This window comes from Lentzea xinjiangensis (genome assembly GCF_900110955.1).
GTDB classification, from domain to species: Bacteria; Actinomycetota; Actinomycetes; order Mycobacteriales; family Pseudonocardiaceae; genus Lentzea; species Lentzea xinjiangensis.
Window position 1 is genome coordinate 198,711 of record NZ_FOFR01000007.1, and the last position, 52,322, is coordinate 251,032.

The window sequence follows — 52,322 nt, forward strand, 5'->3', positions numbered from 1 at the left end:
CTCGATCTCCTTGGCCGCCTGCCGCCGTGCCTGCTCGGCGTGCTTCACCGCATCGGCCCGCGCCTGCTCGGCGGCGTCCAGCGCCTGGCGCACCTTCTCCTCCGCCTCGGCCCGGACCTGATCGACCACCGCCGCCGTCTGCGCCCTGACCTCGGCGATCTCGGCCTCGGCCCGGTCCTCGGCAGCCCGAGCGGCCGCCCGCGCCTCATCGCGCTCGGACAGCGCCGCGTCCGCGGCCTCGTCGGCTTCCTCCGCCGCCCGCACCGCCTGCTCGGTCGTCTCCTCGGCGGCCTTGCGGGCCTGCTCCGCGTCGTGCCGGCGCCGTTCCGCGGCCGCGACCTGCGCCTGCGCCTCGGCGACCCGGCGGGCGGCCTCGGCCTCGGCCGCCTGGACCTGGCTCTCGGCGACGCTCGGGTCCGCCATCGCGTTGAGCTCGCCGACGGCCCGGCCGAGGGTCTGCGTCATCTGCTCGGACAGCACCCGGAACCGGTCGAGGAGCTCTTCAGCCCTGATCTTGGCGGTACCGGAGACCCTCGGGAGATTCGTCACGGTGACGACCTCCAAGTTTTGTTCGGGTGCTTCCGCGAGCCGCTGCCGCTCCCGCCACGCCCGCCAGCGGGTGTGCTCGGGCAGATCGCAGTACTCCGAGGGCCTGCCCGGCCCGCCACCTCGAAAAACGGGGCGTTCACAGCCAGGGAAGTTGCAGCTCGTCTCCACGGCAATATCGTAGCAGAATAACGTGTGAAGTTACGTTACTAAACGCAACGCTACTGAATGGGTCGCCCGGATTCTGACCGCCGATAAGTGAACGTTATCGGCGGTCAGGATCCGGCAGGGTTTTGCGACCGCCCAAACGGAACCGTGTGCCGCGCAACGGAACTGTCAGCGCTGCTCAGAGTGAGAAAAGAACCGCGCTGCCGCCCGTGCGCCGCTACGGTGATCGATATCGATGCGCCGCGGGGGTTGCCGCAGCGCACTGGGGGGATCGTGGAGGAAATCGCCATGCGTACATTCCTGCGCGCGGGCGCGCTTGCGCTTGTCGCCAGCTTGGCACTGGGGAGCGGTGTTGTCCCTGCTCAGGCCGCATTACCGGCAGCGGCCCACGTGGTTCGAACGCCGGAGACGCCGGACCCGGCGGCGGAACAACCACCTCGCATCGTGGACCACGGGGTGGAGGAGGCCGGTCTCGCCGCCGCGGCGGCGCCACCCGAGGTGGACCTCGCGGCCCTGGTCCTCGACTACCGGAACGGGATGCCCCGCGAGGAGAACACGAACGCCTTCCGGTGGAACGCGGACAGCCCGGGCGAGATCGCGGAGATCATCAAGGCGATGCGCACCGCGAACAAGGGTGAGCAGGACACCAGGGAGACGGCCGCGCGGATCCTGTGGACCTACGGCTACAACCTCAACCTGGTGCAGGACTCGGCCACCCACCGGAACTACCTGGTCATCTCGGAACAGACTCCGTGCCAACGGTGCTGGGGCCTGTACATCCTCCGCTACGACTCCTCCTCGGCGGCGGTCAACGCGGCCGTCGAGGTCCCGCACCCGTTCAGCGACGAGTCCAGCGAGGAGATGGGCGTCGAGGCCTTCCTCAAGCTCGACGCGAAGATGTTCGCGATGGCGGGCGCCCACCGCAACTCCAACACCGCCACCCGGCCCGGATACCCGAACAGCCGGGTCTCCGACATGGCCCGCAGCTACGAGAGCCTGTTCCACAAGGTGCACACCAACTTCACGACCAAGGCGCCGAACGCGACCCACGTCCTGCAGGTGCACGGTTTCGAGGCGCGGCCGGACTACCCGCAGGTGGTGCTCAGCAACGGGAGCGCGCAACCGCACACGCTGCTGCGGTCGTTCGCCGATCAGCTGAACAGCGCCGGTGTGACGGCCGGCGTCTACGACGGCCAGCAGTACCCGGCCTTCGGCGCCACCACGAACCCGCAGGCCCGGCACACCAGGAACAAGGGCGGCTTCTTCTACCACCTGGAAGCGGTGCACGCCGTCCGGACCACCCCGCAGACGTACAGTGCGGTCATCTCGGCCCTGACCCAGACGCTGTTCCAGGGCTCGCCGGGCGCCGTGGCGAACATCCCCTACGCGGCGGACTACGACCGGGAAGCCGCTGTCGCCTACGCCCGCCGCCACGCGAAGAACCTGAACCCGGACTACTACGACTGGTCCCACCGGGAACTGGGCGGCGACTGCACGAACTTCCTCAGCCAGGTGATGTACGCGGGTGGCTGGAAGTACTCGGAGCCGCTGGTCGAGAACCCGCTGTCCCGCCGCGACTCAAGCTTCTGGTACTACCGGCCCGGTGAACCGAGCACGTCATCGTGGACCTGGGTGAACGCCAACATGTGGGCGTCCTTCGCCAAGAACACCGGCCGCGTGGAGAAGGTGAAGTACCTCAGCGACGTCGGACTCGGCGACATCGTGCAGATGGGCGACACGGTGGAGCGCGCCAAGTGGCACTCGATGATCGTCACCGGGTTTGACCACCGGGGTCCGTTGCTGAGCTACCACACCAGGAACACCCTGGACACGCCTTTGTGGGACGTCTTCCAGGATTACCCGCACACGAGCACCATGTTCTTCGCCTGGCGCGTCGTCAAGGTCTCCTGAGCCGGTTGTCGGCCGAGGACTCCTCGGCCGACAACGTACGGGGCGGTCACGCCACGCCCGCGCCGGCGCCGGCGCGCTGTTCCAGCGGGGGTCAGCGAACGGTTGCCCCAGGGCATCTCGGCGAAGTCCGTCGGGTCTCCCCTGGTCTGTCGGTGCTGGTGACCGCCCGGTCGGACCGATACCGGGCAGAACCCGCCCGGTATCGGCGGGAGGCTTTCGCCACCTCGTCGATCTCGACGTGCCCGTCGAGTCGGTGCGTGGCCACTACGGCGGCTACCGGCTCGCCTCCGGGATCCGGATGCCTCCGCTCAAGCTGACCGACGACGAAGCGCTCGCCGTGCTGCTCGGCCGCGGGCTCGACGCCGTGCTCGGCTCGCTCGCCTTCACCGCTCCGGCCGGTGAGCCGGTCGTCCCGGAGGCCGCGGCCCTGCTCTGCCTCGCCGACGCGGTGAGCCGGCACCGGCCGGCGATGGCTCGGCGGTTTGACCGTGGTCGCGGAGCATGCGCAGGACGGATCCGGGGTGGTACTGGTGGCAGCGCAGTTCCGGCACTCCAGTCCTTGTCAATCCGGTTCGGACTCCGATTCCGATCCTATTTCCGGGACCTCCACGCCGGACTTCGTCACTGTCACGTATGTGCGGCCGATCTTGTTCATCTTCTCGAACATGCTCTTCGCGCGAGCTTCCTCGTTCCCCAGATCGCTGTGATCGTATTCGGGGAAGCCGATGTTGGAGACGTCATCGGAACGGAAGACTCCCGGATGAATATTCGGATTTCCTTCCGGGTAGAGCACGTAGGCGCACGAGGGGCAGGGCCGCTTGGTGCCGCCCAGATGTTCCGGAGTGACGCCGCCGTTGCGTGCGAGGATTCGCCGCTCTGCGTGCAGTCCGGGACGTCCGTTCGTCGCCACCGTGACCCCCGAGCTCAGCGCACTCTGGATACCCGGCAAACTCAGGGGCGAGTCGGCCTTGGGTTTCACCTCCGTGTGCTGCCGGATCGCGGTATTGTGGATCTCGTTCTGGTGTCTCCTCTCGGCAGGCATTCCTTTTCGACGGGTGTCTTCGATCATGTTTGCCAGAATCTGAGCGCCGTCGCCCGCTTTGAACAGGTGCTGTAGGTGCCCATTCGAATAAGCGTCATTGGCTGCGATGATGAGTCCGCCGTCACCGCCGATGCCTGCCTGCACTTCCACTGGATCAATTCCATTGTTCTTGAGATACGTCCTGACGATCATCGACACCCGTCGAAGCTCTTTGACCTCAGGTGTGTCCGCGAAGGACCTTGGCCTCGATCTTGTCTTCGGCCGTTTCACGGCCGTGAAATCATCGCCACCCAGCGTGCCGCTCAAATCCCACTGGTTGGACTTTTTGAACTCCTCGTAGAGGGCGGCGATAAATTTTGTGCGGCTGTTCCTGGCAAGGTCTTGTTCGGTGATCCCGCCGTCGCTGAATTCGTCGGAGGAGCTGCCTGGGGCGCGTTGCACCTGGAGTGGCCGTCCCGCCGGGGGCCGTGCCATCGGCCTCGCCGATCGCGGACTCCCGCCCTGCTCTGCCGGCATTCTGGCCACGACATCGCCGACGCTGTGTTGCGGGGCCTGCGCCGTGGTGGCTCGCTGTGCGATGACGGACGGGGCTGTTCCCGCCCCTGCGGCGAAGGCCACGCCGTCGCTGTCCGCTGTCCGCTCGGAGTGCTGGGCGGGGTCGGTGACGGTGACCCCGGCGCCGTTGTCGGTGCCCGTCTCGCGTACGCCCTTGAGGTTCTTGTCGAGGTGGCTGAGCTCGTGACCGACGAGCGCCTTGTTCCGGGTTCCGTCCGGGGGGAGGAAGAGATGGGAGCCCACCGTCATGGCCTGGGCCCCCATCGCCTCGGTGGCACGCCGCGCCACCGGGTCGTCGTGCAGGCGGACACCGGAGAAGTCGTTGTGGAAGAACGGCTCCGCCTCGGCGCGCAGCGAGCCGGGAAGCGAACGGCTCGGGGAGGCCAAAGCCGCATCGAGCAGGGACCTCTGATCGGTAGGACCGCTGTCCTTGGCGCCGTCGTGGCCGCATCCGGGCCCGTGGGCGTGCTGGTCCTGTTGTCGATCCTCCGTCCCGGCGGCGTCCCGCTGCGTTGCGATCAACCGTGCGACCACCGCGTTGCCGACGGTGCGCTGCAGGTGCAGGATCGCCTGCGGAGCCAGGGGCGCCGCTGGGTGTGACGGCATCGGCGCCGGGTCGACGCTCCGCGTGGGTGCCCGCCGTGGCTGCGAGAGGGACGTGCTGGCCGGTTCCTGGTCCTGCGCGCGCATAGCCCTCTCCATCCCTGGGCGGCCGGGAAGACGTGACGACCGCGCCTGACGCTGCCAGCCGGGACCATGCGGAGGGAAGGGCCGTGAGGGCACGACCCGCCCCCTTCTCATAGCCCAGGAGGGCACCGTTGCGGTCCACCTTCGTACCCAGAGGGCGGCGAAGGACTCTGAACCAGGTTCTGCGGTGCACGCCGAGGTTGCGTCGACAGGCTCGGCGTGCACCGCGGCCGGCAGCCGACCAAGTCGCGCGTCGAGCTGCGGGTGGAAACGCTCGACTGGCTGGCGCGATCGGCCGGCCGCTGACGGCTAGGCGGGCCACGCCCGCAGCAGCGAGTCGAGCGCGTCCAGCGCCCGCGTCCACGACGCCTCCACCCCGCGCGGATGGCTGTGGAACGCGCCGGAGCGCTCCAGCGACACGTACCCGTGGAACGTGCTGTGCAGCAGCCGCACGGCGTCGGTCTGGTCGGGTTCCCACAGGTCGTAGCCCCGCAGGAGTGCCCTGGCCATGTCGTCGTACTTGCCGGCGGCGTCGGCGGTCACGTCCGGGTCGAGGGCCATCCGCGTCGCCGTGTACCGGCCGGGGTGCTCGCGGGCGTAGGTGCGGTAGGCGTTGGCGAACGCGATGAGGGCGTCCTTTCCCGACCTGCCGGCCACGGCGTCCGCGACCCGGTCGGCCAGCTCGGCCAGCGAGCGGACGGCGAGGCGGACGCGCAGGTCGTGGGCGTTGCGGATGTGCGAGTACAGCGAGGCGTCCTTCACGCCGAAGTGCCGGGCGAGCGCGGACACCGTCACGTTCTCGAAGCCCACCTCGTCCGCCAGGTCCGCCGCCGCCTGCGTGAGGCGGTCGGCGGTGAGCCCCGCACGTGCCATGCGTCACCCTTCCTACATGTCATAATCGTTTGCCTAGGAGCCCTAGGAAAACCTAACGTTCCTCGACGTGAAGCCGCTGACCGAACCACAGATCCGCGCGTCTTTCGTCAATTCCACCAAGGGCGAGGCGAAGCGCATGCACGTGCCCAGGGATCTCGGCGACCTGCCGTGGGACGACCTGGACTTCCTGGGCTGGCGGGACCCGGCCGCGCCCGACCGCGCGTACCTGGTGATCGACCTCGGGGAACGGCTCGTCGGGATCGCGCTGCGCAGGGCCACGCAGGCCGGGCACGCGCGCAAGACGATGTGCGCCTGGTGCCTGACCACGCACCAGGGTGACGGCGTGTCGCTGATGACCGCGCGCAAGGCCGGGAAGTCCGGGCAGCAGGGCAACTCGGTCGGCGCCTACGTGTGCGCCGACCTGGCCTGCTCGCTCTACCTGCGCGGGAAGAAGAGCGCGGGACCGGGATCGCGGTTCAAGGAGGCGATCTCGCTCGACGACCAGGTCGCGCGGATGGTCGCCGGGATCACCGCGTTCCTCGGACGGGTGAATTCCTAGAAACTCGTGGGCCTCAGAGCTCGAGCACGAGCTCGGCGCTGCACGCGCGGGCGCAGGGCCACGGGTCGCCGCACTCGGTGCACCCGGTCGAGGCGGGCAGGTGCGTGTCGAGCACGTGCACCGCCCTGGTCCGGTAGCGCTCCAGGTCGGACTCCCAGTCGTGGCGGGAGGCCGCGGTCGCACTGGTCATGGTCATCAGTCCTCGGGTCGGCTGTTGGGGAACAGGATGCACCCGCGGGACATCGTTCGGGCGGCAATTTCCCGAATCAGAGCGGCGTGGCGCGGCATCATGTCCACATGGAGATACCGGCGGCGCTGGCCGCGGCCGCACGTGGTGACCAGGCCGCGTGGGACGGGCTGGTCAAGCAGTTCAGCGGGCTGCTGTGGTCGATCGCCCGCGCCTACCGCCTCAACGACGCGGACGCCGCCGACGCCGTGCAGTGCACGTGGGTCAAGCTGGTCGAGCACCTCGACCGCATCGCCGAGCCCGAACGCCTGGCCGGCTGGCTCGCCACCACCGCGCGGCACGAGTGCCTGCAGCTCATCCGCCGCGCCGGGCGGCTGCCCGAACCCTCGGAGGAGATCGCCGACTCCCCCGATCCCGCTCCCGCCGTCGACCACGCGCTGATCGTCGGCGAACGCAACGCCGCGCTGTGGCGGGTCTTCGAGGAGCTGCCGGACCGCTGCCGCCGCCTGCTGCGCGTGCTGATGGCCTCGCCACCGCCCGCCTACGCCGACGTCGCCCTCGCGCTGGACATGCCGGTCGGCAGCATCGGGCCGATTCGCCAGCGCTGCCTGAACCGGCTGAAAGCGCTGGTCACGGGCAACGAGCTGCTGGAGGGCCGGTCATGAACGACGACGAGTTCCTCGACGTCCTGCGTGCCGCGGCCGAGGAGTTCGACCCCGTCCCGGCGGGCGTGCTGCGCGACGCGAGCGCCGCGCTCGCCTTGCGCGCGCTGGACGCGGAACTGGCCGCGCTGGTCGAGTCCGAGGCGCTGGTGCGCGGCGACGGGCCGGTGACGCTCGCGTTCGAGTCCGAGCGGGTCAGCGTCAGCCTGGAGATCAGCGACGACGTGCTGCGCGGGTTCGTCACCGGCGCCGCGGGCGAGGCGGTGGTGGAGACACCGCGCTCACGCCGCGCCGTCCCGATCGTCGACGGCTGGTTCACCGCGACCGGGGTGCCGTCCGGGCTGGTCAGGATCAGGCTGACAGCGGCGGACGGCACGCCGGTCGTCACCCAGTGGGCGCACGGCACGGCTTGATCACCACGGATCGGGCAGGCCCTGACCGGTGGTGATCAGGCTGTGCAGGCTGCCGTTGACGTAGTGCAGCCAGGCCGTGGAGCAGGCACCGAAGCACTCCACGTCCGGCACCAGGCCGACGTGGGTGAACCGCAGCTCGGTGCCGCCGTCCACCGCGGCGATGTCGAACGTGATGTCGCTGCCGGTCCACTCGGCCGGTTCCGAGACGAAGGACAGGTGGCTGTCGACGACCCGCCAGACCACCCGGCGGCCCGGCTCGAACTCGGTCACCCGTTGCCGGCTGTAGTGCTGCGGGGGATGCCGGTAGGTGAACTCGGCGCCCTGCTCGCCGGCGCTGCCCTCGATCTCGCCCGTCCACCAGGCGCGGACGTCCACGACGGCGGCGAAGACCTCGTCCGGCGACTGCTCGACCGTGAACGACGTCGAGTAGGCGCGCTCGGTGCTCGTGGTCATGACTGCTCCACCCCTGCCTGCCGGTCCCGCTGGATCCGCTCGGCGATGCGCTTGATCCGCTGCAACCGGGCGTCCCAGGCCTCGCCCACCGCGGCGAGCTGCGCGACCGCGCGAGCGAGCTGCGCCTCGTCCACCTCGTAGCGGCGTTCGCGACCGGCGGGCGTCACGTGCACCAGACCGACGCGGTCGAGCACCACCAGGTGCTTCGCGACCGCCTGCCGGGTGACGGGCAGCCGCTCGCTGAGCGTGGTGGCCGTCCCCCCGCCTTCGGTGAGCAGCAGGTCGAGCATCCGCCTGCGGGTCGGGTCGCCGACCGCGGACCAGAGGTCGTCGTCGATCACGGCCGCGCGACCAGGCTGGTGGCCCGCGCGACGAGGCGCGGCAGGAAGTGGTCCCAGCCCCGGCTGTGGTCGGCGTAGGCCTGTTCCAGCACGGCGGCCTCCCAGCCGCGCTCGCGGAAGCCGGTCTCCGTGAACCGCAGCAGCGTGCCCCCACCGGACGGGACGAGGTCGATGGTCACGAGCAGCGAGTTGCCCGGCGCCGCCGGTACGCCCCGCTCGTGGACCCAGCGGAAGGCGAACCGCCGCGGCGGGTCGGCCTCCACGACGGTGAGCTGCTCGACCTTCGCCTCCGGCGAGGCCGGGTCGCCGAACACGATCCGGCCGGTCGAGCCGGGCACCGGGTCGAACTCGGCCTCGTCGGGCCACCACTCGCGCACGTGCTCCGGTGAGCTGACCACCTCGTAGACCACCTCGGGGCTGGCGTCGATCCGCAGCTCCCGTTCGATGCTCCCGTACTCCACGTCGTCTCCTCGGGCCTGATATGCAACCATCGGTTGCACTTCAACCTAGCGACGCGCCGGAAGTAATGCAACCACTAGTTGCGCGTGGACTTCGCCTGACGCAGCAGCCCCGCCCACTGCCGGGCGTTGAGCGGGAGTTCGACCGACGGAGACTTGCTGTCCCGGACGCCGACACCACGGCCCACTTCGACGCAGTTGGTGTCGCTACCGCTGTAGCTGCTCTTCCGCCACCTGGTCATCACGACACTCCTCACCGATGATGTCGGTGATCAGCTTCCTGGTTTGCCCCTCGTCCAACGCCGTCCGTCCGAGTGACTTGAGCACGTCTTCGTAGAGCTCGACTGAAAGCTGATCTTCCAGGAAGACCGTAGCGCCCTCGCTCTCCACGTAAACGATCGGCGGGATCTTCTTGAAGGTCAGCATGTCGAACGAGCCCGCGAGCCCGGCGTGCGGGCCGACCACCGTGGGAACGACCCGGAGTGTCAGGTACGGCCGGACCGACATCCGGAGCAGATGGTGGAGCTGGTCCGCCATGACGTCCCGGCTTCCGACGGGCAGGCGTAGGGCTTGCTCGTGCATGAAGATCGTGACGGTTCGATAGCCGTCGAAGACGGACTGCTGGCGTGCGATCCGATTCCTGATCACCGAGGGACGCTCGTCAGGAGTCACGCGCGTCGATGCGTTCACCAGGTAAGTGATGTAGTCGGGCGCTTGCACAAGACCGTGCACGACGTTCATCGACCAACCGGTCACACCTGTCGCGATCTTCTCGTGTTCGCGGAGTGTGCGCGCTCGGTCCGTGATGCCGGACTTGGTGGGCTGCAACCAATCGCGGATGTTCGTGTCGTGGTGCAGGGCCATGAGGTGGTCGAACTCGTCGGGCGGCGTGCGCAACAGGCCGAGCAGCTTGGCCAGGTCGACGTCGGTCGTGCCCTCCTTGCCGTTCACCAGCTCCGAGACCTTGGCCTCCTGCCAGCCGAGCAGGTCCGCGGCCGCGCGGTTGGTCAGGCCGGCCGCCCGCAGCAGCGCCCGGATCGCGTCGCCGAACTCGCGGCCGCGCACAGTGGATCTCCGCAGAGGCATGCGGGGGACGGTAGGGGCGGCGTTCCGTTTGGCTCCACCCGTTCGCGGCAGGTCAACCTGAAAGCATGCTGTTTGGCGGGGTTCCAGACCGATGACGCGGGCGCGTTCCGGTGAGACGATGGTGGCGTGCGAACCGACCGCGACACCGTTTCCGCAGCCCTCACCGCGGGCAGCGGCCGTGCCGTGCACCTCGTGACCGGGGCGGCCGTCGGTGGTGGCCTGGTGGCCGCCGCCGCGCCGTGGTGGGCCTGGGCCGTGCTGCTCCTGGGGCTGTGGCTGACCTCCGCCGCGCTGCGCCGGATGACCCCTTCGCACCTGTTCACCCGGTGCGGCGCCTAGTCCGGCGCGACGACGCGGCGGACGCTCTCGCGCAACAGCGTCCTGCGGCGCTCGTGGTCCTCGGCGGGTTCGCCGGCCGTGGTCGCGTAGACGTTGCTCACCGGTGACCACGCCATCGACATCGCGATGACCATGGCCATCAGGTCGAACGGGTCGCCGGCGCGGACCAGACCGGCGGCCTGCGCCTCGGCGATGGCCCGCAGCTTGGCGTCGTCGCGGCGCTCGCTCTCGGCGACGAGGTAGCCGGTCGGGCGGCGTTCCAGGCGAGCCCACGTGGCAAGACGGATCAGGTCGGGGCGTGCGAGGTACTCGTCGTACAGCCGCACCGCCCACTCGGCGAGGTCGGTGGCGTCGATGGGGACGACGTTGACGATCCGGTCCAGCGAGCCGAGGAAGATCGCGTCGAACAGCCCCTCCTTGTTGCCGAAGTAGGCGTAGAGCTGCGCTTTGTTCGTGCGCGCCGCGGCGACGACCCGCTCGATGCGGGCTCCCGCGATGCCGTACCGGGCGAACTCCTGGGTGGCGACGTCGAGGATGCGCTGCCGGGTGGCCTCGCCCCGGGCGGTGAGCTGCTGGTCGGACATGGTGCGCACTCTACTGACAGACCATTCGGTTTACTTTGCGGCCGATCCGCTCTACGCTCGAATAGACCGAACAGTCTGTTTTAGGAGCGTCATGCGAAGCACCACCGGCTGGCAGGCCCACGGCACCACGTTGCGGAAGGAGCCGATCACCCGGCGCGACCTGCGCCCCGACGACATCTCGGTGCGCGTGGACTTCTGCGGGGTCTGCCACACCGACCTGCACGCCGTCCGCTCGCACGACGGCGGAGTGCTCGTGCCGGGGCACGAGTTCACCGGTGTCGTGATCGAGGCCGGTCCGGACGTCACCGCGTTCCGCGTCGGCGATCCGGTCGCCGTTGGCAACATCGTCGACTCCTGCGGTGCGTGCGACATGTGCGCGGCGGGACAGGAGAACTTCTGCCGCGAGTTCCCCACGCTCACCTACAACGGCACCGACCGGCACGACGGGTCGACGACGCTGGGCGGGTTCTCGCGCGAGTACGTGGTGCGGGAGAAGTTCGCCTATCGGCTGCCGTCCGGGCTGGACCCGGCGGCCGCGGCGCCGTTGATGTGCGCCGGGATCACGGTGTGGGAACCGCTGCGCGCGTTGGGCGTGGGGCCGGGCACGCGCGTCGCGGTGGCGGGTCTGGGCGGTCTCGGCCACCTCGCGGTGAAGCTCGCCGCGGCCATGGGAGCCGAGGTGTCGGTGGTGAGCCGGTCCGCCGGCCGCGCGGCGGAGGCGATCGAGCTCGGTGCGCGGGACGTCGTCGTCTCCACCGACCCGGACAGCACGGCCGCCGCGCGCGACCGCTTCGACGTGCTGATCGACACCATTCCCGTCGCCCACGACCTCGGCCCCTACCTGAAGCTCGTGGCGATGGACGGGACGCTCAGCCAGGTCGGCTACCTCGGCTCCATGACCGTGGAGACGATGGACCTGCTCACCGGCCGCAAGAAGCTCAGCTCCGGCGGCAGCGGCGGCGTCGCGGCCACCGCCGACATGCTCGAGTTCTGCGCCGGCCACGGCATCACCGCCGACATCGAGCTCCTGCCGTCCGGCCGGGTGGGCGAGGCCCTCGACCGGCTCGAACGGGGCGACGTGCGCCATCGGTTCGTGCTCGACCTGTCCGACCTGGGCTGAAGGTGACCACGACAGGTGCAGGCACAGCCCGGCGCGGCCCTGCACCATGAAGTGGTGATCAACGATCTGGGTGGGTTCCTGCGCAGTCGCCGGGAACGTCTCGGTCCCGTCGAGGCGGGCATCGCACCAGGCCACACCCGCCGGCGGGTGCCGGGGCTGCGCCGGGAGGAGCTCGCGGAGCTGGCCGGGGTGAGCGTCGGCTACTACACGCGGCTCGAACGCGGGGTGAGCACGAGCGCGTCCGCGGCGGTGATCGACTCGCTCGCGGCGGCGCTGCGGCTCGACCCCGCCGAGCACGACCACCTGCGCGTGCTCGCCGCGCCGCACCGGCCGTCGAGGCCCCAGGCGCGCAGGAGCAGGGTGCGACCGTCCGTGCGGGAGTTGCTGGCGGCACTGACGATGCCGGCGGTGGTCATCGACCACCGGGCCGAAGTGCTCGCGTGGAACGGTCTGGGCCACCTCCTCCTCGCGGGGCATGTCGCGTTCACCGCGCCGGACGGGCGGGTGAGGCCGAACATCGCGCGGATGGTGTTCCTGGACCCGCACCACCGGGCGTTGTACCGCGACTGGCGGGCGAAGGCACTGGTGACGACGGCGGCGCTGCACCAGGCCGTGGCGCGGCACCCCGCTGATCCGGTGCTGGAGCAACTCGTCGGGCAACTCGCCGTCGACAGCGTGGAGTTCGCACGGATGTGGGCTCGACGGCCCGTGAAGACGTGCTCCTACTACGTGCGCGAGATGGACCATCCTGTCGTCGGGCGCGTGACGTTGGCGAACGAGACCGTCACGTTGCCCGACGAGGACCAGCAGCTCGGGTTGTTCTACGCACAAGCCGGCACGGCCGACGCCGACGCGCTCGCACTGCTCGGACAGCTGCGATGAAGGCCGTCGTCGTAGGTGGCGCGGGCACGATCGGACGGCGGTTGGTGCCGGCTTTGCGTGCCCGCGGACACGAGGTCGTCGTCGCCGGGCGCACGAGCGGTGACGTGCACGTCGATTTGACGGTGCACGAGACGATCGAGGCGATGTACCGGGACGTCACGGGCATCGACGCGGTGGTGTGCGTCGCCGCGCACGGCGCGCTCGACGAGTTCGCGACGCTGACGGTGGACGCGTTGCACGAGAACATGCGGGCCAAGTTCTACGGGCAGGCCGACCTGGTGCTCACCGGGCAGCACCACTGCGCGGCCGGGGCGTCGTTCACGCTGACCTCCGGCATCTTCGCCGATCAGGCGTGGCCCGGCGGCACCGGCGGCGGCGTGATCAGCGGCGCGCTGCACAGCTTCGTGCTGTCGGCCGCGGTGGAGCTGCCGAGGGCGATGCGGGTCAACGCGGTCAGCCCGGCGATGGTCAGCGACTCCGCGGCCGCGTTCTCCGCCTACTTCCCCGGAATGCGCCCCGTGCCGATGGGCGACCTGGTCGCGCACTACCTGACCTGCCTCGAAGGTGATGAGACCGGCCAGGTGATCCGGGCCTACGGCCAGGAGCTCAGGCGACCGGTCCGAGCAGGAAGCCGCCGTCGGCGAGCAGCTCGGTGCCGGTGGCGAAGCGGGCCTGGTCGGAGGCGGCGAACAGGGTGAAGTCCGCGATCTCCTCCGGGCTCGCCTGCCGGGGGATGGCGAAGTCGCCCACCGGCACGATCTCGTTGCCGTCGGGGTCGTAGGCCAGCGGTGTGCCGATGATGCCGGGGTGCACGGCGTTGACGCGGATGCCGTCGCGGGCCAGCTCCTTGGCCGCCGCCCGCATCAGGCCGCGCAGCGCCCACTTGCTGCTGCTGTAGGCGACGAGGCCCGGTGCGGCGGTGAGACCGGCGACGGAGTTGATGTTGACGATCGCACCGCCACCGGCCTTGCGCATCGACGGCGCCACGGCCCGGATGCCGAGCAACGCGCCGGTGAGGTTGGTGTCGAGCACCCGGCGGAACTCGTCGAGCGCGATGCTCTCGGTGGTGCCGACGCGCAGGTAGGCGGCGTTGTTGACCAGGACGTCCACCGGTCCGAAGCGGTCTTCCGCCGCAGTGATCGCCGCGGCCCAGTCGGACTCGCTGGTGACGTCGAGCCGCACGCCCAGCGCCGGGCCGTCGAGCGAGGCGGCCAGGTCGCCGGCACCGGTGCGGGCGGCCACGACGGTGTTGGCGCCGGCCAGGGCGAACTGCGTGGACAGCGCGGTGCCGAGGGCGCCCGTGGCGCCGGTGACGAGGACGGTCTTGCCGGTGAAGTCGAACACGGCTTGCTCCTTCAGGTTCGTGCCGGTCAGTTGGCGGAGCTGAGGGTGTCGTCGGCGTCGGTGGAGCGGGCGAGGTCGCGGCCTGCCCGCATCGCGTCGAGGCGGCCCTGCAGCGCGGCGGTTCCGAGCGCGTAGGCGTCCGATCCCAGGGTCAGGCGCAGCGGTGCGTCGGCCCGGTCGGCGGCGGCGATGATCGCGGCGGCGATCTTCTGGGGGTCGCCGGGCACGGGCAGCGGCGGCAGTTCGCCGGAGAAGACGCGGCGGAGCTGTCCGGACGGGCCGTCGGCGTACTCGGGCAGCGCCGCGCCGAGCACCGCGGCGCCCACGCCGAAGTTGGTGCGGGCGAAACCGGGCTCGACCAGCGTCACGCCGATGCCGAACGGCGCCAGCTCGGCGGCCGCCGACTCCCAGAAGCCCTCGATGCCCCACTTGGTCGCGTGGTAGAGGCTCATGGCGGGGAAGGCGACCTGGCCGCCGATGCTCGCGAGCTGGATGAACCGCCCACCGCCCTGGCCGCGCAGGTGCGGCGTGGCGGCGCGGGCGAGCTGGATCGAGCCCGTCAGGTTCGTGGCGATCTGCCGGTCGACCTGCTCGTCGGTCAGCTCCTCCGCCGCGCCGAACAGCCCGTACCCGGCGTTGGACACGACCACGTCGATCCGTCCGAGCTCGGCGAACGCGCGGCCGACCACCTCCCGCACCGCGGCCGTGTCGGTGACGTCGAGGCGGGCGCGCCAGAGCCGGTCGCCGTGGCGGGCGGCGAGGTCGTCGAGCGCCTCCAGCCGGCGGGCGGTGGCGGCGACCCGGTCGCCGCGCTCGAGAAGCTGCTCGGTGAGTTCGCGGCCGAAGCCGGACGACGTGCCGGTGATGAACCAGGTGCGGGTCATGTCTGCTCCTCGGTAGGTAACTAACTAGATACATTCGTACACGTGTCGACGGCACATGTAAATATCTAGATGGTTATGTACGATCGGCGCATGCCACCCGACGCCACGGAGACCAAGCGGCGCCTCATGAAGGCCGCTATCGACGAGTTCGCCGCGCACGGCCTCGCGGGAGCGCGGGTCGACCGCATCGCCGAGCAGGCCTCGGCGAACAAGCGGTCGATCTACATGCACTTCGGCACCAAGGAGGAGCTGTTCGACCGGGTCGTCGGCGACGCCATGGCCGAGCTGGGGCGCGCGGTCGCGATCGACGCGGGTGACCTCCCCCGCTACGCCGGCGCGCTGTTCGCGCAACTGGAACAGCGCCCGCACGTGCGCCGGCTGTACCTGTGGGCGGGGCTGGAGCGCCAGCAGCCCGTCGAGGCCGAGGTCGCGGAGTACCGGCGCAACGTGGCCGCGATCTCCGCCGCCCAGCGGGCGGGCTCCGTCCGGTCCGACATCCCGGCGATCGAGCTGCTGGCCATGGTGGTCGCGCTGGTGATCAGCTGGGACACCGCGTCCTGGTCGTTGAAGGCGTTGCGAGAGGACTCCTTCCCCGGCCGCCAGGCTGCGGTGGAAGCCGCCGTCGCAGGTCTCGCCCGGCCCTCATTTGCTCAACCGTGCTAACTTTTGCTCATGCGAGCAAAATCCGTGACGGAGCAGGCCAGGCGGGCGCAGATCATGTCGGCGGCCATCGCCACGATCGCGGAGCTCGACTACGCCGAGACGTCGTTCAAGGCGATCGCGGCGCGCGCGGGGCTGAGCAGCACCGGGCTGATCTCGTACCACTTCCGCAACAAGCAGGAACTCGTCGACGTCGTGTTCGCCGACGTCCTCGAACGCTTCCAGGGCTTCGTCACCGCGCGCCTGGGCCAGCCCAGCCCGCGTGACGAGCTGCGGGCGTTCCTGGTCGCCAACGTGGCGTTCCTGCGGGAGCACCGCGCCGACATGCTCGCGTTCCTGCGGATCAGGGCACACGCGGCGGTGACCGATGGGGGCATCGCCGACTCGGACCACGTCGCACTCGCCGCGCTGCTTCGCCAGGGGCAGGACGCCGGCGAGTTCCGCGCGTTCGACCCGGACGTGATGGCGGTGTTCATCCTGGCGATGCGCAACGGCGTCGTGCTGCGGTCCGGGGCACTCGACCTCGACGTCTGCGAGAGGGAACTGGTCGCGGCCGTCGAGCTGGCCACGGGAGGGTAGGCATGCGTCTGCCGACGTTGCTGTTGACCGCATTTCTGCTGGTGAGCGCGTGCGGGAAGGGGGAGGCGATGCCCTCAGACGTCGTCACGACCGACACAGGCCGGGTCCGGGGCGAGGTGCGGGACTCGCACCTCGTGTTCCAGGGCATCCCGTACGCCCGCGCGTCGCGCTGGGAGCCGCCGGTCCGCGCCGCGTCGTGGGACGGCGTGCGGGACGCGCTGGCACCCGGCAGCCCGTGCCCGCAGGTCGGGTCCGGCTACTCGGAGACGAAGAGCACGAACGAGGACTGCCTGTTCGCGAACGTCATGACACCGTCCACCTCGGGCCGCAGGCCGGTGCTGGTGTGGATCCACGGTGACGGCGCCATCGGGGCCGGCCACCACTTCCACGCCGAACGCCTCGCACGGCAGGGGGACGTCGTCGTGGTGACGTTCAACTACCGGATGGGCGTGTTCGGCGGCTTCGGCCTGCCCGGCCTGCCGCATTCCGGCGAGTTCGGGCTGCTGGACCAGCGGGCGGCGCTGGAGTGGGTGCGGCGCAACGTCTCCGGCTTCGGCGGCGATCCGGGCAACGTGACGCTGTTCGGGGTGTCGTTCGGCGCGACGGCCGTGAGCGCGCACCTGATCGCCCAGAAGTCCGCGCGGCAGCCGTTGTTCCACAAGGCGATCCTGCACAGCTCCTTCACGCTGGTGGACGTGCCGAAGGGCGCCTGGTTCCCGGACCTGGAGGCGTTGCCGTCACTGGCGTGGCGGCCGGTGGCGGAGATCGAGGAGATCGGCGCGGCGATCACGGGTGAGCTGGGCTGCGCGGACCTGGCGTGCCTGCGGGCGCTCCCCGCCGCCACCCTGCTGGAGCACCCGCAGATCATGAACATCTTCCAGCCGGTCGGGTACGGCGGGTCCGTGCTGCCGGAGCCGCCGGCGCAGTCGCTGGAGACCGGGGCGTTCTCGCCGGTGCCGATGCTCGCCGGAGCCACGCGCGACGAACACAACAGCTTCGTCGGGCTGTTCCGGCCGGACCCGATGTCCGCGGACGACTACTCGCGGCTGGTGCGGGAGGCGTTCCCGGAGCGGGCCGCTGAGGTCGAGCGGGAGTACCCGGTGAGTGCCTACGCGTCAGCGAAGCAGGCGTGGGCCGCGCTGCTGACCGACCGCGTGTGGGCGAGGGCGACGTTCCGGCAGAACACCTTGTACGCGCGTCACGCGCCCGTGTACGCGTTCGAGTTCGCGGACCGTGGCGCGGCCACGGACCCGTCGTTCCCGACGGAACTGCACGGCGCGAACCACTCATCGGACATCGACTACCTGTTCCCGGATCGCGACTTCGCCAAGGACCGCGGGCTGTCCGATCACATGATCAGAACGTGGACGGACTTCGCCCGCACCGGGACACCGGGATGGCCGCGGTTCTCCGCAGGGCAGTACGTGCAGTCGCTGGCACCGGGGGCGATCGGACCGGTCGACTACGCGGCCGAGCACAGACTGGCGTTCTGGGACTAGCTCTCCCCCGCTCACACCACGCTGAGTGGCCAGTGGCTACTCTGGATGACGTGCCCGGCACCCGCAGCTCGCGAACCCGCGCGTACCTCGCGCGGGTTTTCGCCGTGCTCGCGCTGGTCGCCGGTGTCGCGATGATGCAGGGCACCCCGTGCGAGACCGAGTTCGCCTGGACCGCGCAGTGCCCGACGTCGAGCACCCACGCCGTCGTCCACTCCGGCCAGGCCGACGACTCCGGGCTGATCGAGGGCATCCTCGTGGCGGGCGCCTGCCTCGTGGTGGCGCTCGCGGTGCTCATCGGGTTCGCCGTGCTGCGGCGGTCCTCCTCGTTCCGGGCGCCGGCGATGCGCCTGCCCTCTGCGCTGCCTCCCCCTTCACGCCGGCTGGAAGTGCGGCTGGCGCAGCTCTGCGTGCTGCGGGCCTAGGCCGAACCCGTTCTGCGGTTCGGTCCGTCCCGCCTTCGTGGAGGTTTCTTCGCCATGTCCAAGAACGCCCGCCTGTCCCTGGTCATCATCGCCGTCGTGGCGGTGGTGGTCGCCGGTTTCCTCCTGTTCACCCGCAACGACACCACCGCGGCTCCCCAGTCCGCCGGCGGCGGGGTGACCGTCGTCGAGTACCTCGACCTCGAATGCCCGTCCTGCCGCGCCGCCCACCCCGGCGTGGAGCGGCTCAAGACCGAGTACGGCGAGCGCGTCACGTTCGACGTGCGGCACTTCCCCATCCCCAGCCACCGCAACGCCGAGCTCGCCGCCGTCGCGGTCGAGGCGGCCGGCGCCGGGGGCAAGCGGGACGACATGATCCGGCTGATGTTCGACGCGCAGCAGGAATGGGGCGGGCAGCAGACGTCCCAGCGCGCGGTGTTCGCCGGGTTCGCGCAGCAGCTCGGGCTCGACGCGGCCGCGTTCGAGAAGGCGCTGGACGACCCGGCGCTGCGCGAGCGGGTGCTCGCCCAGCGCGCGGAGGGCAGCAAGGCCGGGGTGACGGGCACGCCGACGTTCTTCATCAACGGCACCAAGTTCACCGGCGCGCCCTCCTACGACGCGCTGAAGAAGGCGATCGAGCGGGAGCTCTCGTGAACCGGATCGTCGCGGGGGTCCTCGCGGTCGGCGGGGCCGTCGGCCTGCTCGCCTCGGCCGTGCTGACGATCGAGAAGATCGCGCTGCTCAAGGACCCGTTCTACGTGCCGACGTGCAGCATCAACCCGGTGCTGAGCTGCGGCTCCATCATGACGACGCCGCAGGCGGAGCTGTTCGGGTTCCCCAACCCGCTGCTCGGCATCGCCGGGTTCGCGGTGGTGACGACACTCGGCGTCGTGCTGCTCACGGGCGTGGAGCTGCCGTCGTGGATCTGGATCGGGCTGCAGGTGGGCACCACCGCCGGCGTGCTGCTCGTGCACTGGCTCATCTACCAGTCGCTGTACGAGATCGGCGCGCTGTGCCCGTACTGCATGGTCGTGTGGGCCGTGACGATCCCGATCTTCTGGTACACGACGCTGCGCAACATCCGCCCGGCGTTCCAGTACCACACGGTCGTGTTGATCCTGTGGTACCTGCTGATCGCCGCGGGGGTGTTGCAGGCGTTCTGGTTCTACTGGTCGTCGCTGGTCTAGAGCCGGGCGCCGGGGCCGAGGACGTTCAGCAGCGCGAGCGCCTCGGCCCCGGGAGACCCCAGCGGGGCGCTGTAGAGCACCAGGTGCTGGTCGCGGTCGGTGAGCGTGAGCGAGTCGCAGTCGACGGTGACCTCACCGACGAGCGGGTGCCGGAACGTCTTGGTGAGTGCCGGTGAGGCCTGCACGTCGTTGCGCTCCCAGAGCCGGGCGAAGTCGGCGCTGCCGGCGCGCAGCTCCTCGACCAGTTCCGCCACCGCGGGATCGGCCGGGTAGCGGGCGAGCGTGGCCCGCAGCTGCATGACGACGTGCAGCCGGAACTCGGCGGCGTCGGAGATCCCGTAGAGGGGTTTGTCCGGTGGCGTCCGGTCCAGGAACGCGCGGCGGGCGAGGTTGCGGTCCCGCGGGTCGAGCAGGGCGAAGTCCTCCATGAGCGCGGCCGCGAGGTCGTTCCACGCGAGCACCTCGAACACGGCGGAGGTCACGAACCCGGCAGTCTGCGGCAGTCGTTCCAGCAGCGCGAGGATGCTCGGGCGGACGTCGCGCCGGTGCACCCGGCCGCGGGTCGGCGCGGTGCCAGCGAGGAGGTGGAGGTGGTCCGACTCGGCGTCGGTGAGCCGCAGCGCGCCCGCGATGCCGGCGAGGACCTCGGCCGAGGGCCACGGTGCTCTGCCCTGCTCCAGCCGCACGTAGTACTCGGTGGAGATGTGGGCCAGGACCGCGACCTCCTCGCGGCGCAGCCCCGGTGTGCGGCGGCGCGGGCCGGACGGCAGGCCGACGTCCTCCGGCCGGAGGCGTTCGCGCCGGCTGCGCAGGAACGAGGCCAGCTCTTGCTTGCTCATACCCCGAGTCTGCCCGCCGCGTGGCCGCGGAGCCTGGTACAGCCAGTACCTGAATCCGGATCGGCGACCGCGCTGACATTGTCGGCATGACCAACGCAACCGCACCCATCGGCCTCCTCACCGGCAAGGTCGTCCTCATCACCGGCGCCAGCCGCGGCATCGGGGCGGCCGCCGGCCGGCTGTTCGCCGCCGAGGGCGCCGCCGTCGTGCTCGCCGCCCGCGGCACCGACGCCCTCGACCGCCTCGTCGGCGAGATCCGCGCCGCCGGCGGTGTCGCGGACGCCGTGCCGCTCGACCTCGCCGACCGCGCGAGCATCCGCGCGGCGGTCGACCGCGTCGAGGAGCTGCACGGGCGGCTCGACGGCGCGTTCAACAACGGTGCCGTGATCCAGCAGCCCGGCCCGCTCGACACCACGAGCGACGAGGACATCGACAACCAGTTCGCCGTGAACTTCCGCTCGCACTGGACCGCCATGAACGCCGAGGCCGTGTTGATGCGCCGCGGCGGTGGCGGGGCGATCGTCAACACCTCGAGCATCGGCAGCCGCCGCGCCAACCCGGCCCTGCCCGCGTACGGGGCCATGAAGCGCGCGCTCAACAGCCTCACCGAGACCGCCGCGGTGACCTGGGCTCCCGAAGGCATCCGGGTCAACGGCATCACCCCCGGCGGCACCGCCACGGAGATGATCGACGCGTGGGAGGAGGCGACCCCCGGCATCGTCGAGCGCATCACCGCGACGACCCCGCTCGGGCGCATGGCCGAGCCCCGCGAGGTGGCCGAGGCCGCCGCGTGGCTGCTCAGCGACCGCGCCTCGATGGTGACGGGCGCGATCGTGCCGGTCGACGGCGGCGCCGGCGCCTGAGCCCGTTCAGGCGCTCCTGCCGACCCCGAGCAGGTCCCGCAGGCCGGTGATGCCGGTGAAGTGGTGGCCGCGCATCCCGGCCCGCTCGGCCGCGCGGACGTTCTCCAGCCGGTCGTCCACGAACAGGATGTCGCCGCCGCCCAGCGCGTCCCGGCACCACTCGAACGCGCCGGGCTCGGGCTTCGCGTGCCCGATGCGGCAGGAGAACCCGCGCACCTCGAACAGGTCGAGCCACTCGTAGGTGCGCTCGAAGTAGCGGGCGTGGTCCTCGGGGATGTTGGACAGCAGGGCGATCCGCCGGCCGGCGCCGTGCAGCTCGTGCAGCAGCGCGACCATCGCGTAGTCGACACGGCTCCAGCTGGCGACGTCCTTCTCGACCAGCGGTGGGTGACCCACGCGCGTCCAGTACTCCTCGGCGGTGATGTCGCCACGGTCGTAGGCGGGGCGCTGTGCCCAGTAGGCGTCCCAGAACGACGGGTCGTCGCTCATCGTGGCCATGACCTCGGGTGACTGGTCGCGGGCGATCACACCGAACATGTCGAACAGCACGATCATGCCGTCACCACCGTCACGCCCGCGGCCGTCAGGCCTTGGACGCGGTCGTCGCCGTCCGCGTCGGTGACCACCGCGTCCAGCGACGACACCGGCGCCACGTGCGCCAGCGCGGTGCGGGTGAGCTTGGAGGCGTCGACGGCGGCGATCACGCGCCGGGCCGAGGCGATGGCGGCGCGCTTCACCGAGGCGTCCTCCAGGTCGAACGCGGTCATGCCGTGCTCGGCCGACAGGCCGCAGCAGCCGATGACCGCGGTGTCGAAGCGCAGGGACTCCAGCGACGCCAGCGTCAGCGGCCCGGTCAACGCCAGCTCGCCGGGCCGCGGCCGGCCGCCGGGCACCAGCAGCGTCAAGGCCGGCGAGGACGACAGCGCGTTCACGGCGTGCAGCGACAACGGCATCACGGTCATCCGGCGGTCGTGCAGCAGGCGGGCGACTTCGAGACACGTGGTGCCGCTGTCCAGCACGACCGACTCGCCGTCGGCGAGCAGCCCGGCGACGACGGCGGCGATGCGGCGCTTGGCGTCCGTGTTCTCGTCGGAGCGCAGGGCGAACGGGGGTTCGGAGCCGCGCAGCAGCAGGCTGCGGGCGCCGCCGCGGTAGCGCTCCAGCACCCCCTGTGCGGCGAGCACCTCCAGGTCGCGGCGGATGGTCATCTCGGACGCGCCGGTCAGCGCCGCCAGCTCCGCGACGCCGAGGGAGCCGGCGTCGCGGACCGCCTCGGAGATCTGCTTCAGTCGGGACACGACCGTGATTGAACATCAGTGATGTTCGAAACTCAATCTTTCGAACATGCGAACCGTTCGTTAGCGTGGGCTCGTGACCGCTCTCCGGGCCGCACGGGCCGCCACCTTCACCTACTTCGCGCTCAACGGGTTCCTGCTCGGGCTGTGGCTCGTGCACATCCCGACCGTCGAGGAACGCACAGGTATCAGCCACGCCGAGCTCGGCCGGTTGCTGCTGCTGCTCGGCTTGGGCGCGTTCATCGGCATGCGGTTCGGCGGCAAGTTCACCGACCGGCTGGGCGTGAAGCTGGTCGTGCCGCTCGCCGGTGTCGTATGCAGCGTGACGGCGTTCCTGCCCGGTGTGGCCGTCAACCAGTGGACGCTCGGTGCGGCGCTGCTCATCTTCGGCTTCGGCAACGGGCTGATCGACGTGAGCATGAACGCGCACGCCGTGGTCGTGGAACGGCACTACAACCGTCCGGTGATGTCGGCGTTCCACGCGACGTGGTCGCTCGGTGGTGTGGCAGCGGCGCTCACCGGTGCACGCACGTTGGGCTGGGAGCTCTCCCCCGCCACCACGCTCGGTGCCGCGGCCGTGCTCGGTGTCGTCGTCAGCCTCGTGACAGCCAGGTTGCTCCTCGACGAGAAGGAGGAGCAGCAGCAGGCCACCGACCAGACCGGCAAGAAGCGCAAGGCGCCGCGCCGGATCTGGATCATGGCGGTGCTCGCCCTGCTGGTCATGCTGAGCGAGGGCGCGGCCAACGACTGGAGCGTGCTGCACCTGCAGGACATCCTCGACGCCTCGCCGGAGATCGCCGCACTGGCCTACGGCGCGTTCGCGACGACGATGACCGTCGGCCGCCTGCTCGCCGACCGGGTCACGGCGAAGATCGGGCCGATGGCGGTGCTGCGCTGGGGCTCGGTGATCGGCGCCGCAGGCATCGCGACCGCGGCGCTCTCCCCGTGGATCTGGCTGGCACTGGTCGGCTGGGCCATCGCCGGGATCGGTCTGTCGGGCACGGTGCCGCAGCTCTTCAGCGCGGCGGGCCACGCCGAACCCGGCGCGGCGGGGGTCAACGTCTCGCGCGTGGCCGGGCTCGGCTACCTCGGCGTGCTGGCCGGACCGGCGGTGATCGGCTGGCTGACGCACTTCGTGCCGCTCAACATCGCGTTCCTGCTGCCGGTGGTGCTGTGCCTGGTCGCGGCGCTGTCCGCGGGTGTGCTGCGGCAGAAACCCGCCGAGGAGCCCGTGTCGGCGTGAGAATGCCCGCATGGATCTCGCCGAACTCGATCTCACCACCGCACATCTGGCCGACGCCTGCGTCCGGGCGAACATCCCGGTCCGCACAGCCGTCCTCACCCCGGTCATCCCCGGCACGAAGACGTCCGGCCGCGTCCTGCCCGCCCGGCACGCGGGCAGCGTCGACATCTTCCTGGAGGCCATCGAACGCAGCGAGCCCGGTGACGTGCTGGTCGTCGACAACGGCGGCCGCACCGACGAGGCCTGCGTGGGCGACCTGATCGTGCTCGAAGCGCAGAAGGCCGGTCTCGCGGGTGTCGTGATCTGGGGTCTGCACCGCGACACCCAGGACATCCGCGCGATCGGCCTGCCGGTGTTCAGCCTCGGCGCGAACCCGACCGGCCCGCTGAGCCTGCGCGACCGCGCGCCCGAGGCCCTCTCGACGGCCGAGGTCGACCAGTGGACCGTCACGTCCGACGACGTCGTGTTCGGTGACGACGACGGCGTGCTGTTCGTGCCGGCCGCGCAGGCCGAGGCGCTGCTCGCCAAGGCGGCGGGCATCCGCGACGTCGAGCGGGCGCAGGCCGAGCGCGTGCGGCAGGGCGAGTCCCTGCGCGGGCAGTTGCGGTTCAGCGAATACCTGGCGAGCGGTCTCACGTTCCGCGAGCATCTGCGCAAGATCGGCGGCGCGGTCGAGGAGTGATTCCCGTGATCGCGGACAGGTATCGGGCTCGTGCGGACGCGTTCGAGGCGAAGGTCTCGAACGTGCCTGAGGACCAGTGGGACAACCCGTCGCCGTGCGCCAAGTGGACCGCGCGTGAGGTGGTGGACCACGTCATCGACATGCACGGCGTGATGCTGGGCGTCGCGATCCCCCGCACCGGCGACCTGCTGGCGGACTTCCGCGAAGCCCGGCGGCAGGTGCAGCAGGCGCTCGCGTCCGGCCGCGCGACGAGGGAGGTCTCCACGCCGGTCGGCGCGATGACGCTGGCCGAGCACGTCGACCGGGTCGTGAGCGACGACCTGGTCCTGCACGGCTGGGACCTCGCCCGCGCCACCGGCCAGGACGAGACCATCCCCGCCGAGGACGTGCAGCGGCTGTGGGCCACCGCGACGGCGGTGCCGCCCGAGCTGATGCAGCGGCTCCGCACGCCCGGCGCGTTCGGCCCCGGCATCGAGGTCTACGGCCCCGAGGTGCCGGTGCCCGAGGACGCGTCACCGCAGGACAGGCTGCTCGGGTATGTGGGCAGGGACCCCATGTCGAAAAGTTCCTGAGCACTTCGACGCCTGCGGGAAAGGCCACCGCCGAGAAGGAGCACCACCGTGGACTGGACCCTGGAAGTCATCGTCATCCCCGTGTCGGACCTCGACCGGTCGAAGCGCTTCTACGCCGAGCAACTCGGCTTCGCCGTCGACCACGACACGACCTTCGACGAGAACACGCGCATCATGCAGCTCACGCCGCCCGGCTCCGGCTGCTCGATCGTGCTGGGCAAGGGCATCGTCAAGGGCGAGCCAGGCTCGCTCAAGGGCGTGCAGCTCGTCGTGGCGGACCTGGAGAAGGCCCGCGCGCAGCTACTGGAGCGCGGTGTCGAGGTCGGTGAGATCGTGCGCATGAACGAGGCGGACGGAGGGTCGTTCATCTTCTTCGACGACCCTGACGGCAACAGCTGGGCCGTGCAGGAGATCAAGGCCCGCGCGACCGGTGGGGAGTGGAAGTGAAGTACATGCTGGTCAGCTACGGCGGCAGCCAGGAGGACTGGGAGGGGCTCGCCGCGTGGTCGGACGAGGACCTGCACCGCATGATCGCCTACATGCGCGACCTGGACGCCGAGCTGCGCGCCTCCGGTGAGCTGCTGCAGTCCGAGGGGCTGAGCGGACCGGCACGGGCGTTCGTGGTGCGCGGCTCGGACGACGGCGGCGCGCCGGTCGTGGTCGACGGGCCGTTCGCGGAGTCCAAGGAGGTCATCGCCGGGTACTGGGTGGTGGACGTCGGCAGCCGCGAGCGGGTGCTGGAGATCGCGCGCAAGGCCTCGGCGTGCCCCGGGCCCGGCGGGAAGGTCCTCAACCAGCCGATCGAGGTGCACCCGATCATGTCCGCGCCGGACGAGGACCCGGACACGCTGGCGCCGTACCAGAAGTAGCGCCGGTCTCCGACCGGGGTGCGAACCACCACGCACCCCGGTCGGAGACCGGTGTGTCAGCGTCCCATCGCGGGCAACAGCCGTGCCTGAGCTCAAGGAGGCGGTCAGCCCGCCGGTCCGCACCTCGTGCGGTGGTGGTGCCGCGGAAGCGGGAACGGCTGCCGTGGCGGCAACCACGACAGCCGTCAGCCCTGCGGCGAGATGCGATCGTTTCAACGCGAGTTGTTCACCTTGGTGAGGAATAGCCCTCGGTGACCAGGACACTCCGCACAGTGGCGAAGTTGCGGCTCCGATCGCACCGGCCGTTCACAGAGTGCTCTGGATCGCCCTCTCGACGGCGGCCTCGACGTGCAGGCGGGTCGTCGGGAACACCGGGAGCGGCACGTCGGCCTGGCCGATGAGCAGCTCGATCTCGGTGCAGCCGAGGATGACGCCCTCGGCGCCGTCGAAGCGGGCGATCACGTCCTGGTAGGCGCGGCGGGACTCGTCGCGGACCACGCCCAGGCACAGCTCGTCGTAGATGATCCGGTGCACGGTCGCGCGGTCCTCGGGTGAGGGCAGCAGCACGCGCAGCCCGTGGGACTCCAGGCGTTCGCGGTAGAACGGCTGGTCCATGGTGAAGCCGGTGCCGAGCAGCCCGACGGTCGCCAGGCCCGCGGCCTTGACGGCCGCCGCGGTGGTGTCGCCCAGGTGGATCATCGGGATGTCGACGGCGGCCTGCACCTGGTCGAACACCTTGTGCATGGTGTTGGTGCACAGCAGCAGGAAGTCCGCGCCGCCCGCCTGCACCTGCGCGGCGGCGCCGGCGAGGGCCTTGGCGGCGTCGTCCCACCTGCCCTCGACCTGCATCCGCTCGATCTCGGCGAAGTCGGCGGAGTGCAGCACGACCCTGGCCGAGTGCAGTCCGCCGAGGCGTTCGCGCACCAGCACGTTCGCGAGCCGGTAGTACTCCGCGCTGCTCTCCCAGCTCATCCCGCCGAGCATCCCGATGGTCAACATGCGCCCCAGTCAAGCAGGCCGGCGCGGATCGCGGCCGGTGGCGGCCAGCAGCCGCTCGAACGGCGAGGCGTCGCCCGGTACCTCGACGGGGTCCTTGAAGACCTTCCACTCCACGGCCATCGGCCCCATCCTGGCGACGAGGTCCGTGACCTCGGCGAGCACCTCGGCGTCGGGCTCGAAGTACTGGCCGGTCGCCCGCGCGAGGTCCCAGGCGTGGACGGTGAGGTCGAGCAGCGCCAGCCCGCCGACGGTCCGCGCGGGCATCTTCATGGCGCCGGAGATGCCCTCGGTCGCGCCGGGCTGTGCCCACGCCTCGACGAGCCGGGCGGTCTCGGCCGGGAACCGCACGCGCCAGTCCGGGTAGGCCGGGGTGTGGCCGAAGTCGGCGTCCTGCTTGGCGGCGAGCTTCTGGAACTCGACGACGACGTGCAGCAGGTGGTCGAGCAGGGCGCGGACGTCGTAGTCGGCGCACGGGGTGGGCCGGGTGAGGTCGTCGTCGCCGATACCGGCGATGACGGGCAACGCGTGGTCGCGGGCGCGGTCGAGCAGAACGCTGAGCTTCATGGTCGCCGACGTTATGGCCGTGCGGCTCGCGGCTCTTGAAAAAACGCGCCAACCTGGCGGGGGCCGACCGGCGTGACCACGCCGAGGCGGTTCTCGACCGCCTCGGCGGCGGCCAGGCAGAGGTCCTCCCGGAACGCGCGCCCGATGATCTGCACGCCGGACGGCAGCCCGTCGACGACCCCGGTCGGCACGGCGACCGCGGGAACGCCGGCGAAACTGGTCACCGCGCACAGGCGCATGGCCTCGGCGACCCGCTCCCGTCCCGCTTCGTCGCGGGACTCCAGCCCCGGCTCGACGGGCGGCTCCGTGAACACCGGCCCGAGCAGCAGCGGGTACTCGTCGAGGAACTCCGCCCAGGAGCGGCGGATGCCGAGCCAGGTCCCCATCAGCTCCACGAGATCCGCGGCGGTCGCGGGCGCGGTCTTGTCCATGACCATCTGGATGTAGCGGTCCTCACCCTCGCCGAGCAACGTCCGCACCGCGGGCCAGGTCGGCGCGAACTCGGCCAGGGTGATCCGGCCGTAGGCCTCGAGCGTCTCGGCCAGCCGCGGGACGTCCGCCACCTCCCGCACGTCGTAGCCCGCGTCGTGCAAGGCGTCCGCCGCCGCCGCGACGGCCGCGCTGACCGCGGGGTGGACACCGCGACCACCGGGATCGGTCACGACCGCGACCCGCACCGGCCCCGGCAGCGGGTCGCCGTACAGGGGAACCGGTACGGCTCTCGGATCCCGCGGGTCGGTCCCGGCCAGCACCTCGTAGGCCAGGCGCAGGTCGGCGACGGAGCGGGCCAGGGGGCCGTCGGTGACCAGCATCTGCGAGGCCGGTCCGGGGTCGCCGGAACCGAGGAGGCGGTGGTCGGCGGGGAACCGCCCCGTCGTCGGCTTCAGCCCCGTCACGCCGCAGAACGAGGCCGGGATCCGCACCGAGCCGCCGGAGTCGTTGCCGAGACCGAGCGCGGCCATGCCGGTGGCGACGGCCACCGCGTCGCCACCGCTGGAGCCCCCGGGGGTCCGGGCCGGGTCCCACGGGTTGACGGTGTCGCCGAACAACTGGCTGCGGGTGTGCATCCCGGCCAGGATCAAGGTGGGCACGTTGCTGTGCCCGATCGGGATGGCCCCCGCCGCGCGGAGCCGGGCCACCGGAGGCGCGTCCGCCGGCGCCACCAGGTCGCGGAACCGGGGCGTGCCGAGCGTGGTCGGCACCCCTTCGACCGCGGTGGACTCCTTCACCGTGAACGGCACGCCGGCCAACGGGCCGAGCACCTCGCCCGCCGCACGCCGCCGGTCCGCCCGGTCCGCGGCCTCGCGGGCCTGCTCGGCGATCAGCTGCGTGATGGCGTTGACCTGCGGGTTGACCTCCGCGATGCGGTCCAGGTGGCTGTCGACGAGGTCGCGGGCCGACATCTCGCCGTCGCGGACCGCCTTCGCCTGGGCGGCGGCGGTCATCGCCCACGGGGCGTCATGGTTGATCATCGTGCTCCCTGTCCGCGTGCCGGCGCGTCCGCGATCCGGCATCGATACGATCGTATCGAAACAAGGAGGTGGGGCGCGCATGCCCAAGCAGGTGGACTACGAGGACCGGCGGCGCAGGATCGCCGAGGCCGTCTGCCTCCTCGCCGACGAGCTGGGACCGGAGGGGGTGAGCATGCGCGACGTCGCCGCGCGCGCCCAGGTCTCCGTGGGCGCTGTGCAACGCTGCTTCCGCAGCAAGGAGGAGATGCTCCTGTTCGCTGTCGGCCACGTCGGCGAACGCCTCACCGAACGCGTGAGCGCACGCCTGGCCGCGGACCCGGCGCACGCCCTGGGGCACGCGATCGACGAGATCGCCCTGCTCCGCGAGGAACACCGGGCCGAAGCGCGGATCTGGCTCGCGTTCGTCGCCCAGGCCGTCGTCAGGGAGCCGCTCGCCCGCACCCTGAGGAACAGCTACGCGGCTCTCGAGGACCTCCTCACCCGCCTCGTCGCGGAGGCAGCCGGGAACGGCCCCGCCGACCCGCGGGCCGAGGCCCGCGCCCTGCTCGCCCTGGCCGACGGTCTCACCACCCACGTGCTCATGGGCCACCTGACCGCGCAAGCGGCCGAGGACGTCCTGAACACGCACGTGGCCGGTCTCCGGGAACGCCTGCGCACCTAGGATCTGCGGCGTGCAGGGGCCGCGCCAGGACACTCGGGGGATCGTGGACGCGCGTGAGCTGTTCGCCCGCGTGCGGTTCCGCCGCCGTTTGCCGTGTCCGGAGTTGCAGCCGTACCTGGAGCACTACTGGCTGATCGACGGTCATCTGGACGCGCCGTACACCACACACGTCGTGCCGCATCCGTCCGTGAACATCGTCTTCGAACACGGGTACGCGCACCCGGAGCTGGCCGGGGTGGGGCTCGGGTTGTTCCGCCGCGTGCTGGCCGGGCGGATCCGCGTCGCCGGGGTGCAGTTCCGGCCCGGCGGCTTCCGGCCTTTCCGCTCCGAGCCGGTGTCCGCGTGGACCGGGCGGCACGTGCGGCTGAGCGGCGTCGACTCGGCGCTGGTGCTGGGCGTGGAGGACGAGGACGACCGGGTGGCGGCGCTCGACTCGTTCCTGCTGGGGATGGGACCCGCGCCCGACCCGCAGGCCGCGCTGGCGATGGAGCTGGTGCAGCGCATCCGCGACGACCGGGACATCCGGCGGGTCTCGGACTTCGCGCGGGAGTGCGGTGTCGCGGTGCGGACGATGCAACGGCTGTTCGCGGACTACGTCGGCGTCAGCCCGAAGTGGGTCATCCTGCGGTACCGCATCCACGAGGCGTTGGAGCGCGCCGAGTCCGAAGTGCAGTGGTCACGGCTGGCCGCCGACCTCGGCTACAGCGACCAGGCCCACCTCGTGCGGGACTTCACCCAGACCGTCGGCGTCTCCCCCACGGCCTACGCGCGGGCGCTCACGTGAGGGACGCGCTCAGCTCCAGCAGGATCCCCTCGGGCCCGCGGACGTAGCAGGTCCGCAGGACGTCCCGGTAGGTCTCGACGTTCCCGACCAGCTCGGCGCCGTGCGGGCGGAGCCGGGCGAGGGTGCCGTCGAGGTCGTCGACGGCGAACGCGACGTGCCGCAGGCCGAGGGCGTTGATCGGGGCGTGCGAACTGCCGTCGACGGCTTCGGGTGCCTGGAACTCGCTGAACTCGATCCGGTACCGGCCGTCCGGCGTGCGCAGCATCGCGATCCTGCTGCGGGAGCCCTCGAGCCCGATGACACCGTCGACGAACCCGCCCTCCATGTGCGCCTCGCCCTCCAGCTCCATGCCGAGAGCCTCGAAGAACGCGACGGCGGCCGCGAGGTCGGTGACGGTCATACCCACGTGGTGCATGCTCTGGATGCTCATGCCCCTGGGACGACGCCGCGGGAGCGTTCTCGACACGAGAAGTGGTCCATTTTCGCAGGCGTGTTCTGGCTCTCCTGCCTGGGCCGCTTTGGCGGCAGAGTCACCGGCATGAGCCTCGCCTTCCTGGTCACGACGTTGCTCGCGGTCGCCACCCCCGGCACCGGTGTGCTGTACACGCTGTCCGCCGGTCTCGCGCACGGGCGCAAGGCGAGCGTCATCGCCGCGTTCGGCTGCACGCTCGGGATCGTGCCGCACGTGCTGGCCACCGTCACGGGTCTCGCGGCGCTGCTGCACGCGAGCGCGCTGGCGTTCGAGATCGTGAAGTACCTGGGTGTCGCCTACCTGCTGTATTTGGCGTGGACCACGTTGCGGGACCGCGGCGACCTCGTCGTGGACACCGCGGCCGCGCCGGCCTCGGCGCGCACGGTCGTGGTGTCGGCGGTGCTGCTCAACCTGCTGAACCCGAAGCTGACGATCTTCTTCGTGGCGTTCCTGCCGCAGTTCGCGACGGGCTTCGGGGAGATGGGGGCGTTGAGCGGGGTGTTCATGGCGCTGACGTTCGTGGTCTTCGCCGTCTACGGGGTGTTCGCGGCGTCGATGCGCGACCGGGTGCTGGCCCGGCCGCGCGTGGTGGTGTGGCTGCGCCGGTTCTTCGCCGCCGCGTTCGCGGCGCTGGGCGCGAAGCTCGCGCTGACCTAACCGCAGGCGGCGGCGCGGCCGAGCAGCAGGGCCTTCTCGCGTTCGTTGCGGGTCAGCGCGGCGGCCTTCTCGAACTCCGCCTTCGCCTCCTCGGTCCGGCCGAGCTTGGCCAGGAAGTCGCCTCGCACGCTCGGCAGCAGGTGGTAGCCCTGCAACGCCTTGGCGCCGGAGATCTCGTCGACCAGCGCGAGACCGGCGGCGGGACCGAAGGCCATCGACAGCGCCACCGCGCGGTTGAGCTCGACGACCGGGGACGGTGAGATCTGCGCGAGCACCTGGTAGAGGGCGGCGATCCGCTGCCAGTCGGTGTCCTCGGCCTTGCGCGCGCGGGCGTGGCACGCGGCCAGTGCGGCCTGGACGTAGTAGGGGCCGGGCGGTTGGTTGAGGGCCTCGGCGCGTTCGAGGGCGCGCAGGCCACGGCCGATGAGCAGCCAGTCCCACTTGCCGCGGTCCTGCTCCAGCAGCAGCACGGGCTCGCCGCCGGGGCCGGTGCGGGCCTTGGCGCGGGAGGCCTGGATCTCCATCAGCGCGACCAGGCCGTGGACCTCGGCCTCCTTCGGCGCGAGCTCGGCGAGCACGCGGCCGAGCCGCAACGCCTCCGCGCACAGCTCGGGACGCATCCAGTCGTCGCCCTGCGTGGCCGAGTAGCCCTCGTTGAAGATCAGGTAGAGGACCTCGAGCACCGAGGCCAGCCGCGGGGCGAGGTCGGGCCCCTCGGGGACCGCGAACCCGACGCCGGCGTCGGCCAGCGCCTTCTTGGCGCGCACGATGCGCTGGGCGACGGTCGACTCGCTGACGAGGAACGCGCGGGCGATCTCCTCGGTCTTGAGGCCGCCCAGCATCTTCAGCGTCAGAGCCACCCGCGCCTCGGTGCGGAGCACGGGGTGGCAGGCGGTGAAGATGAGGCTCAGCAGGTCGTCGCCGATCTCGTCCTCGACGCCCTCGCTGGCATCGGGCGTGGCTTCCTGGATGTCGCGGCCGATCTCCTCGACCTTGCGGTTGAAGTTCTCGCGGCGCCGGATCTGGTCGATCGACCGGCGCTTGGCCGTGGTCATCAGCCACGCGCCGGGGTTCTTGGGCACGCCCTCGACCGGCCACTGCTCCAGCGCCGCCACCAGCGCGTCCTGGGCCATCTCCTCGGCGAGGCCGACGTCGCGGGTGTACCGCGCGAGTGCGGCGATGACCTTCGCCGACTCCATCCGCCAGACCGCGTCGATGGTGCGGTGCACCGAGGTAGCCCCCATGCGGGCATCAGACCACAGCCACCTGGCGTATTTCCACGACACAGGCCGGAAGCGGTATGCGCCGCACGCGTTCGACGGCTTCCTCCGCGTCGCGGACGTCGATCAGCCAGTACCCGGACACCCCGCACGCGCCGGGCACCAGGTCGCCCGCGTCGAGCAGGACGCCCGCGCGCAGCAACCCGTCCCCGTGCAGCGCCGCCACCGGTTTCGAGCTTCTCACGAACACCATGAACCGCACCGGACCTCCTCGTTCGCTCTCACCTGGACGTCGAACGAGGAGGTGCCGGAATCGACGGCGGTGATCAGGCCGTGAAGTCGGCGGCGTGGTCGCGGGCCCACTGCGCGAACGTCCGGTACGGCCGGCCGGTGAGCCGCTCGTAGTCCGGCGACACGACGAACTCGTAGTCGGTGACGTCGTCGGGGTCGCCACCCTCGTAGCCGCCGAGGCCGAGGACGTAGCGGGCGATCTCCTCCGGCCAGCCGACGCTGATGTAGTAGGCGAGCGCCTCCTCGGGCGTGACGTCCCGGAACCGCAGCTCGCGGCCGATGGCCTCGCCCAGTGCCACCGCCATCTCCCGCTGGGTGATCTGCGCCGGCCCGGTCAGGTGGTAGACCTGGCCCGCGTGCCCGTCCTCCAGCAGCGCCTTCACCGCCACGTCGGCGATATCGGCCTCGTGGATCGGCTGGCCGAACGCGTCGGGGTCGGGGTGCACGATCGTGCCGTCCGCGCGGATCGACGGTCCCCACAGGTCGATCTTGTTGACGGCGAACTCGCCCGGCCGCAGGTGCGTCCACGCCACGCCGGACGCCTCGACCGCCTGCTCGACCGGCAGGTGGTGCGTGGTGTCGTAGCCGTAGGTCACGGCGCCGCTGGACAGCGTCACGATCCTGCGCACGCCGGCGCGCACCGCCCGGTCGACCACCTCCCGGGCAGTGGGCGGGTGCGCGAACAGGTACAGCGCGTCCACGCCGTCGAACGGGATGCCGTCCGGGTCGTCGAGGTCGCCCCGCACCGTCTCGGCGTGACCGGGGAAGCCCGCCTTGCCCGGGTCGCGGGTCATGGCCCGCACCCCGGCGCCGAGCCGGTCCACCACCAGCCGTCCGACGTTGCCCGTCGCGCCGGTCACCAGGATCGTCATCGCAGGCCCCCTTCGATGCCGTCGAGCAGCCGGTCGAGCCCGTAGTCGAACGAGCTGCGCATGTTGTCCGCGAGCGTGCCCTGCGTCTCGTAGGCGCCGGCGTTCCACAGGTTCGTCATGGTCGGGTAGCGCTCGACGTCGAAGTAGTCGTCCCAGAACACCTGCCGCGCACCCCACCAGGAGTCACCGGACTCACCGGTGACCCGCGCGAGCTGCTGGTCGTCCACCTCGGAGGCGGCGGCGCCGTGCACGAACCCCTCGACCGCGACGTGCGCCACCGTGACGTGCCGCGGCTCCAGCCCCGAGTCGGCGAGCGCGGCCAGCACGAACTCCTGGCCGTCCATCAGCCCGGGCCCGAGCGGCGGCCGCACCATCGACACGTCCCGCATCCACGGGTGCGCCCGGTAGACCGCCCGCGTGCGGTCGGCGTAATGCTTGATCCGCTCCCGCCACGACCCCTCGGGCGTGAGGTCGCGCTCCCGCAGCACCGCGTCGGCCATCAGGTCGATCAGCTCGGCCTTGCCGGGCACGTGCGTGTAGAGCGACATCGTGCCGACGGCCAGCTCCTGGGCGACCCGCGCCATCGACATGGCACCGAGTCCTTCGCGGTCGGCCACCGCGATCGCCGCGGTGACGATCTGGTCGACGCTCACCTTGGGCTTCCTGCCGACCGGTTTCGGCTCCGGCGGCCTGCGCCAGAGCAGTGCGAGCGTCTTGAGCGGGTCTCCCCCGCCACTGCGTTCGACGGCCATCCGTCCACCCCATTTCCGTAGGCCATACGGAAAGAATACCGTACGTCCTACGGAAATGGGCGACAAGTGGACTCTCAGTCGGGTACTTGACAGAAGCTGTAGCCGGAGCTACAAAAAATCTGTACCTAGTAGCTCTTCTTCGGGAGTGATACGAGGTGCTTTCAACCAGCGAGAGGGCATTCGCGGACCTGGTCTGCGCCGACGCCGAGTGGGTGAGCGCGGAGTTCGAGGCGATCATCGACGCCAACTTCGACCAGGTACCGGTGCCGCGTCCTCACTCTCGTGCGGGCGCCGTGGGGTATCCGGAGCCCCCGGCGCTGCGAGGGGTGTGGCGCACCGGGTTCGCGAGGTCGCGGCAGCGATCTCCTCCGGCTGGACGAGGAAGTGAGTCCCCGTCCATCCGATGAGAGGAGCCCGTGGAGGTGATCAGGGGCGGCAGGTCTGCCGCCCCTTTCACGCTGTCTCGCCGCGAGCCGGCACCGCCAGCATCCGCGGGCGTTGGACGTACCAGACGACCTCGACGCCACGCGGCATGACGTTGCGCAGCTCAGCGCACACCTCGTGAGTCACCACGAGCCCGGTCGTGCGGCACAACAACTCGTTGTCGTTGTACGGCGGCCTGCTCACATAGCCGCGTGACACCAGGTGCTCGCGCATCACGTCCGCGGCACGGTCCCCGGTCGCCTCCAGGTCGCGCGAGCAGTTGCCGGAGCCGCACCAGCCCGTGCCCTCGGCCACCCGCAGCCCGGCGGGACCCGGCAGCACACCTTCGTCGCGCGGCTTGGCCTCCAGGCCCATCAGCAGCAGCCACGCCGTCGCCAGCAGGCCCAGGCCGACGGTTCCCAGCAGCCACCCCACCCCCGCCGGTCGCCGTCGTTCCACCAGCACGCCGGCCTCGCACACCACCGCCGCCATCACCGGGTGGAGGCAGAAGCTCTCCAGCGCCGAGGGCACCCACGGCCCTGACCAGCCCAGTGCGCGCGGTACGACGAACCACGCGAGCAAGACCACCAGGACCAGCCCGACGGCCACCCCGGTCCGCCACGACCGGGCCAGCAGGCACCACAGCACGATCGGCACCATCCCGAACAAGCCGGCGCCCGCGTCGAACGCGGCCACGCCCAGCCCCGCGACGACCACGGCCACCCGCCACCCGTGCACCCGCACCGCTTTCCCCAGGTTCAGCACGGGTGCCAGTGAAGCGGAAACGCCGCCCCGGGGATCCGGGACGGCGTTTCCTGTGGTGGGAGCTGGTTCTCACGCTGCCAGGTCGGCTCCGGCCGGTTCCAGCAGGAGCTGCGCGACCCGCAGCTGGCGGGCGGCGGCCCGCAGGTCCTTCACGATCTCGGCCACGTCGCGGCCCAGGTCGTCCTCGGTCCGCGACGCGAGCTCGGACGCCTGCGCGCCCAGCCGGGCGCTGCTCTCGCGGAGCTCCTCGAGCGCGTCGCGCAGTTCGTCGAACGTCAGCGGGGTGCTCATGAGCGCCACGCCAGCGACGCCAGCATGTCCTTGCCGCGCTCGGCGTTGCGCGGGTGGCTCAGAACGTCGTAACGACCGGCCACGAGCTGGGTGGTCGAGGCGAAGTCACGGCGTCCCCGCGTCGCCGCGTAGCGCGTGGCGGCGCTGGCCAGCCCGAAGACCGTACCGACGACCAGGCCCGTGACGATCGGGGCGAGAGCGCCGCCGGTCGAGAACAGGCCGAGCAGCAGACCGACGAACAGACCGAACCAGGCACCCGACGCGGCACCCGCGCCGAGGACGCGGCCCCAGGTCAGGCGGCCGGTGACGCGTTCGACGATCATCGGCTCGACGCCGACGATGGTCACGTCGGCCACCGGGAAGTCGTGGTCGGCGAGGTGGTCCACGGCTCGTTGCGCCTCTTCGTAGGTCGCGTAGGAACCGATCGGCCAGCCCGTGGGCAAGGTGGGCAGTGCGTTGACGCCGGTGGGAGTGGCTCCTGTGGTGAACGGAGTCGCGGTGGTCATGTCCAACACCTCCGAAATGCGATTCCCTGCACCCATTACTACGACCGCGGCGCCCCGAATGTTCCCAGGGTTGAGCCGATGTGACTCAGCTCCCCCTCGGTAAGCGTGATGTCCAGCGAATCCAGCGTTTCGGCGAGGTCGTCGACCTGAGAAAACTCAGGTTGCCGCCCCGCGTGCTCAATCGTCAGCTCCGAGCCGACCAATCGGCGGCTCAGGCCCGGTTCCAAACGCATGACGACAAGCCTGTTGCTGAACGGTGATCGCTCGTGCGTGGCCACGTAGTAGTTGGCCATCGCGTAGTCGACAGGCCGCTGCTCGACATCGTCCTCGAAGGCGTGCATCAGCTCCCAGCCGTCCTCGGCCTGCTTCTCCAGCACCCAGCGCCGTCCCTCGCGCCGCAGCCGGTGCGGCCAGCCCGCCTGGTCCACCACGGCGCCGTCGACCAGCGGCATCGGGTGCAGCATGCCCGCACCGAACCCGACGTCGACGAGGTGGCCGTCGACGATCGACATCATGTGCGTGCGAGGCCCGGTCATCACCCGGCTCATGCGCCGTTGGACCGTGTACCCCAGACGCTCCAGCACTCCGGTGAACAGCAGTTGGTGCTCATAGCAGTAACCGCCGCGGCGCCGTTCGACAAGTTTTGCCTGGATGTCGACGAGGTCGAGCGACGGCACGAGTCCGAGCATCACGTCGATGTTCTCGAACGGGATCGCGCGCACATGCGCCTCGTGTAACTCCGTCAGCGAACTCGACGCCGACGCCCCGGTGCGTGCGAAATACGCATCCAGGTCGACTGAATCCGTGTCCCACATGGCTTCCCCCTGAGCTCGTTGCCATTCTTCTTTCGTCAGCGCGTACTCCACCTCCCCGTATTCCGCGCCGGGCAACGGGTCCGGGAACTCGACGTGGAACGTGCGCACGTGCCGGAGTCCGCACTTCTCCAGCACTCGTCGGGACCGCGCGTTGACGGCCATGGTCGTCGCGACCACCCGCCGCACCCCGCCGGCGGCGAAGCCGTGGTCGACCAGGGCTTTCCCGCCCTCGGTCGCGTAGCCGCGGCCCCAGGACGCGCGGTGCAGCCGGTAGCCGAGCTCGACGTCGCCGGAGCCGGTGGCCCGGAACTCGAACCAGCCGGCGAACCGGCCGGTGGCCTTCTCGTGCGCCGCGTGGAAGCCGCCGCCGAGGTAGTTCTCGACCGGCGCGGGGTCGAGGAACCGCATGACCTCGGGGTCGGCGTGCAGCGCGGTGACGGAGTCCACGTCGGACTCCGTCAACGGGCGCAGGGTCAGTCGCCGGGTCTCCACGCCTGGATCCTGACGCGGTCGTCCACCGATTTAGCGCGCCCGGCGACGCCATCGGCAGGAGCGGGCGTGGTCCGCTGTGGGTCGTTCGACCGATCCCCTTGCTGCCGGTGAACGTCCTAGGGTGCGGGCGTGCCCGCACGCCGCAGCCTGCGCCCGAAACCCCAGGCCCTCTCCCTTTCCGCGCGCCTGCTCCTGGCCGCCGTGCCGTTCCTGGTCGCGTGCCTGTTCCTCTGGCGGCTGCTGAACCCGGTCGGCAGCCGCGACACGCGGGGGTTCAACCCGGTGTTCGGTTGGGTGCTGCTCGCCCTCGCGCTGGCCGCCGTGGTCTACGTGCTCACCGCGGGATTCGGCGGCTGGGCCCACCGGGTGAACCGGGCCGCGAAGCACCTGATCGAGGGCGCGGTGGCGGTGACCGTGGTGGTGCTCCTGCTCGGCGGCCTGGTGGTGCCGCACGTCCTCGACGCGTCGCTCGGCGCACGGGACCTCGGCGGCCAGGGTGGCGTGCGGTTGCTCGGCGTGCTCGGACTGGCGGCGGCCCTGACGGGCGGCCTCTTGTGGCTGCGGGCGCGGCGGCGCAAGCGGTCCGCGGATCGCGGTTAGGGGACGTCCTTCGGTTTGATCGTCTCCAGGACCGCGCCCGCCGCGTCCCGCACGACCACGCGCGCCTCGGGGTGCCGGTCGATCAGCGGTGCGGCCAGCACGAACGTGCCGTCGGCGATCGAGGCGGCCACGTCGGCCGCGCCGGGGCGGGTGTAGGTGATCGAGGCGACCCGCTCGTCGGTGACCAGGCCGATGGCCGCGAAGGTCGAGCTCGCCGTGTGGTCGGCCTCCCCCGGCTCGTCCGCCTTCTGCGGCGTGAAGTCGTAGAAGGCGGCGAGGGCCGCGACGGAGGTGGTGACGCCGCGGACCTCGTCGAGCTCGTCGCTGTCGTGCACGTCGCCGCGCGGCGACTCGCCGGGCACCTCCACGCAGTGGAACAGCAGGTCCTCGAAGCGGCCGACGTGCACCGTGCTCGTGGCGCTGAGCCGGACGGTGAGCGTGTGGTGGAACTGGGCGGCGTCGGGGACCGGGCGGTCCTCCAGGCACCGCGCGAGCTGCTGGGCGCCGGGGGCGCCGCGGTCGGCGGGTGGCAGCGGGCGGTCGATCACGGGCTGGGTCGGCTTCGGCACGCCCCGCACGGCGAACTCGTCGCCGTCGGCGAGCGCCAGGGTGCCGTTCTCGGCCTTGGTGAAGCCGGCCGGGGCGAGGAAGAGGCCGTCGACGAGCGCGGGCGAGGTGGTGTTCGTGCCCCGGTCGCCGATGCGGGACAGGGTCAGGAACCTCAGGTCCGGCGACACCAGTCCCGCCAGCGCGCCGGTCGGGGTGGTGAAGAGGACCCGGACCCGGCGGCGGCCGTCCTCGATGACGGCAGGGTCCGGGGCGGAGATCGTGGTGCTGGTCGTGGTGTTCGCGCAGAAGAAGACGCCGGCCGGTGCGCGGAACGCGGTGAGGGTCGTGCCGTTCTTGCGGCTGGTGGCGATGGTCCGCCACTCGGCGGCGGGCGGGTGCGCCTTGGCGGCGGCCGCGCAGCGGGCCAGCGCGTCCGGGTGGACCGCGCCGCGTTCGACGTGGTTGACCACCGCGCGGTCCTTGCCGGTGAACTCGCCGTTGTGCGGGGCCGGAGGACCGGCGACCCAGGCGGATCCGCCCAGCAGGGCCTGGCCCGCGACGAGGGCTCCCGCGGCCAGCAGGCTCACGCCCGCGGCGACGAGGGCGGGCACGCCGGTGCGGGCGCCGGGGCGCATGCCTTCGGACAGGCGGCGGCGGGCCCGGACGCGGACGTCGTCGGGCAGGGTGCGGTGCTCGGGCAGGCGGTCGATCATCCGTTGTCCTCGGGGAGCAGGGCGCGCAGGTGGGCGCGGGTGCGGGAGACGCGGGCGCGGACGCTCGACTCGGCGATGCCCAGGAGCGTGGCGGCGTCGGCGGTGGACACGTCGCCCAGCAGGCAGAGCTGGGCGATCTCGCGCTCGGACGGTGACAGCGTCGCGATGGCGGCGACGACCAGGGCGAGCCTGCGCTGGGCGTCGGTGCGGGCGGCCACCTCGTCGGCGTGGTCGCGCTCGTCCGGCGGGACCAGCTTCGCGACCAGGCGCAGCGCCCGGCGGGAGGCCCGCCACTCGGTGCGGGCGCGGTTGGCCGTGACCGCGTAGAGCCATGGCAGCGCCGAGTCGCGCACGAGCCTGGCCTCGCCGCGCTTGCGCCAGGCGGTGAGGAACGTCGCGGAGAGCAGGTCTTCCGCCTGCGTCCAGGAGGCGGTCAGGCGGTAGGCGTAGTTCCACACCGCCTCGGCGTGGCGTTCGAACAGCTCGGTGAACGCGGCGTGATCGCCTTTCGCGATCCGTTCCCAGAGCAGCGTGTCCGGTGGCCCGACGTCCGCGCACTCGGTCGTCTCAGTCATCACATTCCGCTTGGGGCCGGCACCCGTCGGTGTGTTGCATGACGCCCGTCACACTCGTGTGAGGGAGCTGCCCCTCGGTCGAGGCGCCGATGACAGCGATGGCAAGATCTTCTCGTGCCGATCGAGCAGCAGCCCGGCAGTGTCGAGCCGGAGACCCAGCAGTTCGCGAAGATCACGTCCGAGGAGCCGCTGGCAGCAGCGACCATTCCCGCCACCGCACCCGTGACACCGGCGCCCGTGGCGCCTGCCGCCGTGGCGGCGCCCGCGCGGCAGCCGAAGTCGTTCACCCGGCGGCTGGCCCGCCGGATCCTCGGCCCGACCCTGATGACGAAGAAATAGCCCGGTTACCGGTCTGGGACCTGACCCAGCCCACCGCAGACCCGGCAGGCGGTCCGGTCCTCGTTGAGCCCGGAACCAAGGCAACGGCTGCACTCCTTCACAGAGCAACAGTGTCCGCTTCTACTCCGAGTGGAGGCAGCCGCCAAGCAGGGATGGTCCAGGCAATAATGGGTGACCCCCATCGTTCACGCTCTGTGATCACCCCTGGGCCGGGGGCCGGGGCCGGAGCTCGTTGGCGCGTGCGGCGTTGCCCTCGACGACACCGCCGGACTCGCCGTGCGGAAGCCGCCACCAGCCGGAGCAGCCCCGTGGGCACGGGTGCGACATCTCGTGCAGGACCAGGCCTTCCGGTCCCGGCACGGGCTGCTGCCACGACATGGTCCCCGACCCCGCGCACAGCAGGCAGGTGTCCTCTTCGCACTCCACACCAGGTAATTACTCCACGCGGGGCACCGGGGACAATCACTGGATCGAGGGGAGATCACCGATGACGGTCGCGGTGGTGACGGGCGCGGGATCCGGGGTGGGCCGCGCTTCGGCGCGGGCCCTGCTGGCGGCGGGGTTCCGGGTGGCACTGGCCGGGCGGCGCGAGGACGCGTTGCGCGAGACCGCCGAGGGGTTTCCCGACACCACCCTGGTCGTGCCCACCGACGTGGCGCGGGAGGACTCGGTGGTCGCGTTGTTCGACGCCGTGGTCGCCCGCTGGGACCGGGTGGACGTGCTGTTCAACAACGCGGGCACGAACGTGCGCCCCACACCGGTCGAGGAGTTCGGCCTCGGCGCGTGGGAGAAGGTCGTCGGCGTGAACCTGACGGGCGCCTTCCTGTGCGCGCGTGAGGCGTTCCGGGTGATGAAGGCCCACGGCGGCGGCCGGATCATCAACAACGGCTCGGTCTCGGCGTCGGTGCCGCGCCCGCACGCGGTGGCCTACAACGCGACCAAGCACGCGATGACCGGGCTGACCAAGGCGCTGTCGCTGGAGGGCCGCGCGCACAACATCGCGTGCGGGCAGATCGACATCGGCAACGCCGCGACGGCGCTGACCGAGCAGATGGGCAGGGGCGTGCTGCAGGCGGACCTCGAACTGGCTGCGGAGCCCACGTTCGACGTGCGGCACGTGGCCGACGCCGTGCTGTACCAGGCTCGGCTGCCGCTGGAGGCCAACGTGCAGTTCATGACCGTGATGGCCACGACCATGCCCTACATCGGCAGGGGCTGAGCCTGGTAGAGACCGCCGCCGCGCTCCAGCAGACCGAGGTCCACGAGGTAGCGGCGGATGGTCACGTGGTCGACCTCTCCCCCGTCGCACCACGCGCGCAGCCGCTCGTTGATCTCCTTCTCCTCGTAGTACGCCCGTGGCTCGAAGGCCTTCGACGCGACGTGCTCGAGGATCCTGCGGCGGCGCTCGTGCGCCACCGGCAGCGAGATCAGCTTGCCGGCGCGCACGAACGGCGCGAGCCCGTCGGCCGGCGGCCGCTCGGTCAGCGTCGCGGCGAGCGGTTTGAGATCGGCCGGCCGGACCGGGTCGCCTTCGACCAGCCCGGCCTCCCGGAGCTTGCGCAGCGCGGTGCCGGCGTCCCTGAGCGGCAGCCCGGACGCGGCGGCGACGTCGGCCGGCGTCCCGGCGCCGAGGACGACGGCGGCGAACGCCCGCAGCCTCGCCGGTTCGGCCAGCACCCGCACGACGGTTTCCGCAGTGGTCATGCCTGGGACCGTAACCGCCGCGTCCACCGGGTTTCCGGTGTGGCCGCTCAGCGCGACGGTGCTCCCTGCCAGTCGGTCACCGGCCCACCGGGCCCTCGGCCATGACGTCGGCCAGGTACCCGTCGAAGTCGGGCACGTCGGGCTCCAGCACGTGCCGCACCCAGGCGGTGCGCTCGTGGGCCAGCGGCGGCAGCTCCCACACGCAGCCGATGAGGTCCTTCGGGATCACGCTGAAACGGGTGAGGTCGGGGTCGGTCGAGCCGAGGAACGGCTGGTCGCCGGACACGGCGGTGCGGCAGTGCAGGACGTTGTCCCAGACCCAGTTGTAGGCGTTGAGGTACATGCCGGCGGCGCTGCGGTGCAGGACGGTGACCGTGGCGGGCGGCGTCGGGTCGGCGAAGTCCGGGTAGATCGTCGGCAGGAACGCGTAGGCGGCCGCGCGGATGTCGTCGGTGATCTCCAGGCCCGGCGTGATGACCTCGTAGCGCTTGACGTACCTGCCCGCGATGAGCAGCGGTTCTTTGACCGCCAGCTCCTTTTCGTAGAAAGCCATGCGTCGAACGTATGAGCTATCACTGACACCCTGTGGCAGTGTCGTCGCGTGCGTGCGAGCCGGTTGGTGTCTTTGCTGCTGCTCCTGCAGACCAAGGGGCGGATGACCGCGCGGGCGCTGGCCGACGAGCTGGAGGTGTCGGTCCGCACGATCTACCGCGATGTGGAGTCGCTGCACGCGGCCGGTGTGCCGCTGTACGGCGACGCGGGGCCGCAGGGCGGGTACCAGTTGCTCGACGGGTACCGCACGAAGCTCACCGGGCTGACCGAGCAGGAGGCGGAGTCGCTGTTCCTGGCGGGGCTGCCGGGCCCGGCGGCCGACCTGGGGTTCGGGGAGGCGGTGTCGGCGGCGCAGCTCAAGCTGATGGCGGCGTTGCCGTCGCCGATGCGGGACAAGGCCGAGCGGATGGCGACGCGGTTCCACCTGGACGCGCCCGCCTGGTACTACGACCCGGAGCGGTCTCCGTTGCTGGAGCCGGTGGCGGACGCGGTGTGGCGGGAACGGCTGCTCGAGGTCACCTATCGGCGCTGGCAGGCGCCCGAGGAGGTCACGCGGGTGCTGCGGCCGCTGGGGCTTGTGCTCAAGGCCGGCCGCTGGTACCTCGTCGCGCTGGGTGCCAGCCGGATCTCGACCTACCGGGTGTCGCAGATCCAGGCGGCGACCGTGCTCGACGAGCCGTTCACGCGGCCGGCGGGCTTCGACCTGGCGGCGCACTGGGCGGCGTCGCTGGAGGACTTCCAGGCACGCCAGCACACCGGTGAGGCGGTCATCAGGCTCTCGCCCCGCGGGTGGGAGTCGTTCTCCTCGCACGTGCTGCCCGTCGTGGCGAAGGCGGCCGAGGAGTCCGCCGTGCACGAGGGCGGCCGGGTGCGGGTGACGATCCCGATCGAGTCGATCGGCCACGCGACCGGCATGGTGCTGCGGATGGGCGGCGAGGCCGAGGTGCTCGCGCCGGACGAGCTCCGCGAGCGGGTCACGGCGGTCGTGCGGGAGCTGGCGGCGATCTACCTGTCACAAGTGGGGCCGCAGTTGCACACCGGCGGCGGCGGAGATCCATAAACTGAGATTTATGGGGGATAATCCTAGTTCAACTCGCCGTTCTTTCCTGCGCGCCGGCGCCATCGCGGCAGGGGGCGTCGGCGTGATGGCCATGCCCGCGCAGGCCGCTCCGGGTGGAGCGCACGTCGTGAAGGTCGCCGACTTCGGCGCCGTGGGCGACGGGCAGGCCGACGACACCGCCGCGCTGCAACGCGCGATCAACGAGGCGTACCGGCTCGCCGACACCGGCAACGGCTACGCCCGCGTGGAGTTCGAGGCGAAGACCTACCGGCTCGCGTCGCAGCCGGTCCGGCCGGTCGCCGGTCGGTTCACCACGGCAGGGCAGCTGATGATCCCGCTGCGCACGTCCGGGCCGATGATCACGATCGAACTGGCCGGCGCGGGCGTGCAGACGGGTCTGCAGTTCATCTACGACGGCGAGCAGGCTCCGGCGGGCACGATGCTGAAGTCGACCGTCACGACGAGCTGGTCCGGTCACGCAGAGGGCCAGCCGCCCGCGGTGATCGCCTCACCGCGGGGCGCCGAGTGGGGTGGCTTCAACCGGGTCGCCGTGGCGGTCACCGGCGTCGCGATCCAGGTGCCGTCGAACCCCACGCTGGGCGGGCTGAACCTGTTCTGGGCGCCGCAGGCCCGGCTGCAGGGCGTCCGCGTCAGCACGCCGGCCCCGCTGCCCGCCGTCGTCGAGCCGACGCACCGGTGGTCGACCGGTGTCGTGCTGCCCGGCGGCGGCAACAACGCGGTGATCTACCTGCGGGACGTGCACGTGTGCGGTTTCCACACCGGGGTGCTGTTCAGCGAGCACACCGACGCCTCCAGCCTGCTGGTCTTCGCGTGCAAGGTGGCGCTGGCGCCGCTGGGCCAGGTCCTGCACACGTCCCGGTTCGGCCTGGTCACCGTGGAGTGCTGCCCGATCCTGATCTCCCAGGTCGACTGGGCCGACGGCCCGGTCGCCGCGCCGGCGGGCGACAGGTTCCGCATCGACCTGCTCGACGTCGAGGAGTTCAACGGCTTCGACGCCAGGCTGAACTGGACCCGCCACCAGGTGCACATCAACGACCCCGGCAACACCTACCGGGGCTGGATCTGGATGGCCCGCTCCGGCCGCGACTACCTGAACATCCCCCTGACGCTCAACGGGGCGCAGAACCTGCAGATCCACGAGATCCAGGACAGCTGAAGCCGAACCGCGCGAGGTGGTGCCACAGGTGCTTGACCACCTGTGGCGGCGCTGCGGCCCGGTCGAGCGCGGCGGGGTCGATGATCCCGTCGCGAGCGATCGCCAGTCCCAGTTCGACGGACTCGGGTGTGCGGTAACCGGCGTGGCGCAGCAGGTCCCGCGTGGACAGCCGGAAACCGGGGTGCCGTTCGACCGGGCGCGGCAGCCGCACCTCGGGGAAGCTCGGGTCGAGCACGACCGCTTCCACGTCGTCCCACGTGACCGGGCCGTGGACGTGGGCCTCGATGTAGTTGTCCAGCGGGTCGCGGTCGTCGGCGTCGGCGAGCTCGATCAGCGCGAACCGCCGCGCGGTGCCGAAGTCGACCGGCTCGAAGACGCTGTCGGGGTAGCAGAACGTGGTGCGGTCCAGGACCGCTTCGGTGAGCCGCAGGTGTGCCGAGCCGAACCGCGGCGCGCCTCCCCGGGGCAGCCGGCGGTGGTTGAGCGCGCCGTACTTGGGCCTGTCGGCGGGGTCGGCGTCGTCGTAGGCGCCGCCGAAGAGCCGGCTCTCCCACTCCCAGCGGGCGCCGCCGGGGTGGGCGGTCAGGCCACCGTTGCCGGTGCCGGTCTCGAACTGCGAGCGGTAGACGCCGTCGCGGGCCAGGCTCTCCAGCACTCCCCCGCCGGGGTGGAAGTTGATCGTCACGCGCAGGTCGCGCGGCAGCGGGCCGCCGCGCGACCTGCGCGTGACGTGCTCGATGGCCCGTTCACAGCTCACGGATCACCCGGCACGGGTTGCCGGCCGCGAGCACGCGCGGCGGGATGTCGCGGGTCACGACGCTGCCCGCGCCGATCACCGCGTTGTCTCCGACGGTCACGCCCGCGCAGACGATGACGCCGCCACCGAGCCACACGTTGTCGCCGATGGTGATGGGTGCGGCGGTCTCGAACCGCTGCCGCCGCGCCTCGTGGTCCTCGATGGGGTGCAGGGCGGTGAGCAACTGCGCGCGGGGGCCGATGGAGACGTCGTCGCCGATGGTGATCGTGGCGCAGTCCATGAGGATGGCGTCGTAGTTGAGGAAGCTGTTGGCGCCCAGGTGGATCTGGTAGCCGTAGTCGCACTGCAGCCGCGGCATGACCCACGAGCCCTCGCCGATCGAGCCGAAGAGCCGCTTCAGGACCTCGCCGTCGCGGGTGGCGTTGAACTCGTCCAGGAGCTGCTGGGCGTGGCGGCGCTCGGCGACCAGCTCGGGGTCGGAGTCCTTGTACAGCAAGCCGGTCATCATCTTCTGCTTCTCGGTGATCATCCTTCGAGAGTGCCCGAGCGCAGCAGCGCGCGGGCCCGCTTCGCGGCGGTCTCCATCAGCTCGGTGAGGTCCGCGGCGCTGAACCCCGGCGGCGGCTCGACCGCGAGCACCACAGGTGTGGTGGTCGGGATGGCTGGTTTCGGAGGGAGCTGACCTGCGGTTTCGGCCGAAACCACCACAGGTGTTCTGGTGCCGACGGGGCCGGCGACGCGGCGGGTGAGCGCGTCCAGGAGTTGCTGTTCCGGTTGTCCCCTGAGCAGCAGGAGCACGAACGGGTCGGCGTCGAGCAGCCAGCCGACCTGGAAGGCGAGCGCGGCCGCGTGCCGGCAGGGCAGCTCCCAGCCGTCGCAGTCGCAGTGCGGTTCCAGCTCGCCGACGCCGGGCAGCAGGTCCACACCGGACTCCTCGGCGGCGTCGGCGAGGTCGCGCGGCATGTCGTTGGCCAGCAGGGCGGCGATGTGCTCCGGCCGCTCGGCGACGCGGTCGAGGAACCGTCCCCAGTGGACCTCGCTGAGCAGCGGGACCTCCACCGAGGTGCTGTGGACGGTGCCGTCGCCGTGGACCTGGGCGTGCAGGCGTCCCGGGCTCACGGTGATCGGGCCGACGACGCCGGCGTGGGCGTAGCGGCGGCCCAGGCGCAGCAGGGAGGTGTCGAGCGCGGTGTCCTCCAGCGCCCTGACCCAGGCCTTGCCCCACCAGCTCGTGGGGACGCGGCGGGTCACCTTGGGGAACGCGGCGAACCCGCGTGCGGTCATGGCGTGCTCCTGAGCCGGACGAGTTCGGCGAGCTCGGCGTCGGTGAGCTCGGTGAGGGCGGCGTCGCCGCCGTGCAGGACGGCGTCGGCGAGGTCGCGCTTGTCCTGCAGCAGCGCGGCGACGCGTTCCTCGACGGTGCCTTCGGTGACGAGCTTGTGCACCTGCACGGGCCGGGTCTGGCCGATGCGGTGGGCGCGGTCGGTGGCCTGGTCCTCGACGGCGGGGTTCCACCAGCGGTCGAAGTGGATGACGTGGTCGGCCCTGGTGAGGTTGAGGCCGGTGCCGGCGGCCTTGAGGGAGAGCAGGAAGATCGGCGCGCGGCCCTGCTGGAAGTCGTCGACCATCTGCTCGCGCCGGTGCACCGGCGTGCCGCCGTGCAGGAACAGGGTGGGCTGCTCGAGGTGGCGGTGCAGGAGCCTGGCCATGGCGACGTACTGGGTGAAGATCAGCACCGAGCCGTCCTCGGCGAGGATCGTGCCGAGCAGCTCGTCGAGCAGCTCCAGCTTGCCGGAGGTGCCGCGCAGGGTGTCGTGGCCGAGGTAGTGCGACGGGTGGTTGCAGATCTGCTTGAGGCCGGTCAGCAGACCGAGCACGAGGCCGCGGCGGGCCATGCCGTCGCTGCGCGCGATCCGGTCGAGGGTCTCCCTGGTCAGCGCCTCGTACAGCGCCGCCTGCTCGGTGGTGAGCGGGACGGGCAGGTCGGTCTCGGTCTTGGCGGGCAGTTCGGGGGCGACGCCGGGGTCGGACTTGCGGCGGCGCAGCAGGAACGGCTTGACGACCTTGGCGAGCGTGTCGTCGGGTTCGGGCCAGCGGGCGCGGAACGCGCGGTGGGTGCCGAGCAGGCCGGGGGTCGTCCAGTCCAGGATGGACCACAGCTCCGACAGCGAGTTCTCCACCGGCGTGCCGGACAGCGCGACGCGTGCCGCCGCGGGGATGCCGCGCAGTGCGGTGGCGGTGCCGGACCGCGGGTTCTTGACGTGCTGCGCCTCGTCGGCGACGACCATGCCCCACCGGTGCTGCCGCAGGGTGCCGGCGTCCATGCGCATGGTGCCGTAGGTGGTGAGGACGATGCCCTCGGTCGCGAGCGTCCGGTGTGGACCGTGGTAGCGGGTCACCGGTGTGCCGGGGGCGAAGCGGTGGATCTCGCGTTCCCAGTTGCCCAGCAGCGAGGCCGGGCAGACGACGAGCGTGGGGTGCTCGTGGTCGCGGTGCAGGTGCAGGGCGATGAGGGTGATGGTCTTGCCCAGGCCCATGTCGTCGGCGAGGCAGGCGCCCAGGCCCAGGCCGGTCAGGTGGGCGAGCCAGCGCAGGCCGTGCAGCTGGTAGTCGCGCAGCTGTGCCCGCAGCCCCGGCGGCGGGGGGATCCGCGGGATGGTGGTGATGGTGGCGGCGAGGTCGTGCGGGGCGACGGCGACGTGCTCGCCGTCGACGACCGCGGACCCGGTGAGGGCGGCGGTGACGGCCTGCACGGCGGTGATGGGGGCGAGCTGCTGCCGGGCCTTGCGCTTGAGGCGGGGGTCGACGAGGACCCACCGGTCGCGCAGCCGCACGACCGGGCGGCTGGCTTCGGCGATGAGGTCCATCTCGGCGTCGGTGAGGACGTCGGAGCCCAGGGCGAGCCGCCAGGAGAAGGTGAGCAGGTCCCCGGCGGCGAACCGGCCGGTGTGCTCGCCGATGACGGCCTGCGCGGTGAGCGTGGTGGCGAGGTCCTTGGGCCAGTGGACCTCGATGCCGGTGTCGAGGAGCTCGGCGACCTCGTCGTCGGTGAGCTCGGCCTGGTCGAGCAGGCGTTGCAGCGGTGGCCAGCCGATGCGGCCGATCGCGCGGATGGCGTCGAGCTCGCGGCCGGAGCCGCGGACGTCGCGCGGGTGGGGGTCGGTGACGGCGCGGACCTGGACGATGGCGCGGAACCGCAGGTCGTCGGTCGTCTCGACGCGCAGCGAGAGCGTGATCTGCTCGTCGGCCCACGCCTTGAGACCGGGGACCTGCTGGGGTTCGGTGCTCGCGAAGGGGCCGTGCCCGCCCCGGGGCAGCGCGTCGGCGACGGCGTCGAGGAACTCGCGGAGCAGGTCGTAGTCGCCGTGCGCGGCGAGGCGGCGCAGGTGCAGCTCGTCGGCGTGGTCGAGCGGCCCGACGCGCCAGGTGTCGTGGCCGGCGGCCGTCACGCCGGGCACGATCCGGCCGCGGGCGACGAACGCGAGGGCGGTCGCGGCGGCCACCGCCCAGTAGTCGTCGCCGGGCAGCACCTCCGGCAAGGCGTCGAGCAGGGGTTTTCCGTTGAGGTGGCCGAGTCTGGGTGGATCCGCCGACACGAACATATTCTGTACCGTACACCATACGGTACGGTAGGGTCCGGTCGTGATCGAACACACGGGCAGCGGTGACCCGGCGCGGACGCTGGCGTTGCTGTGGCGCACCCAGGAGCGCGTGTCGCGCAAGGGCAAGCCGGACCTCAGCGTCGACCGGATCGTGCGGGCGGGCATCGCCCTGGCCGACGCGGACGGGCTCAAGGCGTTGTCGATGCGCCGCGTGGCCGAGGCGCTGGGCGTGGGGACGATGTCGCTCTACACCTACGTGCCGGGCAAGGGCGAGCTGGTCGACGTCATGGTCGACACGGTGCAGGCCGCGACGGGCCGCACCGCCGCCGGCGGCTGGCGCGAGCACCTGGTGTACGTGGCGCGGGAGAACCTGGCGCTGTACCGGCGGCACCCGTGGCTGCTGCAGGTGGCGCCGTCGCGGACGGTGCTGGGTCCGCAGGTGGCGGCGAAGTACGACTTCGAGCTGCGCGGGCTGGACGGCGTGGGCCTGTCGGACGTGGAGATGGACTCGGTGCTCAACCTGGTGCTCGGGCACGTGCAGAACTCGGCGCGCGGCCTGACCGCGGCGGCGGTGACCGAGCAGGAGACGGGCTTGACCGACCAGCAGTGGTGGGACGCGGCGGCGCCGGTGCTGATGACGGTGTTCGACCCGGCCCGCTACCCGGTGGCCGCGCGCGTGGGCGGGGCCGTGGGGCAGGCGCACCACAGCGCCTACAGCCCGGAGCACTCGTTCGAGTTCGGTCTGGAGGTGATCCTGGACGGCGTCGGGCGGCTGATCGGGTCGCGCAGCGCGTAACGGCCTCGTGACGCCTCGCCAGATGCGTCGTTAATTCCCACGCGGTGTCCTCGGGGTGCCTACAGTTACGCCACGCCGATCAACTCGCCTCTGATCGACTCGCCTTGGGAGGCCCGCTCGTGGTGATCGACTCGCAGCCCCGGCAGGCGCTGGTGCGCCGGGTCACCGGTCTGGCGCGGTCGACCCCGGGCCGGTTGAGCCTGATCATCGTGGTGCTGGTGGTGGCGAGCCTGGCCAGCGGGTGGCTGTCGACGTGGAGCGTGAACCGGCAGGAGCGGGCGCTGCAGGACCTGGCGACCAGGTCGGAGCCCCTCGCGCACGCGGCCCAGGAGGTCTACCGGGCGTTGCAGGACGCCGACGCGACGGCGGCGAGCGCGTTCCTGTCGGGCGGGCTGGAACCGCCCCGGCTGCGGGAGCGCTACGAGGCGGACATCGCGCAGGCGCAGGCGGCGCTGTCGGTGGCGACGGCCTCCTCCCCCGACCTGACGGCGACGCTCTCGGCGCAGCTTCCGGTCTACACGGGGCTGATCGAGACGGCGCGCTCGAACAACCGGCAGGGCTTCCCGGTGGGCGCGGCCTACCTGCGCGAGGCGTCGGGGCTGATGCGTACCCAGCTGCTGCCCGCGGCGCAGGAGCTGTACCGGGCGGAGACCGACCGGGTGGCGCGGGCGCAGGACGAGGCGGACTTCCCGGTGGTGCCGGTGCTGGTCGCGCTGGCGTTCGTGGTCGCGCTGGTGCTGGCGCAGCGGTACCTGACCCGCAGGACGAACCGGCTGCTCAACATCGGCCTGGTGGTGGCGACGGCGGCGGCGGTGCTGTCGCTGCTGTGGGTGACGTCGGCGTCGGTGCTGGTGATGCGCGACGTCGGGGACTCGCGCGAGGCCTCGCAGCAGGTCGACGTGCTGGCGCGGGCGCGGATCGCGACGCTGACGGCGCGGGGCGAGGAGACGCTGACGCTGGTCGCGCGCGGTGCCGGGCAGAACTACGAGAAGAACTTCGTCGAGGTCTCGCGCCGGCTGGAGGAGCAGCTCGAGCAGGCGCGGCGGCTGGGCGGCGGTGAGGCGGTCGAGCAGGCGGTGCGGCACTTCCGGCAGTGGCAGCAGGTGCACCAGCGCATCCGCGAGGCCGACGACGCGGGCCAGTACGCCGACGCGGTGGCGTTGATCGACAACCCCTACTTCGACTCGCTGGACCAGGACCTGGTGCGGGCGATCGGCGCGGCCCGCCAGGACTTCAGCGACGAGGTGGCGGTGGCGCGGACGGCGCTCGCGGGCACCGTGGTCGGGGTGATGGCGCTGGCGGTGCTCAGCGCGGTGGGATCGACGATGGGGTTGTGGCAGCGGCTCAAGGAGTACCGGTGAGGCGACTGACGTCCACGCTGACCTCGGCGCTGGCGCCCGCGCTGGCGGTGGTCCTGCTCGTGCCGGCCTGCTCGCCGGGTCCGGCGCCGAGCCAGATCGTGCCCAGGAGCGCCCCGGCGCCGCAGCCGGCGAACGCGAGCACGGTCACCGCGGCGCCGAGCAGCGCCCCGGGACCGGCGCCGTCGTGCGACGCGACGGCGAGCCTGCGGCCGGGCCCGCTGCCGCCGCCGGGGCAGATGCCGGCGGGCTCGACCATGGAACGCATCCTGCAGCGCGGCCGGCTGATCGCCGGGGTGGACCAGAACTCGTACCTGATGGGGTTCCGCAACTCGTTCACCGGCGAGATCGAGGGCTTCGACGTCGACGTGGCGCGGCAGATCGCGAAGGCGATCTTCGGTGACGAGAAGAAGGTCCAGTTCAAGGTCGTCACCGCGGCGGAGCGGATCCCGATGCTGCAGCGCGGCGACGTCGACGTGGTGGCCAGGACGATGACCATCACCTGCGACCGGCTCGCCGACGTGGACTTCTCGCAGGTCTACTACCAGGCGGGGCAGCGGGTGCTGGTGCGCCGCAACTCCGGCATCACCGGCGTGGAGGGCCTCGGGGACAAGCGGGTGTGCGTGGCGTCGGGGTCGACGTCGCTGGGCAACGTGGTGAACCGGGCGCGCACCACGGTGAGCGTGCCGAACTGGACCGACTG

The 52,322-nt window shown here is 71.4% G+C and carries 68 protein-coding genes (2 of these 68 cut by a window edge); 31 read left to right on the forward strand and 37 right to left on the reverse strand.

Translation table 11 applies throughout. The features are described 5' to 3' along the window. A protein-coding gene (locus tag BMW88_RS17820) for a hypothetical protein (protein ID WP_143116122.1) crosses the window boundary here: on the reverse strand, positions 1–549 show its 5' portion. 444 nt of this gene lie to the left of the window's left edge; the window shows 549 of its 993 coding nt (coding positions 1–549); its start codon is at positions 547–549; the stop codon falls past the left edge of the window. 609 nt (positions 550–1,158) lie between these two features. Between BMW88_RS17820 and BMW88_RS17825 the strand changes: the two genes are divergently transcribed. After that, positions 1,159–2,625, forward strand: coding sequence for an amidase domain-containing protein (locus tag BMW88_RS17825; protein WP_143116123.1), 1,467 nt, complete (start codon positions 1,159–1,161; stop codon positions 2,623–2,625). A 562-nt stretch (positions 2,626–3,187) separates the two neighbouring features. On the opposite strand, the gene BMW88_RS17835 is transcribed toward BMW88_RS17825, so the two are convergent. Both BMW88_RS17835 and BMW88_RS17840 read right to left on the reverse strand, forming a co-directional pair. Continuing rightward, entirely contained in the window at positions 3,188–4,912 is a 1,725-nt protein-coding gene (locus BMW88_RS17835) for an eCIS core domain-containing protein (protein ID WP_218148105.1), read from the reverse strand. A gap of 306 nt (positions 4,913–5,218) precedes the next feature. Further along, positions 5,219–5,782, reverse strand: coding sequence for a TetR/AcrR family transcriptional regulator (locus BMW88_RS17840; protein ID WP_089951956.1), 564 nt, complete (start codon positions 5,780–5,782; stop codon positions 5,219–5,221). A gap of 67 nt (positions 5,783–5,849) precedes the next feature. Between BMW88_RS17840 and BMW88_RS17845 the strand changes: the two genes are divergently transcribed. Next, positions 5,850–6,341 (forward strand): FBP domain-containing protein, encoded by a 492-nt coding sequence (locus BMW88_RS17845; RefSeq protein WP_089951958.1) that lies wholly within the window; start codon positions 5,850–5,852, stop codon positions 6,339–6,341. A gap of 13 nt (positions 6,342–6,354) precedes the next feature. Here the strand turns inward: BMW88_RS17845 and BMW88_RS41915 are convergent, their stop codons facing one another. After that, a complete protein-coding gene (locus BMW88_RS41915) occupies positions 6,355–6,531 on the reverse strand; it encodes a hypothetical protein (protein ID WP_177221164.1) in 177 nt (58 codons plus the stop codon). Positions 6,532–6,638: 107 nt separating this feature from the next. Between BMW88_RS41915 and BMW88_RS17855 the strand changes: the two genes are divergently transcribed. Further along, complete coding sequence (locus tag BMW88_RS17855) at positions 6,639–7,193, forward strand: sigma-70 family RNA polymerase sigma factor (protein ID WP_089951961.1); 555 nt, start codon at positions 6,639–6,641, stop codon at positions 7,191–7,193. Further along, positions 7,190–7,603 (forward strand): hypothetical protein, encoded by a 414-nt coding sequence (locus BMW88_RS17860; protein ID WP_089951963.1) that lies wholly within the window; start codon positions 7,190–7,192, stop codon positions 7,601–7,603. Before BMW88_RS17855 ends, BMW88_RS17860 begins: the two co-directional genes overlap by 4 nt. Here BMW88_RS17860 and BMW88_RS17865 read toward each other — a convergent pair whose 3' ends face one another. From BMW88_RS17865 to BMW88_RS17885, 5 genes are all read right to left on the reverse strand, one after another. Next, on the reverse strand, positions 7,604–8,056 hold the full coding sequence (locus tag BMW88_RS17865; protein WP_089951965.1) for an SRPBCC family protein: 453 nt from the start codon (positions 8,054–8,056) through the stop codon (positions 7,604–7,606). Beyond that, the gene (locus BMW88_RS17870) at positions 8,053–8,397 is read right to left on the reverse strand and encodes an ArsR/SmtB family transcription factor (protein WP_245777875.1); all 345 of its coding nucleotides are present in this window, start codon (positions 8,395–8,397) and stop codon (positions 8,053–8,055) included. Before BMW88_RS17870 ends, BMW88_RS17865 begins: the two co-directional genes overlap by 4 nt. Next, positions 8,394–8,858 carry an SRPBCC family protein gene (locus tag BMW88_RS17875; protein WP_089951967.1) on the reverse strand — a complete coding sequence of 155 codons (465 nt, stop codon included), beginning with the start codon at positions 8,856–8,858 and terminating at the stop codon, positions 8,394–8,396. The genes BMW88_RS17870 and BMW88_RS17875 overlap by 4 nt, the downstream gene beginning before the upstream one ends. A 74-nt stretch (positions 8,859–8,932) precedes the next feature. Then, positions 8,933–9,097, reverse strand: a complete 165-nt coding sequence (locus BMW88_RS17880; RefSeq protein WP_143116124.1) for a DUF397 domain-containing protein — start codon at positions 9,095–9,097, stop codon at positions 8,933–8,935. Beyond that, positions 9,063–10,130 (reverse strand): helix-turn-helix domain-containing protein, encoded by a 1,068-nt coding sequence (locus BMW88_RS17885; RefSeq protein WP_143116125.1) that lies wholly within the window; start codon positions 10,128–10,130, stop codon positions 9,063–9,065. Before BMW88_RS17885 ends, BMW88_RS17880 begins: the two co-directional genes overlap by 35 nt. A gap of 3 nt (positions 10,131–10,133) precedes the next feature. Here BMW88_RS17885 and BMW88_RS41920 point away from each other — a divergent pair, with 3 nt between their 5' ends. Continuing rightward, positions 10,134–10,280: a hypothetical protein gene (locus BMW88_RS41920; protein WP_177221165.1), complete on the forward strand. Its 147-nt coding sequence runs from the start codon at positions 10,134–10,136 to the stop codon at positions 10,278–10,280. On the opposite strand, the gene BMW88_RS17895 is transcribed toward BMW88_RS41920, so the two are convergent. Next, entirely contained in the window at positions 10,277–10,864 is a 588-nt protein-coding gene (locus BMW88_RS17895) for a TetR/AcrR family transcriptional regulator (RefSeq protein WP_089952195.1), read from the reverse strand. The genes BMW88_RS41920 and BMW88_RS17895 overlap by 4 nt on opposite strands. Positions 10,865–10,955: 91 nt before the next feature. Here BMW88_RS17895 and BMW88_RS17900 point away from each other — a divergent pair, with 91 nt between their 5' ends. From BMW88_RS17900 to BMW88_RS17910, 3 genes are read left to right on the forward strand one after another with little or no spacing between them, the layout of a single operon-like run. Continuing rightward, entirely contained in the window at positions 10,956–11,984 is a 1,029-nt protein-coding gene (locus BMW88_RS17900) for an NAD(P)-dependent alcohol dehydrogenase (protein ID WP_089951973.1), read from the forward strand. 54 nt (positions 11,985–12,038) lie between these two features. Further along, the gene (locus tag BMW88_RS17905; protein ID WP_245777876.1) at positions 12,039–12,866 is read left to right on the forward strand and encodes a helix-turn-helix domain-containing protein; all 828 of its coding nucleotides are present in this window, start codon (positions 12,039–12,041) and stop codon (positions 12,864–12,866) included. Next, positions 12,863–13,564, forward strand: a complete 702-nt coding sequence (locus BMW88_RS17910) for a short chain dehydrogenase (RefSeq protein ID WP_089951976.1) — start codon at positions 12,863–12,865, stop codon at positions 13,562–13,564. Before BMW88_RS17905 ends, BMW88_RS17910 begins: the two co-directional genes overlap by 4 nt. Here the strand turns inward: BMW88_RS17910 and BMW88_RS17915 are convergent. Together BMW88_RS17915 and BMW88_RS17920 are read right to left on the reverse strand one after the other, a co-directional pair. After that, positions 13,473–14,210, reverse strand: coding sequence for an SDR family NAD(P)-dependent oxidoreductase (locus BMW88_RS17915; RefSeq protein ID WP_089951978.1), 738 nt, complete (start codon positions 14,208–14,210; stop codon positions 13,473–13,475). The genes BMW88_RS17910 and BMW88_RS17915 overlap by 92 nt on opposite strands. Before the next feature lie 26 nt (positions 14,211–14,236). Then, positions 14,237–15,094, reverse strand: coding sequence for an SDR family oxidoreductase (locus BMW88_RS17920; protein WP_089951979.1), 858 nt, complete (start codon positions 15,092–15,094; stop codon positions 14,237–14,239). A gap of 90 nt (positions 15,095–15,184) precedes the next feature. Between BMW88_RS17920 and BMW88_RS17925 the strand changes: the two genes are divergently transcribed. From BMW88_RS17925 to BMW88_RS17950, 6 genes are read left to right on the forward strand one after another with little or no spacing between them, the layout of a single operon-like run. Then, positions 15,185–15,757, forward strand: coding sequence for a TetR/AcrR family transcriptional regulator (locus BMW88_RS17925; RefSeq protein WP_245777877.1), 573 nt, complete (start codon positions 15,185–15,187; stop codon positions 15,755–15,757). Between the two features lie 9 nt (positions 15,758–15,766). Next, complete coding sequence (locus tag BMW88_RS17930) at positions 15,767–16,333, forward strand: TetR/AcrR family transcriptional regulator (RefSeq protein WP_089951982.1); 567 nt, start codon at positions 15,767–15,769, stop codon at positions 16,331–16,333. A gap of 2 nt (positions 16,334–16,335) precedes the next feature. Further along, a complete protein-coding gene (locus BMW88_RS17935) occupies positions 16,336–17,832 on the forward strand; it encodes a carboxylesterase/lipase family protein (RefSeq protein WP_089951983.1) in 1,497 nt (498 codons plus the stop codon). A gap of 50 nt (positions 17,833–17,882) precedes the next feature. Next, the gene (locus tag BMW88_RS17940; RefSeq protein ID WP_089951985.1) at positions 17,883–18,254 is read left to right on the forward strand and encodes a hypothetical protein; all 372 of its coding nucleotides are present in this window, start codon (positions 17,883–17,885) and stop codon (positions 18,252–18,254) included. A 54-nt stretch (positions 18,255–18,308) separates the two neighbouring features. Continuing rightward, a complete protein-coding gene (locus BMW88_RS17945) occupies positions 18,309–18,905 on the forward strand; it encodes a DsbA family protein (protein ID WP_089951986.1) in 597 nt (198 codons plus the stop codon). Then, positions 18,902–19,438 (forward strand): vitamin K epoxide reductase family protein, encoded by a 537-nt coding sequence (locus tag BMW88_RS17950; protein ID WP_089951988.1) that lies wholly within the window; start codon positions 18,902–18,904, stop codon positions 19,436–19,438. Before BMW88_RS17945 ends, BMW88_RS17950 begins: the two co-directional genes overlap by 4 nt. Here BMW88_RS17950 and BMW88_RS17955 read toward each other — a convergent pair. After that, positions 19,435–20,277 carry a helix-turn-helix transcriptional regulator gene (locus BMW88_RS17955; RefSeq protein WP_089951990.1) on the reverse strand — a complete coding sequence of 281 codons (843 nt, stop codon included), beginning with the start codon at positions 20,275–20,277 and terminating at the stop codon, positions 19,435–19,437. The two genes, BMW88_RS17950 and BMW88_RS17955, sit on opposite strands and share 4 nt — an antisense overlap. An 86-nt stretch (positions 20,278–20,363) precedes the next feature. On the opposite strand from BMW88_RS17955, the gene BMW88_RS17960 reads away from it, so the two are divergent. Then, positions 20,364–21,140 (forward strand): SDR family NAD(P)-dependent oxidoreductase, encoded by a 777-nt coding sequence (locus tag BMW88_RS17960; protein WP_089951991.1) that lies wholly within the window; start codon positions 20,364–20,366, stop codon positions 21,138–21,140. Between the two features lie 6 nt (positions 21,141–21,146). On the opposite strand, the gene BMW88_RS17965 is transcribed toward BMW88_RS17960, so the two are convergent. Continuing rightward, positions 21,147–21,695, reverse strand: a complete 549-nt coding sequence (locus BMW88_RS17965) for an HAD-IA family hydrolase (RefSeq protein ID WP_089951993.1) — start codon at positions 21,693–21,695, stop codon at positions 21,147–21,149. Continuing rightward, positions 21,692–22,438 (reverse strand): DeoR/GlpR family DNA-binding transcription regulator, encoded by a 747-nt coding sequence (locus tag BMW88_RS17970; RefSeq protein WP_245777878.1) that lies wholly within the window; start codon positions 22,436–22,438, stop codon positions 21,692–21,694. Before BMW88_RS17970 ends, BMW88_RS17965 begins: the two co-directional genes overlap by 4 nt. A 73-nt stretch (positions 22,439–22,511) precedes the next feature. Between BMW88_RS17970 and BMW88_RS17975 the strand changes: the two genes are divergently transcribed. The 5 genes from BMW88_RS17975 to BMW88_RS17995 are packed head-to-tail and all read left to right on the forward strand — an operon-like array spanning position 22,512 to position 25,801. After that, on the forward strand, positions 22,512–23,678 hold the full coding sequence (locus BMW88_RS17975) for an MFS transporter (protein ID WP_089951996.1): 1,167 nt from the start codon (positions 22,512–22,514) through the stop codon (positions 23,676–23,678). Positions 23,679–23,688: 10 nt separating this feature from the next. Further along, a complete protein-coding gene (locus BMW88_RS17980) occupies positions 23,689–24,360 on the forward strand; it encodes an RraA family protein (RefSeq protein WP_089951998.1) in 672 nt (223 codons plus the stop codon). 5 nt (positions 24,361–24,365) lie between these two features. Continuing rightward, positions 24,366–24,932, forward strand: a complete 567-nt coding sequence (locus BMW88_RS17985) for a TIGR03086 family metal-binding protein (RefSeq protein ID WP_245777879.1) — start codon at positions 24,366–24,368, stop codon at positions 24,930–24,932. Positions 24,933–24,980: 48 nt separating this feature from the next. Continuing rightward, positions 24,981–25,379: a VOC family protein gene (locus tag BMW88_RS17990; RefSeq protein WP_089951999.1), complete on the forward strand. Its 399-nt coding sequence runs from the start codon at positions 24,981–24,983 to the stop codon at positions 25,377–25,379. Positions 25,380–25,384: 5 nt separating this feature from the next. Next, positions 25,385–25,801, forward strand: a complete 417-nt coding sequence (locus BMW88_RS17995) for a YciI family protein (RefSeq protein ID WP_245777894.1) — start codon at positions 25,385–25,387, stop codon at positions 25,799–25,801. A gap of 306 nt (positions 25,802–26,107) precedes the next feature. On the opposite strand, the gene BMW88_RS18000 is transcribed toward BMW88_RS17995, so the two are convergent. The 3 genes from BMW88_RS18000 to BMW88_RS18010 are packed head-to-tail and all read right to left on the reverse strand — an operon-like array spanning position 26,108 to position 28,836. Beyond that, entirely contained in the window at positions 26,108–26,800 is a 693-nt protein-coding gene (locus BMW88_RS18000) for an aspartate/glutamate racemase family protein (protein ID WP_089952002.1), read from the reverse strand. 9 nt (positions 26,801–26,809) lie between these two features. Beyond that, complete coding sequence (locus BMW88_RS18005) at positions 26,810–27,364, reverse strand: TIGR03086 family metal-binding protein (RefSeq protein ID WP_089952004.1); 555 nt, start codon at positions 27,362–27,364, stop codon at positions 26,810–26,812. A gap of 11 nt (positions 27,365–27,375) precedes the next feature. Then, complete coding sequence (locus BMW88_RS18010; protein WP_218148107.1) at positions 27,376–28,836, reverse strand: amidase; 1,461 nt, start codon at positions 28,834–28,836, stop codon at positions 27,376–27,378. Between the two features lie 79 nt (positions 28,837–28,915). Between BMW88_RS18010 and BMW88_RS18015 the strand changes: the two genes are divergently transcribed. Next, entirely contained in the window at positions 28,916–29,497 is a 582-nt protein-coding gene (locus tag BMW88_RS18015; RefSeq protein ID WP_089952006.1) for a TetR/AcrR family transcriptional regulator, read from the forward strand. 10 nt (positions 29,498–29,507) lie between these two features. Further along, positions 29,508–30,281, forward strand: coding sequence for a helix-turn-helix transcriptional regulator (locus BMW88_RS18020; RefSeq protein WP_089952007.1), 774 nt, complete (start codon positions 29,508–29,510; stop codon positions 30,279–30,281). Here BMW88_RS18020 and BMW88_RS18025 read toward each other — a convergent pair. Then, positions 30,274–30,696, reverse strand: coding sequence for a VOC family protein (locus tag BMW88_RS18025; RefSeq protein ID WP_089952201.1), 423 nt, complete (start codon positions 30,694–30,696; stop codon positions 30,274–30,276). The two genes, BMW88_RS18020 and BMW88_RS18025, sit on opposite strands and share 8 nt — an antisense overlap. Positions 30,697–30,819: 123 nt before the next feature. On the opposite strand from BMW88_RS18025, the gene BMW88_RS18030 reads away from it, so the two are divergent. Beyond that, positions 30,820–31,410, forward strand: a complete 591-nt coding sequence (locus BMW88_RS18030; protein WP_089952009.1) for a LysE family translocator — start codon at positions 30,820–30,822, stop codon at positions 31,408–31,410. On the opposite strand, the gene BMW88_RS18035 is transcribed toward BMW88_RS18030, so the two are convergent. The 8 genes from BMW88_RS18035 to BMW88_RS44325 form a co-directional block, all read right to left on the reverse strand. Continuing rightward, positions 31,407–32,654, reverse strand: coding sequence for an RNA polymerase sigma factor (locus BMW88_RS18035; RefSeq protein ID WP_089952010.1), 1,248 nt, complete (start codon positions 32,652–32,654; stop codon positions 31,407–31,409). The two genes, BMW88_RS18030 and BMW88_RS18035, sit on opposite strands and share 4 nt — an antisense overlap. 7 nt (positions 32,655–32,661) lie before the next feature. Next, positions 32,662–32,883 carry a YciI family protein gene (locus tag BMW88_RS18040; protein WP_143116126.1) on the reverse strand — a complete coding sequence of 74 codons (222 nt, stop codon included), beginning with the start codon at positions 32,881–32,883 and terminating at the stop codon, positions 32,662–32,664. A 73-nt stretch (positions 32,884–32,956) separates the two neighbouring features. After that, complete coding sequence (locus tag BMW88_RS18045) at positions 32,957–33,793, reverse strand: NAD(P)H-binding protein (protein WP_089952013.1); 837 nt, start codon at positions 33,791–33,793, stop codon at positions 32,957–32,959. After that, positions 33,790–34,545, reverse strand: coding sequence for a TetR/AcrR family transcriptional regulator (locus BMW88_RS18050; protein WP_089952015.1), 756 nt, complete (start codon positions 34,543–34,545; stop codon positions 33,790–33,792). The genes BMW88_RS18045 and BMW88_RS18050 overlap by 4 nt, the downstream gene beginning before the upstream one ends. A 453-nt stretch (positions 34,546–34,998) precedes the next feature. After that, complete coding sequence (locus tag BMW88_RS18055; RefSeq protein ID WP_245777880.1) at positions 34,999–35,733, reverse strand: hypothetical protein; 735 nt, start codon at positions 35,731–35,733, stop codon at positions 34,999–35,001. Between the two features lie 69 nt (positions 35,734–35,802). Continuing rightward, positions 35,803–36,024, reverse strand: coding sequence for a hypothetical protein (locus tag BMW88_RS18060; RefSeq protein WP_143116127.1), 222 nt, complete (start codon positions 36,022–36,024; stop codon positions 35,803–35,805). Further along, the gene (locus tag BMW88_RS18065; protein ID WP_089952018.1) at positions 36,021–36,530 is read right to left on the reverse strand and encodes a YflT domain-containing protein; all 510 of its coding nucleotides are present in this window, start codon (positions 36,528–36,530) and stop codon (positions 36,021–36,023) included. Before BMW88_RS18065 ends, BMW88_RS18060 begins: the two co-directional genes overlap by 4 nt. Before the next feature lie 38 nt (positions 36,531–36,568). Next, entirely contained in the window at positions 36,569–37,837 is a 1,269-nt protein-coding gene (locus BMW88_RS44325) for a GNAT family N-acetyltransferase (protein ID WP_089952019.1), read from the reverse strand. A 129-nt stretch (positions 37,838–37,966) separates the two neighbouring features. On the opposite strand from BMW88_RS44325, the gene BMW88_RS18075 reads away from it, so the two are divergent. Further along, entirely contained in the window at positions 37,967–38,437 is a 471-nt protein-coding gene (locus BMW88_RS18075) for a hypothetical protein (protein WP_089952021.1), read from the forward strand. Here BMW88_RS18075 and BMW88_RS41925 read toward each other — a convergent pair. Beyond that, a complete protein-coding gene (locus BMW88_RS41925) occupies positions 38,434–39,699 on the reverse strand; it encodes a hypothetical protein (RefSeq protein WP_089952022.1) in 1,266 nt (421 codons plus the stop codon). The genes BMW88_RS18075 and BMW88_RS41925 overlap by 4 nt on opposite strands. Beyond that, complete coding sequence (locus BMW88_RS18085) at positions 39,696–40,274, reverse strand: RNA polymerase sigma factor (RefSeq protein WP_089952024.1); 579 nt, start codon at positions 40,272–40,274, stop codon at positions 39,696–39,698. Before BMW88_RS18085 ends, BMW88_RS41925 begins: the two co-directional genes overlap by 4 nt. Before the next feature lie 114 nt (positions 40,275–40,388). Here BMW88_RS18085 and BMW88_RS18090 point away from each other — a divergent pair, with 114 nt between their 5' ends. Further along, positions 40,389–40,613, forward strand: coding sequence for a hypothetical protein (locus BMW88_RS18090; protein WP_089952026.1), 225 nt, complete (start codon positions 40,389–40,391; stop codon positions 40,611–40,613). 198 nt (positions 40,614–40,811) lie between these two features. Here BMW88_RS18090 and BMW88_RS18095 read toward each other — a convergent pair whose 3' ends face one another. Further along, positions 40,812–41,039, reverse strand: a complete 228-nt coding sequence (locus tag BMW88_RS18095; protein ID WP_089952028.1) for a hypothetical protein — start codon at positions 41,037–41,039, stop codon at positions 40,812–40,814. Positions 41,040–41,100: 61 nt separating this feature from the next. On the opposite strand from BMW88_RS18095, the gene BMW88_RS18100 reads away from it, so the two are divergent. Then, complete coding sequence (locus tag BMW88_RS18100; protein WP_089952030.1) at positions 41,101–41,832, forward strand: SDR family oxidoreductase; 732 nt, start codon at positions 41,101–41,103, stop codon at positions 41,830–41,832. On the opposite strand, the gene BMW88_RS18105 is transcribed toward BMW88_RS18100, so the two are convergent. Both BMW88_RS18105 and BMW88_RS18110 read right to left on the reverse strand, forming a co-directional pair. Further along, positions 41,814–42,317 carry a DUF2087 domain-containing protein gene (locus BMW88_RS18105; RefSeq protein WP_089952032.1) on the reverse strand — a complete coding sequence of 168 codons (504 nt, stop codon included), beginning with the start codon at positions 42,315–42,317 and terminating at the stop codon, positions 41,814–41,816. The genes BMW88_RS18100 and BMW88_RS18105 overlap by 19 nt on opposite strands. A gap of 76 nt (positions 42,318–42,393) precedes the next feature. After that, positions 42,394–42,870, reverse strand: a complete 477-nt coding sequence (locus tag BMW88_RS18110; RefSeq protein WP_089952033.1) for a hypothetical protein — start codon at positions 42,868–42,870, stop codon at positions 42,394–42,396. 48 nt (positions 42,871–42,918) lie between these two features. On the opposite strand from BMW88_RS18110, the gene BMW88_RS18115 reads away from it, so the two are divergent. Beyond that, entirely contained in the window at positions 42,919–43,929 is a 1,011-nt protein-coding gene (locus tag BMW88_RS18115; protein ID WP_089952035.1) for a helix-turn-helix transcriptional regulator, read from the forward strand. 10 nt (positions 43,930–43,939) lie between these two features. Beyond that, complete coding sequence (locus BMW88_RS18120; RefSeq protein WP_218148109.1) at positions 43,940–45,106, forward strand: glycosyl hydrolase family 28-related protein; 1,167 nt, start codon at positions 43,940–43,942, stop codon at positions 45,104–45,106. On the opposite strand, the gene BMW88_RS18125 is transcribed toward BMW88_RS18120, so the two are convergent. The 4 genes from BMW88_RS18125 to BMW88_RS18140 are packed head-to-tail and all read right to left on the reverse strand — an operon-like array spanning position 45,060 to position 49,465. Further along, on the reverse strand, positions 45,060–45,863 hold the full coding sequence (locus BMW88_RS18125) for a DUF3626 domain-containing protein (protein ID WP_245777881.1): 804 nt from the start codon (positions 45,861–45,863) through the stop codon (positions 45,060–45,062). The two genes, BMW88_RS18120 and BMW88_RS18125, sit on opposite strands and share 47 nt — an antisense overlap. Then, positions 45,853–46,392: a sugar O-acetyltransferase gene (locus BMW88_RS18130; protein WP_089952039.1), complete on the reverse strand. Its 540-nt coding sequence runs from the start codon at positions 46,390–46,392 to the stop codon at positions 45,853–45,855. Before BMW88_RS18130 ends, BMW88_RS18125 begins: the two co-directional genes overlap by 11 nt. Then, positions 46,389–47,147 (reverse strand): SWIM zinc finger family protein, encoded by a 759-nt coding sequence (locus BMW88_RS18135; RefSeq protein ID WP_089952041.1) that lies wholly within the window; start codon positions 47,145–47,147, stop codon positions 46,389–46,391. Before BMW88_RS18135 ends, BMW88_RS18130 begins: the two co-directional genes overlap by 4 nt. Then, on the reverse strand, positions 47,144–49,465 hold the full coding sequence (locus BMW88_RS18140) for a DEAD/DEAH box helicase (RefSeq protein ID WP_089952043.1): 2,322 nt from the start codon (positions 49,463–49,465) through the stop codon (positions 47,144–47,146). Before BMW88_RS18140 ends, BMW88_RS18135 begins: the two co-directional genes overlap by 4 nt. A 40-nt stretch (positions 49,466–49,505) precedes the next feature. Between BMW88_RS18140 and BMW88_RS18145 the strand changes: the two genes are divergently transcribed. Both BMW88_RS18145 and BMW88_RS18150 read left to right on the forward strand, forming a co-directional pair. Continuing rightward, positions 49,506–50,261 carry a TetR/AcrR family transcriptional regulator gene (locus BMW88_RS18145; RefSeq protein ID WP_218148110.1) on the forward strand — a complete coding sequence of 252 codons (756 nt, stop codon included), beginning with the start codon at positions 49,506–49,508 and terminating at the stop codon, positions 50,259–50,261. A 119-nt stretch (positions 50,262–50,380) separates the two neighbouring features. Beyond that, positions 50,381–51,622, forward strand: a complete 1,242-nt coding sequence (locus BMW88_RS18150) for a hypothetical protein (RefSeq protein WP_143116128.1) — start codon at positions 50,381–50,383, stop codon at positions 51,620–51,622. Here BMW88_RS18150 and BMW88_RS42795 read toward each other — a convergent pair. After that, a complete protein-coding gene (locus BMW88_RS42795; RefSeq protein ID WP_218148118.1) occupies positions 51,606–51,878 on the reverse strand; it encodes a hypothetical protein in 273 nt (90 codons plus the stop codon). The two genes, BMW88_RS18150 and BMW88_RS42795, sit on opposite strands and share 17 nt — an antisense overlap. Between BMW88_RS42795 and BMW88_RS18155 the strand changes: the two genes are divergently transcribed. Continuing rightward, positions 51,877–52,322: the 5' portion of a glutamate ABC transporter substrate-binding protein gene (locus BMW88_RS18155; protein WP_245777882.1), read on the forward strand. 283 nt of this gene lie beyond the right edge of the window; only the first 446 of its 729 coding nucleotides appear in the window; its start codon is at positions 51,877–51,879; its stop codon lies off the right edge, out of view. The genes BMW88_RS42795 and BMW88_RS18155 overlap by 2 nt on opposite strands.

Bases quoted from the DNA above. Each gene is read 5' to 3' on its own strand.
- BMW88_RS18010 (WP_218148107.1), bottom strand. From the start codon at position 28,836: ATGATCAACCATGACGCCCCGTGGGCGATGACCGCCGCCGCCCAGGCG.
- BMW88_RS17920 (WP_089951979.1), bottom strand. From the start codon at position 15,094: ATGACCCGCACCTGGTTCATCACCGGCACGTCGTCCGGCTTCGGCCGC.
- BMW88_RS18105 (WP_089952032.1), bottom strand. From the start codon at position 42,317: ATGACCACTGCGGAAACCGTCGTGCGGGTGCTGGCCGAACCGGCGAGG.
- BMW88_RS17895 (WP_089952195.1), bottom strand. From the start codon at position 10,864: ATGTCCGACCAGCAGCTCACCGCCCGGGGCGAGGCCACCCGGCAGCGC.
- BMW88_RS17960 (WP_089951991.1), top strand. From the start codon at position 20,364: ATGACCAACGCAACCGCACCCATCGGCCTCCTCACCGGCAAGGTCGTC.
- BMW88_RS18110 (WP_089952033.1), bottom strand. From the start codon at position 42,870: ATGGCTTTCTACGAAAAGGAGCTGGCGGTCAAAGAACCGCTGCTCATC.
- BMW88_RS18035 (WP_089952010.1), bottom strand. From the start codon at position 32,654: ATGGGGGCTACCTCGGTGCACCGCACCATCGACGCGGTCTGGCGGATG.
- BMW88_RS17865 (WP_089951965.1), bottom strand. From the start codon at position 8,056: ATGACCACGAGCACCGAGCGCGCCTACTCGACGTCGTTCACGGTCGAG.
- BMW88_RS18025 (WP_089952201.1), bottom strand. From the start codon at position 30,696: ATGCACCACGTGGGTATGACCGTCACCGACCTCGCGGCCGCCGTCGCG.
- BMW88_RS18135 (WP_089952041.1), bottom strand. From the start codon at position 47,147: ATGACCGCACGCGGGTTCGCCGCGTTCCCCAAGGTGACCCGCCGCGTC.
- BMW88_RS17910 (WP_089951976.1), top strand. From the start codon at position 12,863: ATGAAGGCCGTCGTCGTAGGTGGCGCGGGCACGATCGGACGGCGGTTG.
- BMW88_RS17955 (WP_089951990.1), bottom strand. From the start codon at position 20,277: ATGAGCAAGCAAGAGCTGGCCTCGTTCCTGCGCAGCCGGCGCGAACGC.
- BMW88_RS17840 (WP_089951956.1), bottom strand. From the start codon at position 5,782: ATGGCACGTGCGGGGCTCACCGCCGACCGCCTCACGCAGGCGGCGGCG.
- BMW88_RS17925 (WP_245777877.1), top strand. From the start codon at position 15,185: ATGCCACCCGACGCCACGGAGACCAAGCGGCGCCTCATGAAGGCCGCT.
- BMW88_RS18040 (WP_143116126.1), bottom strand. From the start codon at position 32,883: ATGGTGTTCGTGAGAAGCTCGAAACCGGTGGCGGCGCTGCACGGGGAC.
- BMW88_RS17855 (WP_089951961.1), top strand. From the start codon at position 6,639: ATGGAGATACCGGCGGCGCTGGCCGCGGCCGCACGTGGTGACCAGGCC.
- BMW88_RS41915 (WP_177221164.1), bottom strand. From the start codon at position 6,531: ATGACCAGTGCGACCGCGGCCTCCCGCCACGACTGGGAGTCCGACCTG.
- BMW88_RS18050 (WP_089952015.1), bottom strand. From the start codon at position 34,545: ATGGCCGTCGAACGCAGTGGCGGGGGAGACCCGCTCAAGACGCTCGCA.
- BMW88_RS17900 (WP_089951973.1), top strand. From the start codon at position 10,956: ATGCGAAGCACCACCGGCTGGCAGGCCCACGGCACCACGTTGCGGAAG.
- BMW88_RS42795 (WP_218148118.1), bottom strand. From the start codon at position 51,878: ATGGTCGAGCCCGCCGGCATCTGCCCCGGCGGCGGCAGCGGGCCCGGC.
- BMW88_RS17880 (WP_143116124.1), bottom strand. From the start codon at position 9,097: ATGACCAGGTGGCGGAAGAGCAGCTACAGCGGTAGCGACACCAACTGC.
- BMW88_RS41925 (WP_089952022.1), bottom strand. From the start codon at position 39,699: ATGATCGACCGCCTGCCCGAGCACCGCACCCTGCCCGACGACGTCCGC.
- BMW88_RS18120 (WP_218148109.1), top strand. From the start codon at position 43,940: ATGGGGGATAATCCTAGTTCAACTCGCCGTTCTTTCCTGCGCGCCGGC.
- BMW88_RS17965 (WP_089951993.1), bottom strand. From the start codon at position 21,695: ATGATCGTGCTGTTCGACATGTTCGGTGTGATCGCCCGCGACCAGTCA.
- BMW88_RS18060 (WP_143116127.1), bottom strand. From the start codon at position 36,024: ATGAGCACCCCGCTGACGTTCGACGAACTGCGCGACGCGCTCGAGGAG.
- BMW88_RS18085 (WP_089952024.1), bottom strand. From the start codon at position 40,274: ATGACTGAGACGACCGAGTGCGCGGACGTCGGGCCACCGGACACGCTG.
- BMW88_RS18045 (WP_089952013.1), bottom strand. From the start codon at position 33,793: ATGACGATCCTGGTGACCGGCGCGACGGGCAACGTCGGACGGCTGGTG.
- BMW88_RS18140 (WP_089952043.1), bottom strand. From the start codon at position 49,465: ATGTTCGTGTCGGCGGATCCACCCAGACTCGGCCACCTCAACGGAAAA.
- BMW88_RS18130 (WP_089952039.1), bottom strand. From the start codon at position 46,392: ATGATCACCGAGAAGCAGAAGATGATGACCGGCTTGCTGTACAAGGAC.
- BMW88_RS17995 (WP_245777894.1), top strand. From the start codon at position 25,385: ATGCTGGTCAGCTACGGCGGCAGCCAGGAGGACTGGGAGGGGCTCGCC.
- BMW88_RS17835 (WP_218148105.1), bottom strand. From the start codon at position 4,912: ATGCGCGCGCAGGACCAGGAACCGGCCAGCACGTCCCTCTCGCAGCCA.
- BMW88_RS18000 (WP_089952002.1), bottom strand. From the start codon at position 26,800: ATGTTGACCATCGGGATGCTCGGCGGGATGAGCTGGGAGAGCAGCGCG.
- BMW88_RS18030 (WP_089952009.1), top strand. From the start codon at position 30,820: ATGAGCCTCGCCTTCCTGGTCACGACGTTGCTCGCGGTCGCCACCCCC.
- BMW88_RS17935 (WP_089951983.1), top strand. From the start codon at position 16,336: ATGCGTCTGCCGACGTTGCTGTTGACCGCATTTCTGCTGGTGAGCGCG.
- BMW88_RS17860 (WP_089951963.1), top strand. From the start codon at position 7,190: ATGAACGACGACGAGTTCCTCGACGTCCTGCGTGCCGCGGCCGAGGAG.
- BMW88_RS17930 (WP_089951982.1), top strand. From the start codon at position 15,767: ATGCGAGCAAAATCCGTGACGGAGCAGGCCAGGCGGGCGCAGATCATG.
- BMW88_RS18100 (WP_089952030.1), top strand. From the start codon at position 41,101: ATGACGGTCGCGGTGGTGACGGGCGCGGGATCCGGGGTGGGCCGCGCT.
- BMW88_RS18065 (WP_089952018.1), bottom strand. From the start codon at position 36,530: ATGACCACCGCGACTCCGTTCACCACAGGAGCCACTCCCACCGGCGTC.
- BMW88_RS18015 (WP_089952006.1), top strand. From the start codon at position 28,916: ATGCCCAAGCAGGTGGACTACGAGGACCGGCGGCGCAGGATCGCCGAG.
- BMW88_RS17945 (WP_089951986.1), top strand. From the start codon at position 18,309: ATGTCCAAGAACGCCCGCCTGTCCCTGGTCATCATCGCCGTCGTGGCG.
- BMW88_RS18005 (WP_089952004.1), bottom strand. From the start codon at position 27,364: ATGAAGCTCAGCGTTCTGCTCGACCGCGCCCGCGACCACGCGTTGCCC.
- BMW88_RS17980 (WP_089951998.1), top strand. From the start codon at position 23,689: ATGGATCTCGCCGAACTCGATCTCACCACCGCACATCTGGCCGACGCC.